The sequence below is a fragment of the Campylobacter sp. CNRCH_2015_0338h genome, from assembly GCF_025772785.1.
Classification (GTDB): Bacteria; Campylobacterota; Campylobacteria; order Campylobacterales; family Campylobacteraceae; genus Campylobacter_D.
The window spans coordinates 1-44,661 of the sequence record NZ_JAKMST010000009.1 but is presented as its reverse complement, the minus strand read 5'-3'; the positions used below and the strand labels follow the sequence as shown (position 1 = coordinate 44,661).

Sequence of the window (44,661 nt, the reverse complement as noted above, 5' to 3'; positions counted from 1 at the left end):
GGTTAAAATATTTATAACAAATTTGGGTTTAAGTTTTTAATAGAGTTTATAAATTTTGTTTGAAATTATTCATTGAATGTTTTATTTGGTATATAGCTTGGGTTTTAGTTGTAGGTAAAAAAAGTATTTGTGAGTGAAGTAAGAGTGTATTTTTGTTTTTTTATAGATTTTAAAATAAAAATTATTGGTTTTATAAAAAATATTAATTTTTATAATGTATTTTATCTTTTTGTTTTTTTTGGAGGATATATGAAAAAATTATTTTTAACTTTATCACTGGGTTTTGCAACTTTATTGGCTAATGAGAAATTATTAAATATTTATGAAAGTCCTACTTGTGGATGCTGTGATCTTTGGGCTAATTATATGAAAGATAAAGGTTATAAAGTGCAAATACACAAAAGCGATGATTTTTTAAAAATAAAAGAAAAAATGAATATTCAGCCTATGTATCAAAGTTGCCATACTGGCGTAATTGATGGTTATGTTATAGAAGGGCATGTGCCTGAAGATGCAGTTGCTTGGCTTTTGAAAAATAAACCTGAAGATGTTATAGGTATTTCTGCTCCTGGTATGCCTCAGGGAAGTCCTGGAATGGAGCAAGGCTATGAAGAAGAATACCCTGTAGTTTTGATGCTTAAAAATGGAGACTATAAAATTTATGGGATCTATAGAGGACATAATTTAATCAAGACAAACTAAGCAATTTTACTTAGTTTATTTTATATATTAATGGTATTCTTATATGAAAAGTTTTTTCATATTGTGGAAAATTCTTAGACGCTATACGTATAGTTTCTAAAGCACTATCGTTTAATAATTTATATTTTGATGGTTTTAATATTTTTAAGTTCAATAGATTTTTATCTTTAGTCCATGTGAATTCTACTAAAATTTCGCCACTCATTCGCATTTTTTTGGCTTGCCTAGGATAGATTAAAGCTTCATCTATAGCTTGTTTGACTTCTTTTAAAAGCTCATTGTTATTAGCTAAAGATATGCTTTCTTGAGAAGTTATTGGAGTGTTTTTTTCTTGCGCTATAGTTATTTTTTCATTTAATTGATTTATTGCCTTGGTATTCGTTAAAGTGTTTGTTTTTTTAGATTGAATGATAGCTTTTTCTTTTGTTTGTTCTGGCTTTTTTATTTTTTCTTGTTTAGGCTGTTCGGTTTTTACTTTAGGGGAATCTTGTAAAAATTGTTTTATTGCTATATTAAATTTTTCTTCTTTTGAAGCACTATGTTGTATATGTAAAAAACTCTTAGTATAAATAAAAACAAAAAATAAAGGCAAAAAGAGAAATAAAGTGATAAAAAAGGATTGATTTTTATGATTGTTTATAAATGTTTTCATTTTTTTTGCTCTGTTAAAATTTGAAAATTTTCATGATTTTTATTTTTTAAAATATCAATAATTTTTACAAAACTTTCAAATTTTGCTTCTTTATCACTTTTTAACTCTACTAATGTTTTAGAATCTATAGTGTCAAATTTTGCTTTTATTTCTTCTAAGAAAGCTGTTTTTCCATCTATATAAAATTCATTTTCTTTATTGATTAAAATACTCACTTTGTCTTTATTTTCGTTTATGGAATTTGAATTTTCACTTTGAGGTAGATTGATTTTGATTTCACCATGCGCGATAAAAGTGGATATGCTTAAAACAATAGCTAGTAAAACAAGCATTATGTCTATAAAAGGAATGATGTTTAAACCCTCATTTTTTGGTAATTTAAGCATTTTTATCCTTAAAAATACGATATGCGTTGCTCAAAGTTGATATTTTTCTAAGTAATCCATTGTAAGCCATTAAAGAAGGGATAGCAACTAAAATTCCTAATGCTGTAGCTTTTAAAGCTAGCGATAAACCAATAACAATAGATTTAACATCAATATTCCCACTTGCGCCCATGTCGTAAAATGTAATCATAATCCCAACTACAGTTCCCAAAAGTCCTACATAAGGAGCATTAGTGTAAATGATATAAAGCATGGTGAGATTTTCACTAATTGCATCATCAAATTTTTCTTGACATTGATAATCATTTAGCTTAATTTTTCTAAAAAACAATATACGTTCTATAGTGCACCATATAGCAATAAATGCCATTATTCCTAAAACAATAAATATAATTAAGTCAATGTAAGTTTTTAAAAATTCCATCTTATCCTCGTTTTATTTTTTTGTGATTATATTACTAAAAATTAAATTTTTTATTAATAACAATTATCATAATTGATACAATAAATTTATTTTAAATTAATAATTATTATCATAATATTCCAGTTTTGAAAATATATTTATAAGAAAGGAAATAATGAAAAAACATTGTTTATCGTTTTGTGTTGCTAGTTTTTTGGTCTGCAATGCTTTATCGCAAGAAGTTTTATTAGATAGCTCCATAGTAAGCGCTTCTGGTTTTTCTCAAGATATTAAAGAAGCCCCTGCTACTATAAATGTGATTAGCAAAAAAGATTTAGAAAGTAAGCCTTATAGAGATGTTGCCGAAGCTATTGCTGATATTCCTGGTGTGGATTTATTTGCTAGTAAAGGAAAAACTGGATCTTATAACATTACCATGAGAGGTATTACAGGATACACTTTAATTTTAATCGATGGACGGCGACAAGGGATAGGCGGAGAAGTAGGGCCTAATGGTTTTAATGAAATTTCAAATTCATTTTTACCACCAATTTCTAGTATAGAAAGAATAGAAGTGATAAAAGGGCCAATGAGTACTTTATATGGCTCTGAAGCTTTAGGTGGTGTTGTGAATATCATCACAAAAAAAGTAAGCGATAATTGGGAAACATCAGTTAGTTTAGATAGTATTTTTAATGCACATAAAGAATGGGGTAATACTTATGGTACAAGTATATATTCAAGTGGTCCATTGATGAATGATCGTTTGGGGCTTACTTTGCGTTTTAGAGAATTTTATAGGGAGCAATCTAATATAAAATATAGAGATGGTGGTGGAAAAGAAATCGAAGCAAAAAAGGAACAAAGTCCTACAAAAGCTAATAATTTTAATTTAGGAACTAGGCTAAATTACTTAGTAGATGATTATAATACCTTGATATTTGATATTGATTTTTCAAGAAATCACTATGATAATAATAGAGGTCAAATAGGTGATTTAACTGTGCCTGGAGACGACGCAGGTTCGTTAAAGGGTGGCTATAAAGATACTATGCAAGTAGATAAGTTGGTAACTTACCTAAGTCATGAGGGTGTGTATGAAGATTTTTCGATTACTTCTACCTTGCAGTATAACCGTGTAAGTAATGATGGGAGAGAGGTTATTGGTTTATCTAATCAGCCATTTTTAGGGCAAAATAGAGATATAGTTGCTGAAGATATTATTGTAGATACAAGATCAGTTATTCCTTTAGGCCAAAGTCATATTTTAAGCGTGGGTGGTGAATATAGACTTGAAAAAATGCAAGATAAAATCGCTAATCCAACGAATTTTGATCAGTATTTATTAGCTTTTTTTGCAGAAGATGAGTATAGTATAAGAGATGATTTAAGATTTACTTTCGGTGCAAGGTATAATCATCATGAAATTTTTGGAAATAATATTTCACCAAGAGCTTATTTAGTTTATAATCCTACTAGCGAACTTACTTTAAAAGGTGGTGTTTCAACAGGCTTTAGAACTCCATATGCTAATAGATTGATAGCAGGTGCTTATAATTATAGTGGACAGGGTAAGTACCCTATGTATGGAAATCAAAATCTAAAAGAAGAAACATCGCTTAATTATGAATTAGCCGCTGTTTACAATAATGACTTATTTTATATTTCAGCAACCGGATTTTTGACAAATTTTAAAGATAAAATCTCAGAACAAGAATTTAAAAAAGATGATATGATACCAGGTGTTGGTACTTGTGGAGCTTATAAATGTTATAAGGATGTAAATCTTGGCAAGGTTGAATACAAAGGCATAGAGCTTGGAGCAGGGATTACTCCTATAGAACATTTAAATCTAGATTTAGCTTATACTTATCTTGATAGTGAAGTAAAAGATGCACAAGATAAGGCTGTGATAGGAAAGCCAGAGATTGATAGTTTAAAACACAACATCATGTTAAAAGCAAGTTATAATATCTTTAATAAATTTACTCCATGGGTAAAAGGCGAGTGGCAAATAGATCGTTATATGGGTGATACAAATATTAATAGAGAATATTATCAAGATGTCTTTTTAGCTTCTATGGGTGTGCGTTATGATATCAATAAAAATTGGAATATTAATGCAGCAATTTATAATCTTTTTGATAAGAGTTTTACAAATGATTGGGAATCTTATAAGAGCGATGGCAAAGATGTTTGGGTAAATACTTATAACCGTATAGAAGAAGGAAGAAGAATTTATATTTCAATCAATGGTAGTTTTTAATTTTGTATTGTCGGAGAACCAAAGAGTTTGTTAAGAGCTTCTTTGGTTTCGTCTTTAGGATCGTATTTTTTAGCGTCTTTTTTAAAATTTTCAAAATGCTCATTTAAATTTGGAGTGCTTTTTACTTCTTGTTTTATGGGAGTTTTGAATATATCTTGCAGCTTTTGAGTATCTATGGTTTCTATTTTTTGGATTTTAATTTGTGCTTTTTCTCCAAAAAGCTCATGAAGCAATGTTTTGATTAATTTAAAACCATTGTTTAAAACCATTCTATCATCATCTTTAGCATGTGAGCTAATGCTTAAAATGTCATCTTCAAAAGAAACAAACTGTGTAGTTTTTTTGAAAACTTCAGCTAAGTCATAATCTCTTTTATATATTGCTTTTAAGAGATTTTCATAAGGACTAAGCTTTTCTTCTTTAGGGGTTTGTTGAATAGAATGAGTTTCTTGTTGTTTTGGACTTGGTGTGTTATCTTGTTTTGGATTTTTACTGTAAATAGCTTCATCAATGCTTTTTAGATAAGTTGCTTCAATAAGCATGAAAGCCATAACGCAAAGTACAAAGCTATCATCATCACTAGAATTTAACATAGTCTTAGCGCGTGAAAGAATTCTAAAAAATCTTTCGTAAATTAACATAGAAAAAAGATTATTTTTGGCAAAAAATGCTTCTTTTAAAAAAAATATCATCTCATCAATGACATTGCTTGCTTCGTAATCTTCAAATTCTTTTAAAAACTCAAGAACTTTATCTTTATCATTGGCTAAAATGGCTTGATAAAATTCTTCAATTTTAGCTGGATCTAAAAAGCCTAGCATAGCAGTGATTTTTTGTGTTTGTATGTCATTTTGACAATATACTATGGCTTGATCTAGTAAGGTTAGGGTATCTCTTAAAGATCCGTTTCCGCTTCTTGCAATGAGTTTTAAAGCTTCTTTTTCATAGTTGATATTTTCTTTTTTCAAAATCCACTCAAGATGATTTAAGATATCATGGGTAGAAATTTGCTTAAATCTAAAATGCTGTGTTCTTGAAAGAACTGTGGCAGGAAGTTTTAAAGGATCAGTTGTTGCTAGTATAAATTTAACATAACTTGGTGGTTCTTCTAAGGTCTTAAGTAAGGCATTTGCTGCTTGTGGGGTAAGCATATGTACTTCATCGATAATAAAAATTTTAAACCTAGCTAAAGATGGAGCGTATTTGACTTGCTCGATAAGCTCTTGAATGTCTTCTAAGCTTCTATGACTTGCAGCATCCATTTCTATAATGTCTATATTAGAGCCAGTGAGTGAAGATAAACATTGAGAGCATTCTCCACAAGGATTAGCACTTGGTCCATTTTCGCATACTAGAGCTCTTGAAAAAATTCTTGCACTTGAAGTCTTTCCGCTTCCGCGTAACCCTGAGAATAAGTAAGCGTGCGCTAAACGGTTATTTTCAAGAGCATATTTTAAGCTTGTAGAAACAGTATTTTGCCCTACAAGCTCATTGAAATTTTTTGGTCTGTATTTAACAGCAAGAGCTTGAAGCATTGCTACTCATTCATGATAGATAATAACTCTTCGTTGCTTTTGGTTTTTAGCATTTTAGAGTATAAAAATTTTAATGCTTCTATATCATCCATTTGTGAAATAGCTGATCTAATTGCCCAAATTTTTTGAAGCTTTTCAACACCTTGGAGTAATTCTTCTTTTCTAGTACCTGATTTTATGATGTTAATTGCAGGGTAAATTCTTCTATCTGAAATATTTCTATCAAGAACGATTTCGCTATTTCCCGTTCCTTTAAATTCTTCAAAAATTACTTCATCCATTCTTGAGCCTGTTTCTATCAAAGCAGTTGCTATAATGGTTAATGAGCCACCATATTCTATATTTCTAGCTGCACCAAAAAAGCGTTTTGGTTTATGTAAGGCATTTGCATCAACTCCACCGCTTAAAACTTTACCACTACTTGGCGTAGCAGTATTATAAGCTCTTGCTAATCTTGTGATAGAATCAAGCAAGATAATGACATCTTTGCCTGTTTCTACCATTCTTTTTGCTTTTTCTATAACAAGCTCAGCTACTCTAACATGATTATAAGCAGGTAAGTCAAAAGTAGAGCTAAAAACCTCACCTTTAACACATCTTTGCATATCTGTAACTTCTTCAGGACGCTCATCTACTAAAAGTACAATCAAATGTGCCTCTGGGTGATTTTTAGCAATAGCAGTAGCTAGTTCTTTCATTAGCTCAGTTTTACCAGTTCTTGGAGGTGCTACGATTAAGCTTCTTTGACCTTTTCCTATAGGAGCAAATAAATCAAGCATTCTACCTGTTAGTTTTAAAGGATCGTATTCTAATTTGATTTTTTCAGTTGGAAAAATTGGAGTAAGATTGTCAAATAAAGGTCTTTCCCTAGCTTCTTTTAATGGAAGATAATTAATCGCTTCGATTTTTAACAAAGCATAGTATTTTTCTTGATCTTTTGGTTCTCTAACTTGACCAGTAACTATATCTCCAACACGCAGAGCAAATTTGCGAATTTGTGAGTTTGACACATAAGCATCATTTACACTATCGCTTAAATTTGAATCCATTCCACGCAAAAAGCCATAGCCTTCAGGTGAAATTTCTAAAATTCCTGTAAAGAGTATAAAACCACCTTTTTTGGTTTGTGCTTTTAGAATTTCAAAAATAAGATCTTGTCTTCTAAATTCTCTTGGGTTTTCTATTTCTGCTTCATTAGCAATTTTAACTAAGCTTTCTAGATCAAGCAACTTTAAATCTTCTATCTTATAACCTTCCACTGGAATGTGTGTTCTTTGATGTTGTTTTTTTTCTTTTGTATTTTCCATATATCCTCTAAAATGTAGAAAATGTAGTATTTAATAATGAATAAGAGATTTTATTCAAAAAAATGCTTCTTTGTCAAATTTTTAAAATTATAATATAGCTTTGTAAATAATTTTTAAAATAGCGATTTTAAAAAAATGATAAAATATTGTAAAAAATTATTGAAGAAAGTATAAGATGAAATGTAAACACTGCCAATTAAGTTTCAGACAAGATCAAATGATAGAAAAAAATGGAAATTATTTTTGTTGTAAAGGCTGTGAAAGTGTTTATGAGATTTTACAAGAAAATAACTTGGAAGAATTTTATGAAAAACTTGGCAATCAAACCCTAACTCCTGCCATAATAGAACATAATGTTAAAGATTATGAAAAATATATACAACAAACCAAAGAAGGTTTTAGTGAGATTTTTTTACTTATAGAAGAAATTCATTGTGCTGCCTGTGTTTGGCTTAATGAAAAAATTCTCATTAAAAGTGAAGGGGTGATAGAAGTTGATATTAATTCTATTACTCATAAAGCTAGAATTGTTTTTGATGAAAAAAGTATAAATTTAGCAAAAATTATCCAAAGCATAGAAAGTATTGGTTATAAAGCTAGTGTGTATTTGCCTACAAAGAATGAACAAAGAGCAACTCAAACTAAAAGAGATTTTTATGCAAAATTAATAGTTGCCATAGCCTGTGTGATGAATATCATGTGGATATCTGTAGCCAAGTATGCTGGGTTTTTTAGTGGCATGGAAGCTGATACTAAGGATATTTTACATTTTGCTGAATTTTTACTTTGTACTCCTGTGCTTTTTTATACAGGCTCAATCTTTTATAAAAATGCCTATTATGCTTTGAAATTTAAAAGTGTTAATATGGATACTTTGGTAATTAGTGGGGCGAGTTTAGCTTATATATATTCAATATGGGCAATGTTTTCAAGAGCTTCGCAAGTGTATTTTGATTCTGTGGCAATGATTATTTGTTTTGTTTTTATAGGAAAGTACTTAGAGCTTTTAAGTAAGAAAAAAGCTCTTGATACTCTTGATCATTTACGATCGTTTTTAAGTAGTGAAGTAAGGGTTTTAAAAAATGATAAAATAGAAAATATCGATGTAGAAGAAGTACAAATAGGAGATATTATAGAGTTAAAAGAAGGCGATAGGGTTTTAATAGATGGAGTGTGTATTAGTGGTAATATTAGCTTGGATATGTCTAGTTTAAGTGGAGAGAGTCTACCGCTTGATGTGCAAAAAGATGATATGATTTATTCTGCTTCTTTGGTTTTAAGCGGGAATGCTTTATATAGGACAAATGCGCTTTATAAGGATTCTAAATTAGCTAGGATTATTAATTTACTTGAAAACTCAAGTTCAAAAAAAGCCAAAATAGAAAAAATGGTACAGCGAGTAAGTAAGTATTTTTCACCTATTATTTTAACTTGTGCTTTACTTTGCTTTGCTTTTACTTTTTTTGTGTTAAATTTGGGTTTTGAAGAGGCTATGATACGCATGGTTTCTGTGTTAATTATAGCTTGCCCATGTGCTTTAGCTTTGGCTACTCCGGTGAGTTCTTTAGTAGCAATTAGTGCTGGTTTGAAAGAAAAAATTTTATTCAAAGAAGCAGGTGTTGTGGAGGATTTGAGCAAGTGTAATGTGGCTGTGTTTGATAAAACAGGGGTTTTAACAAAGGCTAGTTTAGAAGTTAAAAAAAGCTTTTTGGATGAGAGTTTGGATAAAAATGAGTTATTAAATTTCTTACACCTAACTAACCACCCAGTGGCTAAAAGCATTTTGAAATTTTTAGATGAAAAAATCGATGGCAGAATAGAATTTGAAAAAGTTCAAAATTTTCAAGCAAGAGGTTATAAAGCTTTTTTGGGTAAAGATGAATTTTTGGGAGGAAATGAGAAATTTTTCAAAGCAAATCATATACAAGTACAAGAATTTCAAACCACGCATTTTATATTTGCTAAAAATAAAATTATATTGGCAGTTTTTGAGTTAGAAGATAGTATGAGAGAAAGCTCTGAAGAGTTGATTAGATTTATGAAAGAATGTAAAATGCAAATTTATATGTTAAGTGGTGATAATTTATCTGCTGTGAGTAAGGTGGCTGAAAAATTAAAAATAAATAATTTCAAAGCCTCGTGTATGCCAGAAGATAAAATGCAAATAATAGCTAATTTAAATCAAACAGGTAAGGTTTTAATGGTAGGAGATGGGGTAAATGATGCTTTAGCGCTTTCTTATGCAGGTGTTGGGGTTTCTTTAAAAGAAGGTTCTGAACTTGCTATGGAAAATAGTGATATTATATTGTTAAAAAATGACCTAAAAAGCTTACAAAAAGCCATACAAATAGCTAAAAAAACTTATCAAATTATTAAACAAAATTTGGCTTTTTCTTTATTTTATAATGCCTTTAGCATGCCTTTAGCTTTTTTTGGTTTGATTAATCCCTTAATCGCGGCTTTATCAATGTCTTTTAGTAGTATAATAGTGATTTTAAATGCTTTAAGGATTAAAAAATGAACGGTGTTTTAATGATGATGATAGGCGTTTCTTTGGTTGCTTTGTTTTTGGCGATTTGCGCTTTGCTTTGGGGTATAAAGAATAAACAATTTGATGATGATTATAAATTTACTACTTTAAATGATAGTGAAGAAGCTTTAAATGATGCGGTGATTTTAGAAAAAAGAAAAAAAGAGGCTTTAGAAAAGAACAAAAAACAGCCATAAAGGCTGTTAAATTATTTTTTTAAGCTTTCGATATATTCTTCAATTGCTTTGAAATCTGCTTCTGTTAAACCTTTAAGGTTGATTTTCATGATAGCACCTTGACCATAAGCATTTCTTTTACCTGCTGCATAGTCTTTCATGTATTGCAATCTTTCAGCTGCAGTTAAAGAATTTAAAGCAGGAACTTTGTTAAGATAAACTTTATCTGCTTTAGCACCATGACATACTGCACATTTTTTGTAAAGTGTAGCACCATCTGCAGCAAAAGCTGAAACACCAAGACATGCTAAAGCTGATAAAACAAGTAGCTTTTTCATTGTATCACTCCTATATAAATTGAAAATAAAATGTTTTGAATTATAAGCTTTTTTTATTTAAAGTCGCTTAAAAAACTTTTTTGCTTGATAAATTATAAAAATCTTAATAAAAATACATTATAATTTTTTTATGAAAACAAGGGCGTTATTTTTAGATAGAGATGGGATTATTAATATAGATAAAAAATACGTTCATAAGATCAGTGATTTTGAATTTTGTGATGGTATTTTTGAACTTTGCGAATTTTTTCAAAAGCAAAATTTTTTAATTTTTGTAGCTACTAATCAATCAGGCATTGCAAGAGCTTATTATAGTGAAAAAGATTTTGAAATTTTAAGTTCATATATGCTGGATGAATTTTTAAAAAGAAACATTAGAATAGAAAAAATTTATCACTGCCCGCATTTAGAAAATTGTGAATGTCGTAAGCCAAAACCTGGCATGCTTTTAAAAGCACAACAAGAATTTGATATAGATTTTTCACAATCTTTTTTTATAGGGGATAATTTAAGTGATATGCAAGCTGGAATTAATGCTGGTGTAAAAAATCTATTTTTGATTAATGAAAATTATAATGATGATAAAAACTATAAGGTCTTTAAAAATTTAAAAGAACTTTTGCATTATTTAAAGGATAGAAAATGAAAATAGTGATAACGGGTGGAGCAGGTTTTATAGGCTCTGCACTTGCTTTAGAACTTCAAGATAAACATGAAGTTTTGATTGTAGATAAAATGCGTTCAAGCACTACTTTTGAAAATGGAAATTTAGAAAGCTTTGGCCATTTTAAAAATATTTTAGATTTTGAAGGTGAGCTTTATGTGGGTGATATTAATGATGAAAGAACTTTAAAAGTTATAAAAGATTTTAAACCCGATGCGATCTTTCATAAGGCCGCAATTTCAGATACAACTGTTTATGATCAAAACAAAGTTTTAAAGACTAATTTAAACACTTTTAAAGATTTTATAGAACTTGCTTTAGAACTTAATGCAAAATTGATCTATGCAAGTTCAGCCTCAGTTTATGGAGATGCTCCAAGCCCGCAAACTGTAAATTTAAGTGAAGCCCCTAAAAACCCTTATGCATTTTCAAAATTAATGATGGATAAATTAGCAAAAAAATACTTTGATAAAATGCATATAATTGGGCTTAGATATTTTAATGTATATGGCAAGGGAGAATTTTTTAAAAATAGCACTGCTTCTATGATTTTGCAATTTGGGCATCAAATTTTAGCGGGCAAAAGTCCGCGTTTATTTGAAGGAAGTGATCAAATTTATCGTGATTTTGTATATATTAAAGATGTTGTGAGTGCAAATTTGCAAGCTTTAGAAGCAAAAAGCGGAATTTATAATGTAGCCACAGGTAAGGCAAGAACTTTTCAAGATATAGTTGATATTTTACAAAAAGAATTAAACACTAATTATCCTTGTGAGTATATTTCTAATCCTTATAAAAATGCTTATCAATTTCATACTCAAGCAAAATTAGATGAGAGTTTTTCATATAAAGCTAAATTTAGTCTTGAAGAGGGAATAAAAGATTATTTAGATGAGATTAAAAGGCTTTATGAAAAGGAAGTAAATGCTTGATTTTTTAAGTTCTAAAAAGCCAAAAATTTTAGTTGTTGGGGATTTTATGGTGGATCATTATATATGGTGTGATTGTACTAGAATTTCTCCAGAAGCTCCTGTAATGGTAATGAAATCACAAAAAGAAGATAAAAGACTAGGTGGAGCTGGTAATGTATATGCAAATTTAAAAAGTCTTGGTGCTGAGGTTTTTGCTCTAGGACTTGTGGGTGATGATGAGAGTGGGAGATTTTTAAAAGAGAATTTAAATGCAAAATTATTAGTAGAAAAAGATAGAAAAACCCCTCTTAAGAGCAGAGTTTTATCACATTCTCAGCAAGTTTTAAGGCTTGATGATGAGAATGATTTTGATACTAAATTAGAAGATGAAATTATTCAAGAGTATAAAAAAATCGCAAAATATTATGATGCGATTGTTTTGAGTGATTATGCCAAAGGGATTTTAACTTCAAAAGTAACAAAAGCTTTGATAGAGCATGCAAATGCTTTAAATTTACCTATTTTGATTGATCCAAAAGGAAGTGATTTTAGCAAATATCAAAATGCAACCTTGCTAACTCCAAATAAAAAAGAAGCTATTCAAGCTTTGGGTGTAGAAAAAATTGATAATTTAGAAAAAGCTTTGAAAAAATTAAAATATGATTTAAATCTAACTTATTCTATTATAACTTTATCTGAAGAAGGAATAGCGCTTTTTGATGAAAAATTACATATTATTCCTGCAAAAGCCTTGGAGGTTTATGATGTAACAGGAGCTGGAGATAGTGTTATAGCTATGCTTGCTTATGTTTTGGCTTTAAAAGTTGATATTATAAAAGCGTGCGAGCTAGCAAATGATGCAGCAGCCGTTGTGGTAGCAAAAGTAGGAAGTGTGAGTGTAAGTTTAGAAGAGATTAAAAATCTAAAAAAAGCTTCTTTTGAAGATAAAATTAAAAGCAAAGAAGAGCTTGTAAAATTGCTACAAGATCAAAAAGTAGTTTTTACCAACGGGTGTTTTGATATTATGCATTATGGTCATATAAAATATCTTGAAAAAGCTAAAAAATTAGGAGATATCTTAGTTGTAGGTTTAAATTCAGATGAAAGCGTAAAAAGACTAAAAGGAAATTCAAGACCTATAAATTTAGAGTTTCAACGTGCATGTATGCTTGCGAGCATGTATTTTGTAGATTATGTAGTGATTTTTAATGAAGATACTCCTTATGAATTAATAGAGTTTTTAAAACCTGATGTGTTAGTTAAAGGAGCTGATTATAAAGACAAAGAGGTAGTGGGTTCAAATTTAGTAAAAAAAGTAGAATTGATCGACTTTGAAGATGGATTTAGCACTACCAATATAATTAATAGGATTGCAAATGATAAATAAAATCGAAAAGGAATTTATTCAACATCAAAAAACTTTAGAACAAAGTTTGAGTTTAAAAGAGCAAATTGCTATGGTTGCTCAAGAGTTAAAAGTGTGCTTGAAAAGTGGTGGGAAAATTTTAATTTGTGGAAATGGTGGAAGCGCTGCAGATAGCCAGCATTTTGCAGCTGAACTTAGCGGAAGATATAAAAAAGAAAGAAAGGCTTTAGCTGCTATTGCTCTAAGCACTGATACTTCTGCTTTAAGTGCTATAGGAAATGATTATGGTTTTGAATTTGTTTTTTCAAGACAAGTTGAAGCTTTAGCTAGTGATAATGATGTGTTGATTGGAATTTCTACTAGTGGAAAAAGTCCAAATGTGATTAAAGCTTTTGAAAAGGCCAAAGAAATTGGTGCTAAGTGTATAGGACTCAGTGGAAAGGGTGGTGGAGTGATGAATAAATTATGTGAGCATAATATAGTCATTCCAAGTGACGATACAGCTAGAATTCAAGAAATGCATATTTTAATTATACATTGTTTATGTGATTTGATAGAAGAAGAATATTAAGTTTGGGTTATTTTCCCAAACTTAAATAATATTCAATTTGATCTTTTTGTAAAATTCTAATTAAATTTGTACTTCCTGCAACACCTATTGGAAAACCTGCAGTAAGAGTATAAACTCCATCTTTTTTCATAAGGTCTTTTTCGACTCCAAGTTTTACAGAATTGCTTAAAAGCTCTGTTAAATTTTCATGTTTTTCTATTAATATAGCAGGTTGAACTCCCCAAACTATACTTAAAAAATTTAAAGCTTTTTTAGAATGAGTAATAGCTATGATATCCATTTTTGGACGATATCTTGCTGTTTTAACCGCAGAAGCACCACTACTTGTGATGGTAAAAATTGCATTTGCATTTAAATCGGTTGCTAGTTGTGTGCTTGATTTGGCAATAATATCGGTTTCATTGAAACATTTAAAGGTTTCAAATTTTTCATAAGGATAGTTTTTTTCTGTTTCTATAATGGTTTGAGTCATAATATCAACCGCATTTGCCGGATCAATCCCTACCGCGCTTTCTTCGCTAAGCATAACTGCATCAGTGCCATCAAGCACAGCATTAGCAACATCTGAAATTTCAGCTCTTGTGGCAGTTTTGGATTTTGCAAGTGAAAAAAGCATTTGAGTAGCAGTAATGACAGGTTTATTAGCTTCATTGGCTTTTTTAATGATGAGTTTTTGTATATTTGGCACTCTATAATAAGGCACTTCAATACCCAAATCCCCTCTTGCTACCATTATACCATCACTGCAATTTATGATTTCATCGATATTTTCAACAGCATCAAATTTTTCTATTTTTGCAAAAATAGCAATTTTGGCATTATTTTCATCAAGTATTTTCTTAACTTCATCAATATCATGAGCATTTTGTACAAAAGAGATGGCTAAAAAGTCAACATCATTTTTAATACCCCATGCAAGATCATCTTTATCTTTTTGGGTGATAACATCGATATTAATTTTTGTATTAGGAAAATTAATTCCCTTGTTTGAACTAAGCACCCCACTATTTTCTACTTGGGTTTGGATAAAATCTTTTTCAACTTGCACTACTTTAGTTTTGATGGAGCCATCACAAAGATAGATGTATTCTCCTACCTTTAGCATTGAAAGAATTTCAGGATGATTAATACAGACTTTATAATGTTCATTAGAAAGTTTTTCTCCTTCAAAAGTATCCTTGTAAAAGTCTAGTCTATCTCCATTTTTTAATTCAAAAGCTTCTGGAATTTTTAAGGTTCTAATTTTTGGTCCACTAATATCTTGTAAAATTCCAATTCTTGCATTAAGTTCAGTTGCTACTTTTCTAATAGTAGTTAGATTTTGACTATGATACTCATGGGTTCCATGTGAAAAATTTAAACGAAAAACATTCACCCCATTAATAATCATTTGTCTTATTGTAGCTTCGTTTTCACTTGCTGGTCCAATCGTTGCAACTATTTTTGTTTTTTTTAGCATTTTTTATCCTTTTTATAGTAGTTCGCTAGTAAATAAATCCTCATTAAAATTAGCACCCAAGTATTGACAAATAAGTTTTGCATCTCTATAACCATTGCCAAGACAGCTTGTAGCACCTGGACTTGGTGTCATATTGAAAATTATACCTGGAATTTCAGTGATACTTGCTTCACCAAGCATTAATTCTCCTGCCTTTTTATCAAGTACTTGAGGACGTACTCCGCCAAAATTTTTAGCATAGTATATATCATCTGTTTTCAAACTAGGAACTATTTTTCTTGCATCTTTTACAAAAAGTCTTTTGTTAATGTAAGGAATTTCAAATAAATAATTATAAAGAATATAATTTCTAATAGTAGAATCTTTAAAAAGATTAAGGCAAATTTTGACTACATTCATGTCTAAGTTAAGTGTTTTGAAAAATTCAGGTAGTGATTTAAAACCATGGTATCTTTCTAACATAGGGATAACTAAGGCAGTAGGGCCAAAGCGTGTATTCATATTAGCTAATAAATCAGGATCACCATGTAGCGCAGCAAATGGTAGTTTTGGATTTTGCACCATGTAAACTTTACCATTTAAAATTTTTCTTTTAGACATATAAAAACTTCCTGCAACCGGAAAGCAAGATTTATCTAATCCTATACCCATTTTATGTGCCAAAAATAAAGAATGCGCTCCTGCATTTACTATAATAGATTTCGCACTATATTCTTTAAAATCTTTTGTTTTAATATAAAAAATATCATCTTTTTTTTCTATAAACACAACTTCTTGATTGTAGGCAACATGAGTATTTTTTCCTTGTTTGCAAGCTTGCTCTATAAGATTTTGACTCATCAAGCCAAAATCTACTGTAGTATAAACCGTTCCTGCTTCTACACCCATAGCTACTACTTCATCGGTTCTATCATTTATGCCATCTTCGCCTAATACAACATTAGGTTCTATTTGCTTAATTTCATCTTTAGTATAAAATTTAATATAAGGATATAATTCTTTAAATTCTTCATATCTATTTTTCATATACTCGCATTCTTTGTCTCCAACTGCAAGTGCGAGTTTTTGGTGTGAGTGCATAAACTTATTTTGTGCATTTTGCAAAAGACCATATTTTACAATCATATCTGCTGTTGTTTTAACTTTTTTTGCTTTTTCTAAAGTGTAATTTGTCTCTATATCACCACAGTGGATAGTTTGTGAATTGCTTGTGCTATGGCTATTTAAAGTTGCAGCGCTATTGTATTTTTCTAACAAAGCAATATTTTGAATATTTGTGTATCTAGCCAGCTCGTAAAATACTGCAGCACCAGAAATCCCACCGCCAATTACCACGGTATCAAAATGTTTTTGATCCATTGTTATCAATTCCTTTTGTGTGTTTGATTTTGCTAATAATATCAAAATATAGTTGTTTTGAGTAAATAAATTTTATAATTTCAAGCGCTTGGGTATAGAAATAAATTTTAAAGTATAAAATTTTCACAAACAGCTTTTTTCATGCCTCTAAAAATTAAAAATTTATCATAAATAGCATAATCAAAAAAATTTGCAAGAAATTGTCCATCACCGCCGGTAAAATATAATTTTTTACCATATGCACTATCTTTTATAAGTAAATATATGCTTTTAAAAACTCCATAACTTAAAGCATCAACGGTTCTTTGAGGGAAAGCATCAAAATTAATCTGTGTGTTTAGCTCGTATCTTAAACGTGATGAAATATTGGAAAAAGACTTTTTATAGCTTTCAATACCTGGGAGTATAAATCCCCCAAGATGAATAGAATTAGAGATAATATCTACAGTTATTGCAGAACCCGCATCAACTACAACACCATCTTCTATAGTGTAACATGCTGCTATTCTATCAACCCCTAAATTCTCATAAATAGTATCAAAATTAAAATATGAGGCAAGATTGATAAATAAAGGATTTTGTTCTAATCTTTGCTCTAAATTTGGATTTACATTGATATAAAATACTTTTTGTGTAGGTTCGTATTGTAAAAACTGCTCAATACTCATAGAATAAAATTTTTGCTCATTTAGAAAACTAGCGGTTGTGTTACCAATATCACATAAAAGCATAATTTTTAATCCCTTTGGTAGCTAGATATTCTTTTGCTTTAGAACAAATTAAAGCTTGGTGAAATATAAAATAATTTTGAAAATTTAAGTTTAGAGTTTGGTTTATATTTTGAAAAATACTTTCAAATTCTAGACATTCTTTTGTTAAAATTTTACTTTTTGTAAAAGAAAATAAAATCAAACAACACTGTTTGTTTGTATTCTCTCCATAAATACAAATTAATTTTTTCTTTTTACTAAAAGCATGGATATCTAAGGATTTAGTATTTTTTAAAACAATCCCATATTTTATAAGAATATCACTAAGCTCTTGATTCATTTTAGTTTAATTGTAAAAATTTATTTTGAAAGAAAAATTTACCATTAGCCATAAAACTTTTTTTATCAACGGCTTCACTTAGTTTATATACTGTATAATCTTTCAAATTTGTGTTTAGCTTGATCAAATAACCTGTTTTTTCAAAAATATACAAAGAGTTATTGTACAAGGTGCTTTTAGAAAACAGAGCAAACTGAAATTTTACTTCATCGATTTTTCTAAGATTATAATCATTTTTAATAACTCTTCCATCTTTTGTTAGTACAAAAATTTCATTATCATTAGTGTTTACTTCTTTAATATTTTCGTTTAAATATAAGGTTCTATTTGGAGTAACAACGATGATTTTTTGTGCAGTTGCAGCAACCATAGTATCATTTTTAACATGAAGATAGATGATATTGTTAAAAAATTCCTCACTACTTACTAAAATTTCTTTACTCACTTTTAGTGTGCTTTTATTAAGTATGGCTAATTTTCCATTAAGCATAGGATATATAATAATGGTATTTAAAAAATAAGGATTAGCATAACGACTATCTTGAGCATAGGCTGTGCCAAGATTTTGAAGCATTTTAATACCAAGATTTTTATTTGCATATACTAAGGTATTGCTAGCTAAAATTAAAGCTATATCATCTCCATCTATACTTGCACTCACTACACTTTCATTAAATTTATGAGAAAATAATTCATCACCTTGTAAATTTAAAATCTTAAAATTTCCATTATCATCGCCAATAAGAACTTCTTCTTGTTGTATATTTATAATATGATAATTTTTATCTAGTTTAAAATTAATAATATTTCCCATAGTATCTATAAAGGAATTATTGCTTAATTGTGCTATATTGTTATTGAAATTTATAATTTTACCATTAATACTTTGAGAGCTATAAGGAAGCTGTTCTGCTTGCGTTGGTTGGTAATACTCCCTTTTTGTGCCACAAGCACTAAAAAATATTAAAGTAATGATAAATAAATAAAAGTGTTTCATTTTATTCCTTGATAATGTTTTAAGCTTGTAATAATCTGCCATAAGGGAGAATTTATAGGTATTTTATTAAATTCTATATCTGCATTTTTAAAATCGTTTTGTTTTAGAAAATCAAAACCTACCAATAAGGCATTATAATCTTTCAAAAAGTCTGATTTTTGATTGTTTTGAGCAAGCACTATTTGTTTTAACAAAGGATCTATGTTAAGACTTAAAGTTTGATTAAGATCTTGATTGTTTTGACTCATCATGAATATGGTGTATAGATTTGCACTTTTTTGTTTTAATTCTTCAAGTAATTTTTGGTCTGAAGGATTTTTCAATAAGTTGTTAAAAATTATATTACTTTCTTGAATATTACTTTCTTGTTTTAGATTGTAAAAATAACTTCCGCTAAGATATGCGATTAAAAGTACAATGACTACAATGAAATAGTATTTGTATTTTTTTATAAAGCGCTCAGATTTGATAAAATTTTCCATCATCTGCTCTTGAGAGCTTAATTCTGCTTGAACCGCTTTTAGGTTTTCTTTTAAAGCCATATTTTCCCTTTTTTAGCAAGAATAAACATTATTTATTGTTTTAAGTCTATAATTGTAACATATAAAAATGAAAAAATAAATGATTTTATGTTATAATTTTTAACCTAAAAAGAGTTTTCTTGAGTTAAAAATTAAGATTAAGGTAAATTATGCAAATTGATGATAAATTATTGACCAAACTTGAAAAGCTAAGTGCTTTAAAAATTGCCGATGATAAAAGACAAGAATTAGAAGAACAATTAAGTCAGATTGTTAATTTCGTAGAAAAATTAGATGAGCTAAAACTTGATGATGTTGAAGCTATGACCAGCACTACAAATGCTGCAACGCCATTTAGGCTAGATGAAAGTAGAAAATCTGATGTGATAGATATGCTTAGCAAGCATGCTCCAAATTCTCAGGATGGATTTTTTATAGTCCCTAAGATAATTGAATAAAATATTTGGAGTTTAATATAGATGGAAAATTTTTCTTGGTTTGATGTATTTGTTTTAGGTTTAACTGCGATTTTAGGTTTAAAAGGTTTGGTAAGTGGCTTATTTAAGGAAATTTTTGGTTTATTAGGTATAGTTGGTGGGGTTTTACTTGCTTCAAGATATGCTAAAGAAGTAGCAGAAATTATTAATAATAATTTTTATGCAATTGAAAACGAAAATCTTGCGATTTTTGCAGGATTTTTGGTTTTGTTAATTGTAATTTGGGTAGCTTGTATGGCTTTAGGAAATATATTATCAAAGATTTTTAGTATGAGTGGTCTTGGTTTTATAGATCGTATAGGCGGATTTTTATTTGGTAGTGCTAAAATATTTTTGATTTTTGCAATTTTAGTGGCTTGTATTAATAATATAGAATTTTTAAATGCAAGCTTAGAAAAATATGCTAAAAATAGCTATACATTAGATCTACTTAGACAAACAGGTGATTTTATAATGAATACTGATTTTACTCAAAATGGTTTAGATAAAATACAAGAACAAATTATAGATTCTAATTTAAGTCTAAATTCGGAGGTAAATAATGCAAATTGAAAATATTGAATATGATGTTTTGCTTGAGCGTTTTAAAAAAACACTTAAAGATAATGGTCTAAAATATACTAAACAAAGAGAAGTGCTTTTAAAAACTTTATATAATAGCGATATGCATTATACTCCAGAAAGTCTATACGTAGAAATAAAGCAAAAAAATCCCGAATTAAATGTAGGCATTGCAACAGTTTATAGAACTTTAAATTTGTTAGAAGAATCTGGTATGGCTACTTCTATATCTTTTGGTGCTTCAGGGAAGAAATTTGAACTTGCAAATAAACCTCATCATGATCATTTGATTTGTAAAAGTTGTGGCGAGATTGTAGAATTTGAAAATCCTATTATCGAACAGCAACAAATGTTAATCGCAAAAGAATATAATTTTAAATTAACAGGACATTTAATGCAACTTTATGGCCTATGTCCACAATGTAGTAAAAAATAAAGGTATATTTAATGTTTGATAATATTTTAGAGCAACAAAAAATTCAAAAAGCGCAAGAGTTAAAAGAACTAGGAATCAACCCTTATCCACACTTTTTAAAAAAAGAAATGAGTATAAGTGAATATAAGGCTAAATTCACCTATATTAAAGATATAGAAAATCAGCGTGATGAAAATGCTCATGGAGTATTAGCAGGAAGATTAAAGCTTCTTAGGATAGCTGGTAAATCAGTATTTGCTAATATAGAAGATGAACAAGATAATTTACAAATTTACTTTAATCAAAACATTTTAGGGGAAGAATACTTTGCCATTTTAAAAAAATATCTTGAAGTAGGGGATATTGTTTTGGTTAAAGGTTTTCCTTTTATGACAAAAACAGGAGAATTCAGTCTTCATGTGGAACAAATTCAAATAGCTACAAAAGCTATAGTGCCTTTACCGGAAAAATATCATGGGTTGACAGATATTGAGCAAAGATATAGAAAAAGATATCTTGATATGATTATGAATAGTGAGGTAAGAAAAGATTTTATTTTGCGCTCTAAAATTGTTTCTTATATTAGATCTTTTTTTGATAACAAAGGATTTTTGGAAGTTGAAACACCAATGATGCATCCTATTGCAGGGGGAGCAAATGCAAAGCCTTTTGTAACTTATCACAATGCTTTAGGTGTGGAAAGATTTTTAAGAATTGCTCCAGAATTATATCTAAAACGTTTGATTGTAGGTGGTTTTGAGGCGGTTTATGAGATTAATAGATGTTTTAGAAATGAAGGGATGGATTTAACGCATAATCCTGAATTTACTACAATCGAGTTTTATTGGGCTTATCATAATTATCATGATTTAATGGATTTAACAGAAGAGCTTTTTGCTATGCTTTTAGATAAATTAAAATTAGATAAAAAACTTGAATTTGATGAAAAAATAATTGATTTTTCTAAGCCATTTGAAAGAATTACTTATAAAGACGCATTAAAAAAATATGGCGGTTTGGAAGATGAGCTTATTAACAATAAAGAATTAATCTTAGAAAAACTAAAAAAAGATGGATTCGAAGCCAATGAAAAATTGGAACTAGGTCATTTGCAAGCTGAACTTTTTGATAATTATGTTGAAGATAAATTGATTGATCCTACTTTTGTGATAGATTTTCCTATTTCTATAAGTCCTTTATCTAGAAGAAGTGATAAAGATGCAGATATTGCTGAAAGATTTGAGTTGTTTATCGCAGGTAGAGAAATTGCTAATGGATTTAATGAGCTTAATGATCCTCTAGATCAATATGAGAGATTTTTAAAGCAAATTGAAGCAAAAAATGCAGGTGATGAAGAAGCATGCGAAATGGATGAGGATTTTGTTAATGCATTAGGTTATGCTATGGCACCAACTGCAGGACAAGGTATAGGAATAGATAGATTGGTTATGCTTTTAATTAATAAAAAATCAATTCGTGATGTAGTGCTTTTCCCAGCCATGAGACCACTTAAAAATGAGATAAAAGGAGAGTAAATGTTGGAAAAATTTGATAAAGAAATTTTTGATTTAACCCAAAAAGAGTTAGCAAGACAATGCGATGGTCTTGAAATGATAGCAAGTGAAAATTTTACCATACCAGAAGTTATGGAGGTAATGGGAAGTATTTTAACAAATAAATATGCAGAAGGCTATCCTGGTAAAAGATATTATGGTGGATGTGAATTTGTTGATGAGATTGAAACGATTGCTATAGAAAGATGTAAAAAACTTTTTAATTGTAATTTTGCCAATGTGCAACCTAATTCAGGCTCACAAGCAAATCAAGGTGTATATATGGCATTGTTAAATCCAGGTGATAGAATTTTGGGTATGGATTTAAGCCATGGAGGACACCTAACTCATGGTTCTAAAGTAAGTTCTTCTGGAAAGGTTTATGAAAGCTTTTTTTATGGAGTTGAGCTTGATGGAAGAATTAATTATGATAAAGTTAGAGAGATAGCAAAAGAGATTAAACCAAAACTTATTGTTTGTGGTGCTAGTGCTTATCCTAGAGTGATTGATTTTGCCAAATTTAGAGAAATAGCAGATGAGGTTGGCGCGTACTTGTTTGCTGATATTGCACATATTGCAGGTTTGGTTGTAGCGGGTGAGCATCCTAGTCCATTTCCTTATGCTCATGTTGTAAGTTCTACTACACATAAAACTTTAAGGGGTCCAAGGGGCGGGATTATCATGTGTAATGATGAAGAAATTGCTAAAAAAATAAATTCTGCAATTTTTCCAGGCATTCAAGGTGGTCCATTAATGCATGTAATTGCTGCTAAGGCTGTTGGATTTAAATATAATTTAAGTGATGAGTGGAAAATTTATGCTAAGCAAATCATCAAAAATACTGCTACTTTAGCACAAGTTTTAATAGATAGAAAATATGATTTAGTCAGCGGTGGTACTGATAATCATTTGATTTTATTAAGCTTTTTAAATAAAGAATTTAGTGGTAAAGATGCAGATTTAGCGCTAGAAAGAGCAGGTATTACAGCTAATAAAAATACTGTTCCAGGTGAAACTAGAAGTCCTTTTGTAACGAGTGGTTTAAGACTTGGAACAGCAGCTTTAACAGCAAGAGGTTTTAAAGAAGAGCAAATTTCTATTGTTGCAAATTATATAGCTGATATTTTAGATGATATACAAAATACAAAATTACAAGAGGAAATTAAGGTTAAACTGAAGGATTTAGCAAGTAATTTTATTATTTATGAAAGGGCTTTATTTTGATTACAACAATGGATTTAGCTTTAATTAAAATGGTTACAAGCCATTATTATATAAAGCGTGATACTATAGTAAATAAATACGAATACAAGGGTAGAATTTTCTTTGATAAATTTGAAAAAGTTAATGCCCCATTAACCGCTAGTGTTATACAAGAGCATATGGAAAAAAAGATAATCGTGGCGCATTCTTTGATCAATAGTTTTGATAAGGTTGAAAATATTGTATTTGATTATAACGGTTTTAACGCGGAGCGTTTTTGGCATAGAGCGCAGCTTGTTTTAAGAGAAGAAGGTTTTATTAATTTTACTGCTTATAGAACAAGAACTAATAATCATTTACATTTGTATATTCATAAAGGACACACAACTTTTAACGAGGCTTGTTCTTTGGGCTCAAAACTATCTTTGCTTTTTTCTCAAAAGATGCCAGTAGAGTGGAAGGTTTTTCCTAGTATGGATATACCTAGAGAATTTAATATATTAACCTTGCCTTATGAAGTTTATCAAAAAGAACGCGGTGCTTCTTGGTCTAAACATATGTAATTTTGAAAGGATGAAAAATGGAAGAAAACAATAAAAATGAATTTGATGATATAATTTTGCAAAAAAGCAATAAAAGCGAAAAACTTAAAAAAATTTTACTTAGATCGATTATTTTAATCATTGTATTTTTAGTTGTTATGATAGTAATGAAGCTAATTAATGACCCAGGTGAAGAAAAAACATTACAAATGCCATCAGAACCACAAGAGCAAGCTGCTTATGAAAATAATTTTAATTCTTTGCCTATTACAGATAGTGCTAAAGAAGAGGATGAATTTGAAGCTTTAGCTAGAAAATTAAAAGAAGAGAGTTCTTTGAATGATACGAATACTACCATAGAAGAAAAACAAGAAGTTCCAAGTAATAGTGTTTTAGATCAAATTACTACAATAGAACCAAAAGAAGAGCCAGCTAAGGTGGAAGAAAAACAAGAAGAGATTAAACCTATAGAAAAATCTATAGAAAAATCAACTCAAAAACCTTCTGAAAAACCAAAAAATAATATAGTTGAGCAACAAAAAGCTCCAGAGCAAAGCAATACAAATGAATTATTTGAAAGTATCAAAACACCAAATGTTCAAACACAACTTCCTTCAGGTGCTTATATTCAAGTTTTTTCTTTAAATAGTTTAGATCCTAAATCAAAAGAATTAAATATACTTAAAGAAAATGGATATGATTATAAAATTTATAAAACAACAGTAAATGGCAAAGAGCTAACGAAGGTTTTAGTTGGACCTTATAAAGAGAGTGAATTAAAGACCGAATTAGAAAAAGTACGTTCTAAAATTGCAAAAGGTGCTTTTACATTTAGAGTAAAATGAAAACTTTTGCAGTTATAGGTGATCCTATTATGCATTCTAAATCTCCAAGAATGCATAATAATGCCTTGCAAGCACTCAAAGAAGACGCAGTTTATACAAGATATCATCTAAAAGATAAAGTAAAACTAAAAGAGATTATTCAAAAGTTAGATGGTGCTAATATCACCATACCTTTTAAAGAAGTAGCTTGTGAAATAGCTGATTTTAAAGATGAAAGTGTTATACATATAGGCTCTGCTAATACTTTATTAAATAAAGATAATAAAATTTATGCTTATAATACAGATTATTTGGGATTTTTAAAAGCAATTGAGGATTTTTCTTTTATCAAAAATGCTTTGATTTTGGGTGCTGGAGGTACAGCTAAAGCTTTAGCATATGCTTTAAAATCTATATATATTGAAGTTACAGTAGCAAATCGTTCTAGTGCTAGATTTGAAAATTTAGCTAGCTATCCATGTTTTTTTTATAATCAACTTGATTTAAATACACAATTTGATTTGGTAATAAATACGACTAGTGTGGGTTTACATGATGAAAGTTTACCTTGTGAAGAAAGGATTTTAAAAAATATTTTTCAAAAAGCTAAGTATGCTTTTGATGTTATTTATGGTAGAGAAACATCTTTTTTAAAGTTGGCACGAGAAAATGGATTAAAAATAAAAGATGGCACGCAAATGCTTTTATGGCAAGGTGTTTTTGCTCTTGAGTTATTTTTAGAATGTCAAAAAACAGAAGAAATTTTTAAAGCCATGAAAATGGCTTTAAAGCTTCCTTAGTGGCTAAACCAAGATTTGATTTTATCAAACAAACTTTCTTGTTCTATAAAGCCTTCTTCATCTGCTAAGCCAAAACTTTTCTCAAGCTGCAATAGTAGATTTTTTTGTTCATCAGTAAGCGTTTTTGGAAATTTTATTTCAATTTGTACAATATGTGAGCCTAATTTTCCATTGTGAATATTTTTAACACCTTCGTTGGCTAATTCGAATTTTTGTTTATCTTTTGCACCGACTGGAAGTTTAAGATCAGCCTCTCCTCTTATAGTGGATACTTTAATAGTTTTTCCAAGAGCAGCTTGGGTAAAAAATACAGGTACTATGGTATAGATATCATCATCATGTCTGATAAATTTATCATCATCTTCTACGATGATTTTGATATATAAATCACCTCTTTGAGGAGAATTTGGAAGCTCATTTGCTTTATTTTGTACTCTAAGACTCATACCGCTGTCTATACCTTCTGGTATATCAAGTTCTATATAATCTTTTATTTCTTCATAGCCATTACCATGACATGTTTTACATTTATCTTTTATAATCTGACCACTACCTTTACAATGATCACAGCTTTGCACAAAGGTCATAAAGCCTTGTCTAACACCAACTTGCCCTTTTCCTCCGCAATGAGGACAAGTATCTAATTTTCCATTTTCTGAACCACTTCCTTTGCATGATTTACAAAAACTTTTATAGGTAAAATCGATCTTTTTTTTACAGCCAAAAACAGCTTCTTTAAAGCTAATTTTTGTCGTTATTTTTAAATCTTGAGGATATTTATTTCCTTTTTCTTTTTTACGTGTTGAGCTGCCAAAACCAAATCCATCTCCAAAAAAGCTCGAGAATATATCCCCTAAATCAACATCTCCAAAACCACCAAAACCACCGGCTTGACCTTTAAGCCCTTCTTTTCCGTATCTATCATATATACTTCTTTTTTCATCATTGCTAAGCACCTCATAAGCTTCATTTACAAGCTTAAATTTCTCTTCTGCTTCTTTATCTCCTTGATTTCTATCAGGATGATATTTTAAAGCCATCTTTCTGTATGCTTTTTTTATGGTTTCTTTATCTGAAGTTTGGGAAATTTCTAGTATTTCATAATAATTAAGTTCCACTTTTTTCCTCTCTTGAAAAATTAATATTGTAATTTTAGCAAAAAAATAAATGAATAGTTAAATTATGTGTTATAATGTTAAGTTCGTAACATATTTTCACTAAAGGGGTAGAGATGATTAATGTTTTAATGATCGAAGATGATCCAGATTTTGCAGAGTTTTTGGCAGAATATTTGGCCCAGTTTAATATAAAAGTTACTAATTATGAAGATCCATATTTGGGAATGAGTGCTGGTATAAAAAACTATGATTGTTTAATTCTTGATTTAACTTTACCTGGACTTGATGGTCTTGAAGTTTGTCGTGAAATAAGAGAAAAATATAGTATTCCTATTATTATTTCTTCAGCTAGAAGTGATTTGAGTGATAAAATTGTAGGACTTCAAATAGGTGCAGATGATTACCTGCCAAAACCATATGATCCAAAAGAAATGCACGCAAGAATTATGAGTTTGATTCGTCGTTCTAAACGAACCAATGAAACTCCCGAGAAAATAATCAATTCGGCATTTAAAATTGATGAAAAAAGACATGAGATAAGTTACAATGATGAGGTTTTGGTTTTAACTCCTGCTGAGTATGAAATTTTAAGCTATATGATAAGACAGCATGGTTTTTCGGTTAGCAGAGAACAACTTGTGTATCATTGCAAAAGCTTAAAAGATAAAGATTCTAAAAGCTTAGATGTTATTATTGGTAGACTTAGAACTAAAATTGGTGATAGCTCAAAAGCGCCAAAACATATTTTTTCAGTTAGAGGAATAGGATATAAATTAATAGGATGAAAGTAACTATTAATCTTAAAATCACCGTTCTTTTTGCAACAGCTTTTTTATTTGTTTGTGCCTTGTTTGTGCTTTTAGGAAAGGTTCAGATTGATTCTTATTTAACCAACGAACAAGGAAGACAAAAAGAAATTGTAGAAAAAATAATATATAATCTAGAAAGAAAAGAAGATTTTTCAATACATGAGTATCTTCTTTCTAAATCTTTTAAATTAGTTGAAAATGATCGCAGTGCAAAACATATCATTGCAAAAGGTGAAAAGGTATTTAGGATTAATTCTTTGTATGGAAGTTTTTCTTCTATTATTTATCATAATCAAATTTTTTTCTATGTAGAAAGATTGAATGCAAAACATCTTTATGAATTAAATGCTTCTACGCGTTTAGAATATTTATTTTTATTAAGTTTCTTTTTTAGTTTGATTTTGATTATATTTTTATATTTTTCAGTATTAAGATCTTTAATGCCTTTAAAAATTCTAAAAAAGAAAATTAAAAATATTAGTGCAGGTAAAATTGAACCTTTATCTGAATACTCTCAGATTAATGATGAAATTTCAGAAATATCTTTTGAATTTGATCATGCTATCAATAAAATTCAAGAGCTTGTAAAATCAAGACAGTTTTTTTTAAGAATGATTATGCATGAGCTTAAAACACCTATTGGCAAAGGTAGAATAGTTTGTGAAATGTTAGATAACCAAAAGCAAAAAGATCGTCTAGTAGCGATTTTTGAAAGACTTGAATTGTTGATTGATGAATTTGGGAAAATCGAAAAAGTCTTATCAAGAAATTGTCAACTTAATTTGCAAACCTATCATTTGAGTTTGATTTTAGAGCAGGCTGAAGATTATTTAATGAGGGATGATTTTTATCAAAAAGTAAAAATATCCTATAAAGAAGATACTATGATAATCGCTGATCTAGAACTCTTTTCTTTAATGCTTAAAAATTTAATTGATAATGCTATTAAGTATTCAGATGATAAAGCGTGTGAGATTATATGCTCTGGGGATTATATAATTGTTAGAAATAAAGGGATGCAGCTTAAAAAAACTTTTGATTATTATTTAAAACCTTTTGTGAGAGAACAAAATACCCAAGTAGAGGGAATGGGGCTAGGACTTTATATCATTAATAATATTTGCAATCTTCACGGTTATAATTTAACCTACAGCTATGAAGATGGCTATCATACTTTTAAAATTGTTTTTTCAAGGTTAAAATAATTTGAAAGGTTTGGAAAAATTTAACGAGCTAGTATCTGCCTTTTCCGCTTTGCCTACTATAGGGAAAAAGTCTGCTTTAAGGCTTGCATATCATGTTTGCATAAAAGATCCCTTATTAGGTTCTAAGCTTGCTTATCATATTGAAGAATCAATTAGAATGATAAAAAAATGCACACAATGTGGTGCTTTAAGTGAAAATGAATTATGCGAAGTTTGTTCTAATATAGAAAGAAATCATAGCATTATTTGTATAGTTCAAGATTCTAAAGATGTTTTGGTTTTAGAAGATAGTGGAAGTTATGATGGGCTTTATTTTGTACTTGATGATACAAGTGAAGAAAATATTATAAAATTAAGAAGCATGATTGAGCATAATAAAACCACAGAAATATTTTTTGCTTTCACACAAGGCTTAAATTCTGATGCCATTGTTTTTTTTATAGAAGAAAAATTAAAAGATTTAAATTTGAGTTTTTCTCAAATAGCTCAAGGTATTCCAAGTGGTGTTAGCTTAGAAAATGTTGATTTTATATCTTTGCATAAAGCTATAAATCATAGAACTAAACTTGATTGATATATTGTTTTAACAATGCTAGCCATTCATTTTTGTTAATATCATTTAAGATTAAATTTGCAAAATTACAATCTTTAACTCTGTTTTTAGAAAAAAGCAAAATTGCAATTTGTGGATTTTTTATCTTGTACTCTTGCAAAATTTGACTAATATGCATTAGATCAAATTTTATAACCTCATAGTCTACTAAAATTAATTTAAATCTAAATTGTAATGCCTTTTTAAAGTCACTTAAATTATCTATGGTTTGATTATGTGAACAAAATTGATTAGTTATGTTTAAAATAAGATCATTTTCAAAGTAAGAAGATTTAAAAATTAAAACATTATAACAATCTCTTGTAATGTAACACTCTTGTGTAAAATGAGTATTTAAAAAATCAACAATCTCCTCAATATGAATTTCTTTAAAAGTGAAATTTAAAACATCATCTATTTTTTCCTTTGAAATGATAAAAGAATAATTTTTATCATCTTTTTGGTTATGTTTGTATAAAATTTCACTACTAATACCCATTTTAAGCAAAATAGACTGCAATAGAAAATTTTCATTTTTGTTATTATTGATAATACCTGCATGTATGTTTTTAAAGCGTCTGTATTCTAAGTCAGGTTTATAATCATTGATAAAAGGTTTTAATATATAAGCAGAATTATCTAGATATAGATAGCTCAAGCCGTGGACAATATATTGATAATTTTGTTCTAGATGTAGGTTTTCCTTTTTTTGCTCATGCAGTTTTTTACCCATTAAATCAAACGATAATTTTAAATTTTCTTTTAATTCTTCTAAAGAGTTTGATTTTGGTAAGGAAAAATATTTTTCTATTTCTTGAATCAAGGTTTTGTCTTTTTTGATTTTATGATTTTTTGAGATTATATAAATACAGGCAATAATAAAAATCAAAATACTTATAAAAGTATAAATGAAGAATAATTTTTGATCCATAGGATATAAAAAATAATAATTTAAAAAACATAAAATTAAAGTCAAAACACTAATAAATAATATCATAAATTTTCCTTGATTAATTTAGCTATTTTTGCATTTGAAAGTGATTTTAATTCATCAAAACTAGCTTTGCTAATCTCATCAAAATTACCATAATAATCTAAAAATTTTTTAATATATCCTTGAGAAATTCCAAGTTGAATTAATCTAGAACTTTGCAAATCTTGCTTTCTTTTTGTTTTTTGATGAAAACTAATTGCAAAGCGATGTGCTTCATCACGTAATTTTTGCAAAAATTGTAATTTTTTATCATCAGTAGAAAGTTGAATTTTGCCTTCTTGAGTATAAATTTTATCTTTCGCACTTCCTTTTGCCCTGTAAGCTTTTGTATCTATTTTCTCTTTAGAAATTGCTAAAATATCCACATTTGCCCCAGAGCTTTTTATGATATCATTGGCTAGCTTTAATAAAGCATCTCCTCCATCAATTAACCATAAATCAGGTGGGGGATTTTTGTCAAATGACAAAGCCCTTTTGCTAAGGGTTTGAAGCATTTGATTGTAATCGTTTTTATAGGATAAATGGTAGTGTCTATAAGAACTTTTGTCAAATTGCCCATCTTTATAAGCTACCAAAGCACCGACATTTGCCTCGCCTTGCATATGAGAATTATCAAAAATTTCTATATAATTAGGATAATTTTGCAGGTTAAAAAAATCTTTTAATTCTTTTAAAAATAAATAATTATCGCTTTTTAAGTGCTTTTGTATGTTTATTTTTGCATTTTCTAGTGCAAGTTCACATAAGGCTTTTTTTTCGCCAAGTTTTGGAGTTTTAAGGTGAAATTTTTTAGAAAACCTTTCACTAAGTAAATTTTGCAAAAGGTTCATATCTTCAAATTCTTTATGCGTATAGATTCGGGTTGAATTTATTGGACTATCTTGGGTGTAATTTTCTAATATGTATTGTTTATATATTGCATTTAGGTCAAATTCATCTTGATGATTTAGAGTTAGTACTTTGTGGTTTGAGCTGATTATCCTGCCATTATTTATAACAAAACGCACCATAGAGAGTATATTTGCTTCATGGTGTATGGCAAAAACATCAAAATCTTCTAATTTTGCAAGGTCTATTTGTATTTTTACACTTAAATCTTCTATTGTTTTGATTTGATCCCTTATAATAGCTGCTTCTTCGTAGTTTTCATTTTTTGCATATTCAAGCATTTTATTTTCTAAATTTTTTGTTAAAGATAAGGGATTTAAAAGAGCTTGAGTGGCCTTTTGGATAATTTTTTCATATTCTTGTTTAGAAATTTTTTGCTCACATGGACCTTTGCAACGCTTGATTTGATAAAAAAGGCAAAGCTCCTTACAAGATTTTTTTTGTCTTAGTTCAAATGATAAATACAAAGCATTTAAAAGCTCTTTTGCTCCTTTAAAAAATGGACCAAAATATTTTATTTTGTTTTTTTTGATAATTTTTCTTGTAATTTCAAATCTTGGAAAATCTTCATTTAAATCTATATAAATATAAGGGTAGGTTTTATCATCTCTTAATAATATATTATATTTTGGATGAAGTTGTTTTATGAAAGAATTTTCTAATATTAAAGCATCAGCCTCACTTTTTGTAGTGATAAATTCTAAATGATGTGTTTGGCTAATCATTTTTTGAATTCTCAAGCTATTGTTAGGATTTGGGCAAAGATTTGGAGTGAAGTTAAAATAACTTCTAACGCGGTTTTTTAAATTCTTGGCTTTACCTACATATAAAAGCTTACCTTGAATATCAAAGTATTGATATACACCAGGTAAATTTGGTAAGGTTTTGAGTTCATTTTCAAGCATTTTTTATAAGCTTTCGCAGTTCTTCAAATTTGTTATGTAAAATAGGATTTTCAAAATGATTTTTAAAATTTCCATTAGAAAGCTCTAAGTGAGCTTTTTTATGTTCATTAAAAGTTTTGTTTTTAGAAATAAAGTTTTGATCACTGAGTATTTTTATGTTTTTCACCTTTGCAAAATTACTCATTGGCCTAGCTAAAGTATAGTTTTTTATGAGACTTTTAATCATTTTTTTGGTATTATCGTGATTTAATTCCATATATGCAATGTGGTGCTTAACTAAAATAATCAAAGTATTATTTTTTATAAAGAGTTTAGTAATCATTTGTTGGTGATTGTGATTAAATAAATTTAAAAACTCTTTATATTGAAAAAATATTTTTAAAGGTTTATAATGTTTAAAATCAGCAAGCTCGTTGATGATGTAATGACTCGTTTTAATTTTCATTTAATTATTTTAACATTTTTTTTATTAATATTTCTAAATGCATGTGGCTATAAGGATGCTCCATTTTATGAGATAAAAGATAATAATGGCAGTGTAAAGGAAATAAAAAAATTCCAATCTTTGGAGAGTGAAATATGAATAAAATACTTTTTTTACTTTGTTTTGGTGTTAGTTTTTTGTTAGCTAGTCAAACACATGAGCTAAATTTAGCTTTTAGTGCTTTAGGTATAGGTATTTTAATAATTTTTATATTGGGTTATTATTTTATCGCAGCAGAAGAGAAATATCATATCAATAAAACTAAGCCTGCTTTATTTATAGGAACTTTTTCTTTTATTATCATTGGTATATATATGGTAATGAATGATTTAGACACACAAATACTTGAAGAAAGTGTAAATCATCTTATTTTAGAAATTGCACAAATTGTGTTTTTCTTAATAGCTGCTATGACTTTTATAGAAGCCTTGATAGAAAGATCGGTTTTTGAAACTTTAAAATACAAACTTGTAAGCAAGGGTTATACTTATAGAAAATTATTTTGGCTAACAGGTATTTTAGCTTTTTTTATCTCTCCAATTGCAGATAATCTTACAACTGCTTTGATTTTATCTACTGTGCTTTTAACCATAGATAAAGATAATAAAGAATTTTTAATTCCAGGTGCTATAAATATTGTAGTAGCAGCTAATGCTGGTGGAGCTTGGTCGCCTTTTGGTGATATTACTACTTTGATGGTTTGGACAGCAAAAAAAGCCACGTTTTTTGAATTTTTTGCTCTTTTCCCTGCTTCTTTTATTGGTTGGTTGCTTACTGCTTATTTGTTATCACGTTATGTGCCTAATATTAAGCCGAATTTTCACAAAGATAATTTAGAAAAAGTCGAGATTAAACCAGGTGGTAAAGTTTTTATTGTGCTTGGTTTTTTAACTATAGCTTTGGCGGTATTTATTCATAGTATTTGTGATTTACCTGCAATGTGGGGTATGATTTTTGGCCTTTCATTGCTTAGTTTGTATATGTATTTTTTCAACAGAAAACAAGGTAAAAAAGATTTAAATATTTTTCATTATATGACGCGTATTGAGATGGACACTTTATTATTTTTCTTTGGTATTTTATCTGCTGTGGGCGCCTTGCATTTTGTTGGTTGGCTTGCTTACGCTTCTGATCTTTATACAAAATTTGGAGCTACTAGTATTAATATAGGAGTAGGATTTTTATCTGCTATTGTAGATAATGTTCCGGTTATGAGTGCGGTATTAAAGGCAAATCCAAGCATGGATGATACTCAATGGCTTTTAGTAACTCTTACAGCAGGAATAGGGGGGTCTTTGATCAGCTTTGGTTCAGCTGCTGGAGTAGGGGTAATGGGCAAAATGAAGGGAATTTATACTTTTAATGCTCATTTAAAATATGCATGGACGATTTTGGTTGGTTATATAATATCTATTATAGTTTGGTATGTACAATTTCAATTGTTAAATTTGTAAAGGAGTTAGATGAAAAAAGCAGATATTTTAGTTTTGGACTTTGGTTCACAATACACACAACTCATTGCTAGAAGATTAAGAGAACAAGGTGTGTATGCAGAAATTTTACCTTTTAATGTAAGTTTAGATGAGATCAAAGCTAAAGAGCCTAAGGGTATTATTTTAAGTGGTGGGCCAGCTAGTGTATATGCAAATGATGCTTATTTTTGTGATAAGGGTATTTTTGATTTAAATACACCAGTTTTAGGAATATGCTATGGTATGCAACTTATGGCACATCATTTTGGAGCAAATGTTGCCCCAGCAGGCCATAAAGAATATGGTAAAGCAACTATAGATATTCAAAATGATAGTGATTTGTTTAAAAATTTACCTAAAAAGCAAACGGTATGGATGAGCCATTCTGATAAGGTTGAGAATTTGCCACAAGGTTTTGAGGTTTTAGCGACTAGCGAAAATAGTCCATTTTGTGTATTTGGAGATGAGAAGCGTAAATTTTTTGCTTTACAATTTCACCCTGAAGTGCAACATAGTGAATTTGGAAAAAGCATCTTGAAAAATTTTGCTAAGTATGCATGTAATTGTGATAGTGTATGGAATATGGGATCTTTTGCAAAAACTCAAGCACAAAAAATCAAAGAAGAAGTAGGAAATGATAAAGTACTTTGTGCAGTAAGTGGCGGAGTTGATAGTAGCGTGGTGGCTGCATTGTTAGCAAGTGCGATAAAAGATCAAGTAGTAGTTGTTTTTGTTGATAATGGTCTTTTAAGAAGTGGTGAAAAAGAACAAGTTGAGTATATGTTTAGACACACCTTGGGCATTGATTTAATCAGTATTGATGCTAGAGAGATTTTCTTAAGTCGTTTAGCAGGGGTAAGAGATCCTGAACAAAAGAGAAAAATTATAGGAAATACTTTCATAGAAGTTTTTGAAGAAGAAGCTAAAAAACATAAAGATGTAAAATATCTAGCACAAGGGACTTTATATACTGATATTATCGAAAGTTCGGTTGTAGGAGCTAGTAAGACTATAAAATCTCATCATAATGTGGGTGGTTTACCTGAAAAGATGAATTTAAAACTCATTGAGCCATTAAAGGAAATTTTTAAAGATGAGGTAAGAGCTTTGGGAATGGAACTTGGCTTAAGTAAAGATGTAGTTTATCGTCACCCTTTCCCAGGACCAGGCCTTGCTATACGTATAATGGGTGAGGTAAATGAGCCTAGTTTGGAGCTTTTAAGAAAAGCAGATGTTATTTTGATTGAAGAATTAAAAAGCAGTGGCTGGTATGATAAGACATGGCAAGCTTTTTGTGTGCTTTTAAACGTGCAAAGTGTTGGTGTAATGGGTGATAATAGAACCTATGATAATGCAGTTTGCGTGCGCGTTGTTAATGCAAGCGATGGTATGACTGCAACTTTTTCTCATTTACCTTATGAATTATTAGAAAATATTTCACGTCGTATTATTAATGAAGTAGAAGGAATCAATCGCGTAGTGTATGATATTTCTAGCAAGCCACCAGCAACGATTGAATGGGAATGATTATTTAGTGCAAAAATAAACAAAAGCAGGGGGAAGATTTTGCCAAATGATAGGTGAAATTTCTACCTTGCTAAAAGTGGCAAAAAGTTTTTTCTTAAAAGCTCTCCCTTTTGGTGTTGGGAGTATATAAGCAAATGTTGCAAAACAACCATTTTCCTCTAAAGCATCATGAATGGATTTTAGCAATAAATCTTGTTCTTTGGAATTTAATAAAGCCCAAGGAATTCCTGAGATAATTAAATCTACACTATTGATCGCTCTTTTTTCTAGCATATTTGGTAAAAATTCTGCTGAGTTGACTTCTATATCTATATTTTTTATCTTTTGCTTTAATTTTTTTGCCATTTGAGGATTGATTTCTACGGCAAAAAAACTTGCATTATGGCTTTTTTGTTTGAGGATATACTTTGTAAAACTTCCTGTGCCAGGCCCTATTTCAACGATATTTTTTGCATGTTGGACATGAGAAGTTATGAGTTTACTTAATTTTTTAGAGCTTGCGCAAAACGCACCTGTTTGTTTTGGGTTTTTAAAATATTGATATAAAAACATAAATAAAATACCTAAAGACGTTTATTTTGTGAAATTTTAAAATATAATTGTAAATTTATGAAAACAAAGTTAAAATAAGAATTGAATTTTTCTTTAAATCAAGGATTTGGATATGCACGGAAAAATAATGGTTTATGTGGATGCTACTGGAAGAGGAACAGTAATCAATCTAGCAAAAACATTTTTTGAATTTAATAAACACGCATGGCATGATAAAAGAAGTATGCCAACGGTTGGTATGTTTGTTGAATTTAGATCCGATGGAAAGCATATTACCGATTTACGTCCTTCTAAATTTCAAGAATTTATAGATGGTGATTTTATCAAAGAAAGAGATTTCTGGAAAACAGATAGTGATGATGAATTAGAAGATTTAAGACTGACAAGACGCGATGCTTATGTTCAAGAACTTTATAGAGAAACAGATTATGATAATCTTGATAAAATCACATTAAATTTAACTATCCCACAAGCCATTCAAAGATATTTTTATAATGAAAGCTTGTCAATTAATGCAGTAAAAGACATTAACACAGATGAGGTGCCATATATTATTGATTTTTTTGCTATGAAGCGTTTTTTATATAAGGCTTTAGATACTTTATTATTTTCGGATAATACTATCAATCAAGCTGATTTTTCTGCAATGAAAAATATCATAGTGCACCTTGAAATGTCATATAAAGATATGAAAGACAAGCAAAAGCATATCAATATGGAACGCTTATATGAAGAGGTTTTTTTATCTCATCAGTGTCATTATCAAGCACTTTTGGCTTCAATTGATAACAGAAAAAATAGAAAATTAGCGCTTGATCGTCAAATGAGCACTTTAATAACAGATATAAAATCAAAACAAGCAAGATTAGAAGCAGAAGGTGGAAAAAAACACCATGAACTAGAAGAAATGATACAAGGTAAAAAACAAAAATTAATAGAATTAAAAAACGAAGCTGATTATTTTACTAAAAGCGTAGAAAGACTAGAGTTGATAAAAAAATCTTTTTATGAAAAAAATTTTACAATTTTTAGTAATAGTTTTAATATGGCAAGAGAAAAGCTTTTTGAAAAGATTAAGCAGGGTTTAAATATATGTGCAACAAAACTAGATATAGAAATTTGGAAAAAATCTTTAAAATCAACAAGCATTAAAAACTCTTATTTTAAAACAGCAAGTGAAATTTCTTTTTGTACGCTTTCTTTTGCTGAGCTTTATTTAAACAGACTAAACAAACATGCTTTAAACCCAAATGATCAATTGTTATTTTCATATGTAAAGAAAGTAAAAAAAGAATGTGAAAAGAATTTCCTAGTTGTAACTTCTAATCCTGATTTATATGTTAATATGAAGATTCAAATTTTTGCAATGAATCCTTATTATGTAGTTAAGCATGCACCTAAGAAAGTAAATTACCAAGGGTTAATGAAAAATACTGAATTTGATATAGTTTATGTCGATGAAAAGACTATATGGGCGCCTGTTGCTGATGTTATTTTGGAAGGAAAATATTTTTTAAAGAAAGATTCTAAGACAAAATTTAAGATTTTATAAAAACCTTTTAAACACTATTTTTAAGTTTTGTTAGTTATAATTATACTGCCTAAATGGTTCGATATGGTATTAAAGAGGATCCAACACATTAATTATAAGCTGTGATGTGTGATTTACCGTGTTCTGTGACTTCGTTTGAGTTTTGAAAAAAGCGAGAAGCTGCAGCCTTTAAAAATCACCTAATGGCATACTTTGACTTTTTGAGGGTCAGACACTTATACTCCGGCCATTTGGGTTTTTGTAATATTTTTAAGGAAAATAATGAAAATTTTAATACTAGGAAGCGGTGCTAGGGAGTATTCTATCGCTTTGGCTCTTCAAAAAACAAATGATAATTTAGAATTTTATTTTGCTCCAGGAAATGGTGCTACTGCTAAAATAGGAACAAATCTTAATATGAAAGATCCTAAAGTTATAACAGCTTATGCAAAAGCATCTGAGATTGATCTTTGCATAGTTGGGAGTGAGAATTTTTTAGCAGAGGGTATAGTAGATCTTTTTAAAGAAAACAATATTGCTATTTTTGGGCCTACTAAAGCTGCTGCTATGTTGGAAGCTTCAAAATCTTTTATGAAGAGTTTTTTAAAAAAATATAAAATCAAAACAGCTAAATTTTTAAACACAACTGATTATGAAAAAGCTAAGAAATTTATCACATCTTTAACACCTCCTATTGTTGTAAAAGCAGATGGCTTATGCGCAGGTAAAGGGGTGATTATCGCGCAAAACCATGAAGAAGCTTTAGAAGCTACTAAAAATATGCTAAGTGGAGAAAGCTTTGGGGAAGCTGGAAAAATTGTTGTGATTGAAGAATATCTTGATGGTTTTGAATTAAGCGTATTTGCAGTTTGCGATGGAAATGATTTTATATTGTTGCCTGCAGCGCAAGATCATAAAAGATTATTAGATAATGATAAAGGGCCTAATACGGGTGGCATGGGGGCTTATGCTCCAAGTACTTTAGCAAGTGAAAGTTTGTTAGAGCAAGTGAAGAAAGATATAGTGGCGCCAACTCTTAAAGGCATGAAAGAAGAAGGTGCTGAATTTGTTGGAGTGTTGTTTATAGGCTTGATGGTTGTAAATAATAAACCTTATGTTTTAGAGTATAATGTGCGTTTTGGTGATCCTGAATGTGAGGTTTTGATGCCTTTAATAGAAAATCCTTTGGATTTATTTTTAGCATGTGTGAATAAAAATCTTGCTAATACTCATATAAAAATTAAAAATGAATTTGCTGTGGGTGTGGTTTGTGCAAGTAAAAATTATCCTTACAAGGACTCACCAAAAGCTTTGATTGAGATAGGCGATATTCCACAAAATTCTCATATTTCTTATGCTGGTGTGAGTTTAGAAGATGATAAATTATATGCCAGCGGTGGTCGCGTGTTGGTTTGTGTGGGAACTGGCAAAAGCATTGAAGAAGCTCAAAAAAATGCTTATATGCTTTGTGAAAATGTCCATTTTAAAGGAAAACAATACAGAAAAGATATTGCCTTTCAGGTTCTTAAATGAGCACCAATCAAGAATTATTTGATAAGCTAGAAAAAGAAGAAATAAAAATAGCAAGTTTTAAAAAAAGATTTTTAGCTTATGTTGTTGATAGTTTTGTAATTTTGGGCATCGTAAGTATTATTTTGCTTGATAAAATTAATTCTATGCAAACTTATGAAGAAATTCATAATCTTTTAATGCGTTTTGCTGGTGGGATTTTGATTTTACAGTTTGCATACCATAGTTTATTTACTTATTTATATGGCGCAACTTTAGGAAAAATGCTTTTGAAGATCATGGTGATTGATCAAGAATTGCTAGATAAACCAAATTTTACTCAAAGCGCTCTAAGAGCAGGTGTAAGACAAATTAGTGATATGTTGTATGGTTTAGGATTTGCTTGGGCTTTGAGTAATATTGTTTTGAAAACTTGGCATGATTATGCAGCCAAAACAGTGGTGATAGATCTTGCGTAAAATATTGCTTTCTTTAGCTTGTGTAGGGAGTTTGTATGCTTCTAAGGTAGACATTTATGCTTTAGATGTTGTAAAAACAAATGATATCATAGAAGCAAAAAACAATGTGGTTGTAGTTTCTGATTTGTATTTAATAACTGCAAGCGAAGCTAAATTTAATGAAACAACTAAAGATTTAGAATTGTTTGGTGATGTGAATATCTTACGAGGACAAAAAGAAAGAACTAATTCTTCTTATACTAAAATTAATCTTAAAGATAACACAACAGCTTTTAAAAATTTATTTTTTTCAAATAACGATTTAGAGGTTTGGTTGCAATGTCATCAAGCAGATTTAAATGATAAGTTTGTTGTAACTAAAAAGTCGGTTGTTTCTAGTTGTAATGTTGAAAATCCTGATTGGGAAATTCGTTTTGATGAAGGAAAATTAAATAAAGAGAGTAATTTTTTACATCTTTATAATGCAAGATTGTATGTAAAAAATACTCCCGTGATGTATTTGCCGTATTTTGGCTTTAGTGTAGACACTAAAAGGAAAAGTGGTTTGTTAATTCCTCAGGTGGTTTTAAAACAAAGCGAGGGGTTATATTATAACCAACCAATCTATTATGTTATTGATGATAATGCAGATATTCAATTTGAACCTCAAATTAGGACAAAAAGAGGCTATGGATTATACTCAACTTTAAGATTTATTGATAGTCCTTATTCTCAAGGTGAAATTAGTGGTGGTATTTTTGGAGAAAAATCAAGCTATAAAAAAGAAGAAAATTTAAAAAACAAAGAACATTATGGTTTAGAGATTAAATATTCAAGTGGAGCTTTACTCAAGAGCCTTTTGAGCGATGAATTTCAAGAAGGTTTATGGATTGATGCTACTTATTTAAATGATGTAGATTATATGAACTTAAGCTCTAGTGCAAAAACTGAAGCTTCTTTGGTTACCTCAAAAATAAATTATTTCTTATCTGATGATGATAATTATTATGGTGCTTATGCGAAGTATTATATAGACACTTCTAAAATTAGCAACAAAGATACCATGCAAGAATACCCTTCTTTTCAATATCATAGATATTTAAATGGTTTTTTTGATAACTATATACAGTATAGCTTAGATGCTTCTTTTCATAGATATTATAGACATACGGGTATTTATGCTAAAACTTTAGATTTTGATTTACCTTTAATTTATCATACAAGTTTTTTGGATGATTTTTTAAATTTTGCCTTTACAGAAAGAGTTTATGCAAATTTTGTAGATTATTCTAATACAGATATTAAAAATCAAGAGCATTTGTTTAGAAATTCACATAATTTTTCTTTATATACAGATCTTTCTAAACCTTATGAAAATTTTTATCATACCTTATATTTAGGTGCTAATTATTTTATACCTGGAGCCAAATCAGGTAAAATTACCGAAGATTTTATAGAATTAAAAGATGATCCTGAGCAGTTTAATTTTTCGATGTATCAGTATTTTTATAGTGCTTTAGGCAAAAAAAAGCTATATCATAGTTTAAAGGCTAAGTATTTTACCAAAGAAGGTAGTTTTGGTGGTTTTGATAATGTTGTGGAATATTTTTATAATGATTATATAAGTTTAAGAAATGAGGCGGAATATTCAGGGGTAGATAATCGCTTTGATAAAGTATTTAGTGAGGCCTTATTTGATTATGGTGAGTGGAAAGTTAGTTTAAATCATGCTTATAGAATATATGAAAAAGAAAAATATAATTTTTTAGGAACTAAAGCTCAGTATGATATAAATACCAACTATCAAATATTTGGTGGTTTGTGGTTTGATTTGAATAAAGATCCTGAAAAATGGGAGATAGGTTATACTTATCAAAGAAAGTGTTGGAATTATTCTTTGATGTATCGTAAGGATATTTCACCTAAACTTACTAGTGGTGGGATTAGTGCTAAAGATCAAAGTGGTGTGTATTTTATGTTTAATTTTTATCCTTTGGGTGGCGTATCTTATGATTTTTCTCTGGAAGAAAATGAAAGGTCTATATAATGTTTTTTGAAGATGAAAAAGATGCGCTTGAAAGATTATATGATTTACTTCCATTAAATAAATTAAAAGATTATATCATTATTACTCCTTCTTTAAAATCTATAGTTTTTGTTGATGCATTGGCAAAAAAATTAGAAATACCCTATGATTTTTTATTTACAGAGCAAATCAAAGCTCCTAATAATGATGAATGTCAAATAGCTATGATTAGCGAAACAAAAGAATTAGTTTACAATGAAGCCTTAGTTAATGCTTTTGATATAAGCTTAGATTATATTTATGGTGAGGCAAATAGAACTTATGAAGAAAAAATTTTAAAGAATGTATATCGTTATAGAAAAGGTAATCTTTTAAAAGATTTAAAAGGAAAAAATATTTTAATGTTGCATGAGGGGTGTGAGAGTGGGATTACTGCTTCTTCATGTATAAAAAGTTTATTAAAAGAAGAGGTTAGTAGTATTATTTATGCCACCGCTTTAATGCCAAGTGATGTATATGATTATATTAGTGTTTTTGCAGATGAAGTTTATTGCGTGCAAAAAATTGATCATTTTGTAGATATTGAGTTTTATTTTAAAAATAAAACGATTTTGCAAGCTCACGAAATTTTAGATATTTTAGAAGAAAGTAGGTATTATTTACCTTTAAAAAAATAAATTTATATCTGAGCAATAAGTTGTTTAGATATAAATTTATAGGCAAAATAAAAACAGGCTTTTTAAGTTTTAGTTTTTAAAATTTAAAAAGCTTATTTGGTTTTGCCTGTGATAAAAATTTAAAGGAAAATCATGCGACATGAAATAAATATCAATAAACACCTTGAAATATTTGATACCGATAAAGTGGCAAAACAAGCAGCAAGTGCAGTTTTAATGCAAGAAAAAAATGCAGTAGTTTTAGCAACTGTGGCAAGAGAAGAAAAAATGGTAGAAGAGGATTTTTTGCCTCTTACAGTTCAATATATAGAAAAAGCTTACGCAGCAGGTAAAATTCCAGGAGGTTATGTAAAAAGAGAAACTAAGCCAGGTGACAATGAAACATTAAGCGCTAGGATTATAGATAGAAGTTTAAGACCTCTTTTCCCAAAAGGATATGCATATCCAACTCAAATTGTTGTAATGGTTCTTTCTGCTGATCCTGAAGTAGATTTACAAGTGATGAGTTTAAACGCTGCAAGCGTTGCTTTGTATTTAAGTGATATCCCTATTAAAGCACCTGTTTGTGGTGTAAGAATAGGTCGTATAAATAATGAATTTGTTTTAAATCCAAGCAATAGCGAGTTAAAAAATAGCACTTTAGATCTTTATGTAGCAGGTGTTAAAGATGAGCTTTTAATGATAGAAATGAGAGCTTTGGCAAACAAGCAAGATGATAAACACTGTATGAATGAACTTAGCGAAGATGATACTTTAAAGGCTTTAGATTTTGCAAGTAGTGCAATCTTGCGTGGTTCCAATGAATATGAAAAAGCATTTGCTGCTTATAGAAAAAATTCTAAACTTGAGTTTAAAATAGAGTCAGATAATATTCAAATTATTGACTATATAAAAAATACTTATATAACAAAACTCAAAATTGCTATTAATCAAATGGCAAAAAGTGAAAGGGCAAGTGAAATTTTACAAATAGCAAAAGAGATTGAAAGTGAATCTATGGCTATTGAAAACGAATGGAAATTTGAAGATATTGAAAAAGCTTTACATGTATGCAAAAGAGAACTTATTAGAAGCCAAATTATTAATGAAAATAAAAGAGCAGATGGTAGAGGTTTAAAGGATGTTAGAAAAATAGACATAGAAACAAATATTTTACCAAGCGCACATGGATCTTGTCTTTTTACTAGAGGGCAAACCCAAGCCTTAGTTGTGGCCACCTTGGGAAATGATAATGATGCGCAAATGTCAGATATGCTTACAGAAAAAAACCCAATTTGTGAAAAATTTATGGTTAATTATAATTTTCCAGGTTTTTCGGTAGGCGAAGCTAGCCCTATAAAAGCTCCTGGTAGAAGAGAGCTTGGCCATGGAAATTTAGCAAAAAGAGCTTTGTATCCTAGTGTTGATACAGATTGTGTTCATACAATTCGTTTGGTTTCTGAAATTTTAGAAAGTAATGGCTCTAGTTCTATGGCTACTGTTTGTGGTGGTGCATTGGCTTTAAGAGCTGCGGGAGTAAAAAGTGAAAAACTGGTAGCAGGTGTGGCGATGGGGCTTGTTTTTGAAGATGAAAAATATGCTATTTTAACCGATATCATGGGGCTTGAAGATCATGATGGAGATATGGATTTTAAAGTAGCAGGAAGCTATGATGGAATCACTGCTTTGCAGATGGATATAAAACTTGGTGGTATAGAGCAACAGGTTTTAAAAGAGGCTTTATATCAAGCAAAAGAAGCTAGGGAGCACATTTTGCAATTAATGGAGGAGGCTAATCAAAACATAGTTGTTAATGAAGCTATTTTGCCAAAGATTGAAATTTTTAATGTAGATCCAAATAAAATTCCTGATATTATAGGTCAAGGTGGTAAAATCATTAAAGAAATTATTGAAAAATTTGAAGTTAATATTGATTTAGATAGAGATAAAGGTGAGGTTAAAATAGCAGGAATTGATCATGATTTGATTTCTCAAAGTAAAGAGTATATATTAAATTTACTTCACTCTAAAGGTTCTAACAAAAAGCGCGACAAAAAGGAAATGCCTAAATTTGATATTGGAGAAGAATTTTTAGGACGGGTTCAAAAGGTTGTAGAATTTGGAGTTTTTGTAGAACTTAAAGAAGGCGTGGATGGTTTATTACATAATTCTAAGATTAAAGAAAAGTTAGAGGTAGGAGATGAAATTAAAGTTAAAGTGGCAGAAATTAAAAACGGAAAAGTATCTTTAGACTTAGCCTAAATTTTGAGTATATAAAAAAATATGCTCAAAATTTTATATTATATCTTGACAAAAGAATATTCTTTTGGCATAATTTCGTTTTTTG

44 protein-coding genes are annotated in these 44,661 nt (G+C 29.3%); 27 read left to right on the top strand and 17 right to left on the bottom strand.

The annotated features are described in order from the left end of the window. The first annotated feature begins 249 nt into the window (after window positions 1-249). Window positions 250-702 carry a DUF411 domain-containing protein gene (locus L8X30_RS07050; protein WP_263679618.1) on the top strand — a complete coding sequence of 151 codons (453 nt, stop codon included), beginning with the start codon at window positions 250-252 and terminating at the stop codon, window positions 700-702. Window positions 703-712: 10 nt separating this feature from the next. Here the strand turns inward: L8X30_RS07050 and L8X30_RS07045 are convergent, their stop codons facing one another. From L8X30_RS07045 to exbB, 3 genes are read right to left on the bottom strand one after another with little or no spacing between them, the layout of a single operon-like run. Further along, on the bottom strand, window positions 713-1,354 hold the full coding sequence (locus L8X30_RS07045; protein ID WP_263679617.1) for an energy transducer TonB: 642 nt from the start codon (window positions 1,352-1,354) through the stop codon (window positions 713-715). Beyond that, the gene (gene exbD / locus L8X30_RS07040) at window positions 1,351-1,740 is read right to left on the bottom strand and encodes a TonB system transport protein ExbD (RefSeq protein ID WP_263679616.1); all 390 of its coding nucleotides are present in this window, start codon (window positions 1,738-1,740) and stop codon (window positions 1,351-1,353) included. The genes L8X30_RS07045 and exbD overlap by 4 nt, the downstream gene beginning before the upstream one ends. Continuing rightward, window positions 1,733-2,164, bottom strand: coding sequence for a TonB-system energizer ExbB (exbB, locus tag L8X30_RS07035; protein ID WP_149062773.1), 432 nt, complete (start codon window positions 2,162-2,164; stop codon window positions 1,733-1,735). The genes exbD and exbB overlap by 8 nt, the downstream gene beginning before the upstream one ends. Before the next feature lie 154 nt (window positions 2,165-2,318). On the opposite strand from exbB, the gene L8X30_RS07030 reads away from it, so the two are divergent. After that, on the top strand, window positions 2,319-4,409 hold the full coding sequence (locus L8X30_RS07030; RefSeq protein ID WP_263679614.1) for a TonB-dependent receptor domain-containing protein: 2,091 nt from the start codon (window positions 2,319-2,321) through the stop codon (window positions 4,407-4,409). On the opposite strand, the gene L8X30_RS07025 is transcribed toward L8X30_RS07030, so the two are convergent. Both L8X30_RS07025 and rho read right to left on the bottom strand, forming a co-directional pair. After that, a complete protein-coding gene (locus tag L8X30_RS07025; protein WP_263679613.1) occupies window positions 4,406-5,944 on the bottom strand; it encodes a DNA polymerase III subunit gamma/tau in 1,539 nt (512 codons plus the stop codon). The two genes, L8X30_RS07030 and L8X30_RS07025, sit on opposite strands and share 4 nt — an antisense overlap. Window positions 5,945-5,946: 2 nt before the next feature. Further along, window positions 5,947-7,251, bottom strand: coding sequence for a transcription termination factor Rho (gene rho, locus L8X30_RS07020; RefSeq protein WP_220523530.1), 1,305 nt, complete (start codon window positions 7,249-7,251; stop codon window positions 5,947-5,949). A gap of 175 nt (window positions 7,252-7,426) precedes the next feature. Here rho and L8X30_RS07015 point away from each other — a divergent pair, with 175 nt between their 5' ends. Beyond that, window positions 7,427-9,772 carry a heavy metal translocating P-type ATPase gene (locus tag L8X30_RS07015; protein WP_263679612.1) on the top strand — a complete coding sequence of 782 codons (2,346 nt, stop codon included), beginning with the start codon at window positions 7,427-7,429 and terminating at the stop codon, window positions 9,770-9,772. Next, window positions 9,769-9,978 carry a cbb3-type cytochrome oxidase assembly protein CcoS gene (ccoS, locus tag L8X30_RS07010; RefSeq protein ID WP_039668142.1) on the top strand — a complete coding sequence of 70 codons (210 nt, stop codon included), beginning with the start codon at window positions 9,769-9,771 and terminating at the stop codon, window positions 9,976-9,978. Before L8X30_RS07015 ends, ccoS begins: the two co-directional genes overlap by 4 nt. A gap of 11 nt (window positions 9,979-9,989) precedes the next feature. Here the strand turns inward: ccoS and L8X30_RS07005 are convergent, their stop codons facing one another. Next, the gene (locus L8X30_RS07005) at window positions 9,990-10,295 is read right to left on the bottom strand and encodes a cytochrome c553 (protein WP_039668143.1); all 306 of its coding nucleotides are present in this window, start codon (window positions 10,293-10,295) and stop codon (window positions 9,990-9,992) included. 130 nt (window positions 10,296-10,425) lie between these two features. On the opposite strand from L8X30_RS07005, the gene L8X30_RS07000 reads away from it, so the two are divergent. Genes L8X30_RS07000 through gmhA form a run of 4 tightly spaced genes read left to right on the top strand, consistent with a single transcriptional unit; the run spans window position 10,426 to window position 13,807 of the window. Next, the gene (locus L8X30_RS07000; protein ID WP_263679610.1) at window positions 10,426-10,941 is read left to right on the top strand and encodes a D-glycero-alpha-D-manno-heptose-1,7-bisphosphate 7-phosphatase; all 516 of its coding nucleotides are present in this window, start codon (window positions 10,426-10,428) and stop codon (window positions 10,939-10,941) included. Next, window positions 10,938-11,891 carry an ADP-glyceromanno-heptose 6-epimerase gene (gene rfaD / locus L8X30_RS06995; RefSeq protein ID WP_263679608.1) on the top strand — a complete coding sequence of 318 codons (954 nt, stop codon included), beginning with the start codon at window positions 10,938-10,940 and terminating at the stop codon, window positions 11,889-11,891. The genes L8X30_RS07000 and rfaD overlap by 4 nt, the downstream gene beginning before the upstream one ends. Next, complete coding sequence (gene rfaE1, locus L8X30_RS06990; protein ID WP_263679607.1) at window positions 11,884-13,257, top strand: D-glycero-beta-D-manno-heptose-7-phosphate kinase; 1,374 nt, start codon at window positions 11,884-11,886, stop codon at window positions 13,255-13,257. Before rfaD ends, rfaE1 begins: the two co-directional genes overlap by 8 nt. Further along, complete coding sequence (gene gmhA / locus L8X30_RS06985) at window positions 13,247-13,807, top strand: D-sedoheptulose 7-phosphate isomerase (protein WP_263679606.1); 561 nt, start codon at window positions 13,247-13,249, stop codon at window positions 13,805-13,807. The genes rfaE1 and gmhA overlap by 11 nt, the downstream gene beginning before the upstream one ends. Before the next feature lie 7 nt (window positions 13,808-13,814). On the opposite strand, the gene pyk is transcribed toward gmhA, so the two are convergent. From pyk to L8X30_RS06955, 6 genes are all read right to left on the bottom strand, one after another. Beyond that, window positions 13,815-15,266 (bottom strand): pyruvate kinase, encoded by a 1,452-nt coding sequence (pyk, locus tag L8X30_RS06980; protein ID WP_263679605.1) that lies wholly within the window; start codon window positions 15,264-15,266, stop codon window positions 13,815-13,817. A 12-nt stretch (window positions 15,267-15,278) separates the two neighbouring features. Next, complete coding sequence (locus L8X30_RS06975; RefSeq protein WP_263664165.1) at window positions 15,279-16,625, bottom strand: FAD-dependent oxidoreductase; 1,347 nt, start codon at window positions 16,623-16,625, stop codon at window positions 15,279-15,281. Between the two features lie 107 nt (window positions 16,626-16,732). Beyond that, the gene (locus tag L8X30_RS06970; RefSeq protein ID WP_263679604.1) at window positions 16,733-17,356 is read right to left on the bottom strand and encodes a type III pantothenate kinase; all 624 of its coding nucleotides are present in this window, start codon (window positions 17,354-17,356) and stop codon (window positions 16,733-16,735) included. Then, window positions 17,343-17,675, bottom strand: a complete 333-nt coding sequence (locus L8X30_RS06965) for a hypothetical protein (RefSeq protein WP_263679603.1) — start codon at window positions 17,673-17,675, stop codon at window positions 17,343-17,345. Before L8X30_RS06965 ends, L8X30_RS06970 begins: the two co-directional genes overlap by 14 nt. A gap of 1 nt (window position 17,676) precedes the next feature. Beyond that, window positions 17,677-18,672, bottom strand: coding sequence for a hypothetical protein (locus L8X30_RS06960; RefSeq protein ID WP_263679602.1), 996 nt, complete (start codon window positions 18,670-18,672; stop codon window positions 17,677-17,679). Continuing rightward, a complete protein-coding gene (locus L8X30_RS06955) occupies window positions 18,669-19,214 on the bottom strand; it encodes a hypothetical protein (RefSeq protein WP_263679601.1) in 546 nt (181 codons plus the stop codon). The genes L8X30_RS06960 and L8X30_RS06955 overlap by 4 nt, the downstream gene beginning before the upstream one ends. Before the next feature lie 149 nt (window positions 19,215-19,363). Between L8X30_RS06955 and gatC the strand changes: the two genes are divergently transcribed. From gatC to L8X30_RS06915, 8 genes are read left to right on the top strand one after another with little or no spacing between them, the layout of a single operon-like run. Continuing rightward, window positions 19,364-19,651 carry an Asp-tRNA(Asn)/Glu-tRNA(Gln) amidotransferase subunit GatC gene (gene gatC, locus L8X30_RS06950; RefSeq protein WP_263664170.1) on the top strand — a complete coding sequence of 96 codons (288 nt, stop codon included), beginning with the start codon at window positions 19,364-19,366 and terminating at the stop codon, window positions 19,649-19,651. A 21-nt stretch (window positions 19,652-19,672) separates the two neighbouring features. Then, window positions 19,673-20,242: a CvpA family protein gene (locus L8X30_RS06945; RefSeq protein WP_263664171.1), complete on the top strand. Its 570-nt coding sequence runs from the start codon at window positions 19,673-19,675 to the stop codon at window positions 20,240-20,242. Continuing rightward, window positions 20,232-20,687, top strand: coding sequence for a Fur family transcriptional regulator (locus L8X30_RS06940; protein ID WP_039617809.1), 456 nt, complete (start codon window positions 20,232-20,234; stop codon window positions 20,685-20,687). The genes L8X30_RS06945 and L8X30_RS06940 overlap by 11 nt, the downstream gene beginning before the upstream one ends. Before the next feature lie 11 nt (window positions 20,688-20,698). After that, a complete protein-coding gene (gene lysS, locus L8X30_RS06935) occupies window positions 20,699-22,201 on the top strand; it encodes a lysine--tRNA ligase (protein ID WP_263679600.1) in 1,503 nt (500 codons plus the stop codon). Next, the gene (locus L8X30_RS06930; RefSeq protein WP_263679599.1) at window positions 22,202-23,443 is read left to right on the top strand and encodes a serine hydroxymethyltransferase; all 1,242 of its coding nucleotides are present in this window, start codon (window positions 22,202-22,204) and stop codon (window positions 23,441-23,443) included. Then, the gene (locus L8X30_RS06925; protein ID WP_012661221.1) at window positions 23,440-23,985 is read left to right on the top strand and encodes a DUF1882 domain-containing protein; all 546 of its coding nucleotides are present in this window, start codon (window positions 23,440-23,442) and stop codon (window positions 23,983-23,985) included. Before L8X30_RS06930 ends, L8X30_RS06925 begins: the two co-directional genes overlap by 4 nt. Window positions 23,986-24,002: 17 nt before the next feature. Beyond that, on the top strand, window positions 24,003-24,809 hold the full coding sequence (locus L8X30_RS06920) for an SPOR domain-containing protein (RefSeq protein WP_263679598.1): 807 nt from the start codon (window positions 24,003-24,005) through the stop codon (window positions 24,807-24,809). Then, window positions 24,806-25,588, top strand: coding sequence for a shikimate dehydrogenase (locus L8X30_RS06915; RefSeq protein WP_263679597.1), 783 nt, complete (start codon window positions 24,806-24,808; stop codon window positions 25,586-25,588). Before L8X30_RS06920 ends, L8X30_RS06915 begins: the two co-directional genes overlap by 4 nt. Here the strand turns inward: L8X30_RS06915 and dnaJ are convergent. Next, window positions 25,585-26,706 (bottom strand): molecular chaperone DnaJ, encoded by a 1,122-nt coding sequence (gene dnaJ / locus L8X30_RS06910; RefSeq protein WP_263679596.1) that lies wholly within the window; start codon window positions 26,704-26,706, stop codon window positions 25,585-25,587. The two genes, L8X30_RS06915 and dnaJ, sit on opposite strands and share 4 nt — an antisense overlap. A gap of 113 nt (window positions 26,707-26,819) precedes the next feature. On the opposite strand from dnaJ, the gene L8X30_RS06905 reads away from it, so the two are divergent. From L8X30_RS06905 to recR, 3 genes are read left to right on the top strand one after another with little or no spacing between them, the layout of a single operon-like run. After that, a complete protein-coding gene (locus tag L8X30_RS06905; RefSeq protein WP_012661225.1) occupies window positions 26,820-27,491 on the top strand; it encodes a response regulator transcription factor in 672 nt (223 codons plus the stop codon). Then, window positions 27,488-28,720, top strand: a complete 1,233-nt coding sequence (locus L8X30_RS06900; RefSeq protein WP_263664177.1) for an ArsS family sensor histidine kinase — start codon at window positions 27,488-27,490, stop codon at window positions 28,718-28,720. The genes L8X30_RS06905 and L8X30_RS06900 overlap by 4 nt, the downstream gene beginning before the upstream one ends. Before the next feature lies 1 nt (window position 28,721). Further along, window positions 28,722-29,294: a recombination mediator RecR gene (gene recR / locus L8X30_RS06895; RefSeq protein ID WP_263679595.1), complete on the top strand. Its 573-nt coding sequence runs from the start codon at window positions 28,722-28,724 to the stop codon at window positions 29,292-29,294. Here recR and L8X30_RS06890 read toward each other — a convergent pair. The 3 genes from L8X30_RS06890 to L8X30_RS06880 are packed head-to-tail and all read right to left on the bottom strand — an operon-like array spanning window position 29,281 to window position 32,544. Continuing rightward, window positions 29,281-30,309, bottom strand: a complete 1,029-nt coding sequence (locus L8X30_RS06890) for a hypothetical protein (protein ID WP_263679594.1) — start codon at window positions 30,307-30,309, stop codon at window positions 29,281-29,283. The two genes, recR and L8X30_RS06890, sit on opposite strands and share 14 nt — an antisense overlap. Beyond that, window positions 30,306-32,099, bottom strand: a complete 1,794-nt coding sequence (gene uvrC, locus L8X30_RS06885) for an excinuclease ABC subunit UvrC (protein WP_263679593.1) — start codon at window positions 32,097-32,099, stop codon at window positions 30,306-30,308. The genes L8X30_RS06890 and uvrC overlap by 4 nt, the downstream gene beginning before the upstream one ends. Continuing rightward, window positions 32,092-32,544 carry a hypothetical protein gene (locus L8X30_RS06880; RefSeq protein WP_263679592.1) on the bottom strand — a complete coding sequence of 151 codons (453 nt, stop codon included), beginning with the start codon at window positions 32,542-32,544 and terminating at the stop codon, window positions 32,092-32,094. The genes uvrC and L8X30_RS06880 overlap by 8 nt, the downstream gene beginning before the upstream one ends. A gap of 134 nt (window positions 32,545-32,678) precedes the next feature. On the opposite strand from L8X30_RS06880, the gene nhaD reads away from it, so the two are divergent. Beyond that, the gene (nhaD, locus tag L8X30_RS06875; protein WP_263679591.1) at window positions 32,679-34,037 is read left to right on the top strand and encodes a sodium:proton antiporter NhaD; all 1,359 of its coding nucleotides are present in this window, start codon (window positions 32,679-32,681) and stop codon (window positions 34,035-34,037) included. Window positions 34,038-34,046: 9 nt separating this feature from the next. Then, window positions 34,047-35,582, top strand: a complete 1,536-nt coding sequence (gene guaA, locus L8X30_RS06870; protein WP_263679590.1) for a glutamine-hydrolyzing GMP synthase — start codon at window positions 34,047-34,049, stop codon at window positions 35,580-35,582. On the opposite strand, the gene L8X30_RS06865 is transcribed toward guaA, so the two are convergent. Continuing rightward, on the bottom strand, window positions 35,583-36,134 hold the full coding sequence (locus tag L8X30_RS06865) for a class I SAM-dependent methyltransferase (RefSeq protein ID WP_263664184.1): 552 nt from the start codon (window positions 36,132-36,134) through the stop codon (window positions 35,583-35,585). A 112-nt stretch (window positions 36,135-36,246) separates the two neighbouring features. Between L8X30_RS06865 and L8X30_RS06860 the strand changes: the two genes are divergently transcribed. The 6 genes from L8X30_RS06860 to L8X30_RS06835 all read left to right on the top strand — a co-directional run bounded on the left by L8X30_RS06860 (window position 36,247) and on the right by L8X30_RS06835 (window position 44,576). Then, the gene (locus L8X30_RS06860) at window positions 36,247-37,686 is read left to right on the top strand and encodes a hypothetical protein (RefSeq protein ID WP_263679589.1); all 1,440 of its coding nucleotides are present in this window, start codon (window positions 36,247-36,249) and stop codon (window positions 37,684-37,686) included. Between the two features lie 261 nt (window positions 37,687-37,947). Beyond that, entirely contained in the window at window positions 37,948-39,198 is a 1,251-nt protein-coding gene (gene purD, locus L8X30_RS06855) for a phosphoribosylamine--glycine ligase (protein WP_263679588.1), read from the top strand. Beyond that, the gene (locus tag L8X30_RS06850) at window positions 39,195-39,653 is read left to right on the top strand and encodes an RDD family protein (RefSeq protein WP_012661236.1); all 459 of its coding nucleotides are present in this window, start codon (window positions 39,195-39,197) and stop codon (window positions 39,651-39,653) included. Before purD ends, L8X30_RS06850 begins: the two co-directional genes overlap by 4 nt. Continuing rightward, window positions 39,643-41,679: an LPS-assembly protein LptD gene (locus L8X30_RS06845; RefSeq protein ID WP_263679620.1), complete on the top strand. Its 2,037-nt coding sequence runs from the start codon at window positions 39,643-39,645 to the stop codon at window positions 41,677-41,679. Before L8X30_RS06850 ends, L8X30_RS06845 begins: the two co-directional genes overlap by 11 nt. Then, entirely contained in the window at window positions 41,679-42,335 is a 657-nt protein-coding gene (locus L8X30_RS06840) for a phosphoribosyltransferase (protein WP_263679587.1), read from the top strand. Before L8X30_RS06845 ends, L8X30_RS06840 begins: the two co-directional genes overlap by 1 nt. A gap of 132 nt (window positions 42,336-42,467) precedes the next feature. Next, window positions 42,468-44,576, top strand: a complete 2,109-nt coding sequence (locus tag L8X30_RS06835; protein ID WP_263679586.1) for a polyribonucleotide nucleotidyltransferase — start codon at window positions 42,468-42,470, stop codon at window positions 44,574-44,576. Window positions 44,577-44,661: the final 85 nt, after the last annotated feature.

Coding starts and splice junctions, on each gene's coding strand:
- L8X30_RS07050 (WP_263679618.1), top strand. CDS start 250: ATGAAAAAATTATTTTTAACTTTATCACTGGGTTTTGCAACTTTATTG.
- L8X30_RS07045 (WP_263679617.1), bottom strand. CDS start 1,354: ATGAAAACATTTATAAACAATCATAAAAATCAATCCTTTTTTATCACT.
- exbD (WP_263679616.1), bottom strand. CDS start 1,740: ATGCTTAAATTACCAAAAAATGAGGGTTTAAACATCATTCCTTTTATA.
- exbB (WP_149062773.1), bottom strand. CDS start 2,164: ATGGAATTTTTAAAAACTTACATTGACTTAATTATATTTATTGTTTTA.
- L8X30_RS07030 (WP_263679614.1), top strand. CDS start 2,319: ATGAAAAAACATTGTTTATCGTTTTGTGTTGCTAGTTTTTTGGTCTGC.
- L8X30_RS07025 (WP_263679613.1), bottom strand. CDS start 5,944: ATGCTTCAAGCTCTTGCTGTTAAATACAGACCAAAAAATTTCAATGAG.
- rho (WP_220523530.1), bottom strand. CDS start 7,251: ATGGAAAATACAAAAGAAAAAAAACAACATCAAAGAACACACATTCCA.
- L8X30_RS07015 (WP_263679612.1), top strand. CDS start 7,427: ATGAAATGTAAACACTGCCAATTAAGTTTCAGACAAGATCAAATGATA.
- ccoS (WP_039668142.1), top strand. CDS start 9,769: ATGAACGGTGTTTTAATGATGATGATAGGCGTTTCTTTGGTTGCTTTG.
- L8X30_RS07005 (WP_039668143.1), bottom strand. CDS start 10,295: ATGAAAAAGCTACTTGTTTTATCAGCTTTAGCATGTCTTGGTGTTTCA.
- L8X30_RS07000 (WP_263679610.1), top strand. CDS start 10,426: ATGAAAACAAGGGCGTTATTTTTAGATAGAGATGGGATTATTAATATA.
- rfaD (WP_263679608.1), top strand. CDS start 10,938: ATGAAAATAGTGATAACGGGTGGAGCAGGTTTTATAGGCTCTGCACTT.
- rfaE1 (WP_263679607.1), top strand. CDS start 11,884: ATGCTTGATTTTTTAAGTTCTAAAAAGCCAAAAATTTTAGTTGTTGGG.
- gmhA (WP_263679606.1), top strand. CDS start 13,247: ATGATAAATAAAATCGAAAAGGAATTTATTCAACATCAAAAAACTTTA.
- pyk (WP_263679605.1), bottom strand. CDS start 15,266: ATGCTAAAAAAAACAAAAATAGTTGCAACGATTGGACCAGCAAGTGAA.
- L8X30_RS06975 (WP_263664165.1), bottom strand. CDS start 16,625: ATGGATCAAAAACATTTTGATACCGTGGTAATTGGCGGTGGGATTTCT.
- L8X30_RS06970 (WP_263679604.1), bottom strand. CDS start 17,356: ATGCTTTTATGTGATATTGGTAACACAACCGCTAGTTTTCTAAATGAG.
- L8X30_RS06965 (WP_263679603.1), bottom strand. CDS start 17,675: ATGAATCAAGAGCTTAGTGATATTCTTATAAAATATGGGATTGTTTTA.
- L8X30_RS06960 (WP_263679602.1), bottom strand. CDS start 18,672: ATGAAACACTTTTATTTATTTATCATTACTTTAATATTTTTTAGTGCT.
- L8X30_RS06955 (WP_263679601.1), bottom strand. CDS start 19,214: ATGGCTTTAAAAGAAAACCTAAAAGCGGTTCAAGCAGAATTAAGCTCT.
- gatC (WP_263664170.1), top strand. CDS start 19,364: ATGCAAATTGATGATAAATTATTGACCAAACTTGAAAAGCTAAGTGCT.
- L8X30_RS06945 (WP_263664171.1), top strand. CDS start 19,673: ATGGAAAATTTTTCTTGGTTTGATGTATTTGTTTTAGGTTTAACTGCG.
- L8X30_RS06940 (WP_039617809.1), top strand. CDS start 20,232: ATGCAAATTGAAAATATTGAATATGATGTTTTGCTTGAGCGTTTTAAA.
- lysS (WP_263679600.1), top strand. CDS start 20,699: ATGTTTGATAATATTTTAGAGCAACAAAAAATTCAAAAAGCGCAAGAG.
- L8X30_RS06930 (WP_263679599.1), top strand. CDS start 22,202: ATGTTGGAAAAATTTGATAAAGAAATTTTTGATTTAACCCAAAAAGAG.
- L8X30_RS06920 (WP_263679598.1), top strand. CDS start 24,003: ATGGAAGAAAACAATAAAAATGAATTTGATGATATAATTTTGCAAAAA.
- L8X30_RS06915 (WP_263679597.1), top strand. CDS start 24,806: ATGAAAACTTTTGCAGTTATAGGTGATCCTATTATGCATTCTAAATCT.
- L8X30_RS06905 (WP_012661225.1), top strand. CDS start 26,820: ATGATTAATGTTTTAATGATCGAAGATGATCCAGATTTTGCAGAGTTT.
- L8X30_RS06900 (WP_263664177.1), top strand. CDS start 27,488: ATGAAAGTAACTATTAATCTTAAAATCACCGTTCTTTTTGCAACAGCT.
- L8X30_RS06890 (WP_263679594.1), bottom strand. CDS start 30,309: ATGATATTATTTATTAGTGTTTTGACTTTAATTTTATGTTTTTTAAAT.
- uvrC (WP_263679593.1), bottom strand. CDS start 32,099: ATGCTTGAAAATGAACTCAAAACCTTACCAAATTTACCTGGTGTATAT.
- L8X30_RS06880 (WP_263679592.1), bottom strand. CDS start 32,544: ATGAAAATTAAAACGAGTCATTACATCATCAACGAGCTTGCTGATTTT.
- nhaD (WP_263679591.1), top strand. CDS start 32,679: ATGAATAAAATACTTTTTTTACTTTGTTTTGGTGTTAGTTTTTTGTTA.
- guaA (WP_263679590.1), top strand. CDS start 34,047: ATGAAAAAAGCAGATATTTTAGTTTTGGACTTTGGTTCACAATACACA.
- L8X30_RS06865 (WP_263664184.1), bottom strand. CDS start 36,134: ATGTTTTTATATCAATATTTTAAAAACCCAAAACAAACAGGTGCGTTT.
- L8X30_RS06860 (WP_263679589.1), top strand. CDS start 36,247: ATGCACGGAAAAATAATGGTTTATGTGGATGCTACTGGAAGAGGAACA.
- purD (WP_263679588.1), top strand. CDS start 37,948: ATGAAAATTTTAATACTAGGAAGCGGTGCTAGGGAGTATTCTATCGCT.
- L8X30_RS06850 (WP_012661236.1), top strand. CDS start 39,195: ATGAGCACCAATCAAGAATTATTTGATAAGCTAGAAAAAGAAGAAATA.
- L8X30_RS06840 (WP_263679587.1), top strand. CDS start 41,679: ATGTTTTTTGAAGATGAAAAAGATGCGCTTGAAAGATTATATGATTTA.
- L8X30_RS06835 (WP_263679586.1), top strand. CDS start 42,468: ATGCGACATGAAATAAATATCAATAAACACCTTGAAATATTTGATACC.